General features: G+C 61.6%; 55 protein-coding genes and 2 pseudogenes (1 of these 57 only partly in view). 27 read left to right on the forward strand and 30 right to left on the reverse strand.

Going from position 1 to position 54,998, the window contains the following annotated elements; translation table 11 throughout:
• The 4 genes from V6607_RS06815 to V6607_RS06830 form a co-directional block, all read right to left on the reverse strand.
• Positions 1–191: the beginning of an OprD family porin gene (locus V6607_RS06815; RefSeq protein WP_008431143.1), read on the reverse strand. 1,060 nt of this gene lie to the left of the window's left edge; 191 of the gene's 1,251 nt are visible here — the first part of the coding sequence; its start codon is at positions 189–191; its stop codon lies off the left edge, out of view.
• Between the two features lie 172 nt (positions 192–363).
• Positions 364–1,821 carry an AdeC/AdeK/OprM family multidrug efflux complex outer membrane factor gene (adeC, locus tag V6607_RS06820; RefSeq protein ID WP_003219806.1) on the reverse strand — a complete coding sequence of 486 codons (1,458 nt, stop codon included), beginning with the start codon at positions 1,819–1,821 and terminating at the stop codon, positions 364–366.
• Positions 1,818–4,979, reverse strand: a complete 3,162-nt coding sequence (locus V6607_RS06825) for an efflux RND transporter permease subunit (RefSeq protein ID WP_003219803.1) — start codon at positions 4,977–4,979, stop codon at positions 1,818–1,820. The genes adeC and V6607_RS06825 overlap by 4 nt, the downstream gene beginning before the upstream one ends.
• A 3-nt stretch (positions 4,980–4,982) precedes the next feature.
• Positions 4,983–6,131 (reverse strand): efflux RND transporter periplasmic adaptor subunit, encoded by a 1,149-nt coding sequence (locus V6607_RS06830; RefSeq protein WP_003219800.1) that lies wholly within the window; start codon positions 6,129–6,131, stop codon positions 4,983–4,985.
• 286 nt (positions 6,132–6,417) lie between these two features.
• Here V6607_RS06830 and V6607_RS06835 point away from each other — a divergent pair, with 286 nt between their 5' ends.
• The gene (locus tag V6607_RS06835; RefSeq protein WP_003219798.1) at positions 6,418–7,050 is read left to right on the forward strand and encodes a TetR family transcriptional regulator; all 633 of its coding nucleotides are present in this window, start codon (positions 6,418–6,420) and stop codon (positions 7,048–7,050) included.
• A 230-nt stretch (positions 7,051–7,280) separates the two neighbouring features.
• On the opposite strand, the gene V6607_RS06840 is transcribed toward V6607_RS06835, so the two are convergent.
• The 3 genes from V6607_RS06840 to V6607_RS06850 are packed head-to-tail and all read right to left on the reverse strand — an operon-like array spanning position 7,281 to position 9,857.
• On the reverse strand, positions 7,281–8,336 hold the full coding sequence (locus V6607_RS06840) for an alkene reductase (RefSeq protein ID WP_003219797.1): 1,056 nt from the start codon (positions 8,334–8,336) through the stop codon (positions 7,281–7,283).
• A 26-nt stretch (positions 8,337–8,362) separates the two neighbouring features.
• The gene (locus V6607_RS06845; RefSeq protein ID WP_003219795.1) at positions 8,363–9,529 is read right to left on the reverse strand and encodes an MFS transporter; all 1,167 of its coding nucleotides are present in this window, start codon (positions 9,527–9,529) and stop codon (positions 8,363–8,365) included.
• 13 nt (positions 9,530–9,542) lie between these two features.
• Entirely contained in the window at positions 9,543–9,857 is a 315-nt protein-coding gene (locus V6607_RS06850) for a helix-turn-helix transcriptional regulator (protein ID WP_003219793.1), read from the reverse strand.
• 156 nt (positions 9,858–10,013) lie between these two features.
• Between V6607_RS06850 and V6607_RS06855 the strand changes: the two genes are divergently transcribed.
• The gene (locus tag V6607_RS06855) at positions 10,014–10,598 is read left to right on the forward strand and encodes an ACP phosphodiesterase (RefSeq protein ID WP_003219791.1); all 585 of its coding nucleotides are present in this window, start codon (positions 10,014–10,016) and stop codon (positions 10,596–10,598) included.
• 109 nt (positions 10,599–10,707) lie between these two features.
• On the opposite strand, the gene V6607_RS06860 is transcribed toward V6607_RS06855, so the two are convergent.
• Both V6607_RS06860 and olsB read right to left on the reverse strand, forming a co-directional pair.
• Positions 10,708–11,499, reverse strand: a complete 792-nt coding sequence (locus tag V6607_RS06860) for a lysophospholipid acyltransferase family protein (protein ID WP_003219789.1) — start codon at positions 11,497–11,499, stop codon at positions 10,708–10,710.
• On the reverse strand, positions 11,499–12,254 hold the full coding sequence (gene olsB / locus V6607_RS06865) for an L-ornithine N(alpha)-acyltransferase (protein WP_008431132.1): 756 nt from the start codon (positions 12,252–12,254) through the stop codon (positions 11,499–11,501). Before olsB ends, V6607_RS06860 begins: the two co-directional genes overlap by 1 nt.
• Positions 12,255–13,031: 777 nt before the next feature.
• On the opposite strand from olsB, the gene V6607_RS06870 reads away from it, so the two are divergent.
• The 6 genes from V6607_RS06870 to V6607_RS06895 all read left to right on the forward strand — a co-directional run bounded on the left by V6607_RS06870 (position 13,032) and on the right by V6607_RS06895 (position 19,368).
• On the forward strand, positions 13,032–14,111 hold the full coding sequence (locus V6607_RS06870; protein WP_134325859.1) for a serine hydrolase: 1,080 nt from the start codon (positions 13,032–13,034) through the stop codon (positions 14,109–14,111).
• On the forward strand, positions 14,108–14,422 hold the full coding sequence (locus V6607_RS06875; RefSeq protein WP_003209165.1) for a hypothetical protein: 315 nt from the start codon (positions 14,108–14,110) through the stop codon (positions 14,420–14,422). Before V6607_RS06870 ends, V6607_RS06875 begins: the two co-directional genes overlap by 4 nt.
• A 129-nt stretch (positions 14,423–14,551) precedes the next feature.
• Positions 14,552–15,727, forward strand: coding sequence for a M20 aminoacylase family protein (locus V6607_RS06880; RefSeq protein WP_008430881.1), 1,176 nt, complete (start codon positions 14,552–14,554; stop codon positions 15,725–15,727).
• A gap of 56 nt (positions 15,728–15,783) precedes the next feature.
• Positions 15,784–17,094 (forward strand): citrate-proton symporter, encoded by a 1,311-nt coding sequence (locus V6607_RS06885; protein ID WP_087692639.1) that lies wholly within the window; start codon positions 15,784–15,786, stop codon positions 17,092–17,094.
• Positions 17,091–18,533 carry an amidase gene (locus V6607_RS06890; protein ID WP_134325860.1) on the forward strand — a complete coding sequence of 481 codons (1,443 nt, stop codon included), beginning with the start codon at positions 17,091–17,093 and terminating at the stop codon, positions 18,531–18,533. The genes V6607_RS06885 and V6607_RS06890 overlap by 4 nt, the downstream gene beginning before the upstream one ends.
• Positions 18,534–18,597: 64 nt before the next feature.
• The gene (locus V6607_RS06895; RefSeq protein ID WP_003209157.1) at positions 18,598–19,368 is read left to right on the forward strand and encodes a helix-turn-helix domain-containing protein; all 771 of its coding nucleotides are present in this window, start codon (positions 18,598–18,600) and stop codon (positions 19,366–19,368) included.
• Between the two features lie 12 nt (positions 19,369–19,380).
• On the opposite strand, the pseudogene V6607_RS06900 reads toward V6607_RS06895, so the two are convergent.
• Positions 19,381–19,467 (reverse strand): annotated as a pseudogene (locus V6607_RS06900) (outer membrane lipoprotein carrier protein LolA); the annotation flags it as partial.
• Between the two features lie 61 nt (positions 19,468–19,528).
• Between V6607_RS06900 and V6607_RS06905 the strand changes: the two are divergent.
• Both V6607_RS06905 and V6607_RS06910 read left to right on the forward strand, forming a co-directional pair.
• On the forward strand, positions 19,529–20,110 hold the full coding sequence (locus tag V6607_RS06905; RefSeq protein ID WP_134325861.1) for a YceI family protein: 582 nt from the start codon (positions 19,529–19,531) through the stop codon (positions 20,108–20,110).
• Between the two features lies 1 nt (position 20,111).
• Positions 20,112–21,288, forward strand: a pseudogene (locus tag V6607_RS06910) (phosphatidylserine/phosphatidylglycerophosphate/cardiolipin synthase family protein).
• Positions 21,289–21,416: 128 nt separating this feature from the next.
• Here the strand turns inward: V6607_RS06910 and bglX are convergent.
• Positions 21,417–23,708 carry a beta-glucosidase BglX gene (gene bglX / locus V6607_RS06915; protein ID WP_008430891.1) on the reverse strand — a complete coding sequence of 764 codons (2,292 nt, stop codon included), beginning with the start codon at positions 23,706–23,708 and terminating at the stop codon, positions 21,417–21,419.
• Between the two features lie 214 nt (positions 23,709–23,922).
• Here bglX and V6607_RS06920 point away from each other — a divergent pair, with 214 nt between their 5' ends.
• From V6607_RS06920 to V6607_RS06935, 4 genes are read left to right on the forward strand one after another with little or no spacing between them, the layout of a single operon-like run.
• Positions 23,923–24,531, forward strand: a complete 609-nt coding sequence (locus V6607_RS06920) for a LemA family protein (RefSeq protein ID WP_003209150.1) — start codon at positions 23,923–23,925, stop codon at positions 24,529–24,531.
• A complete protein-coding gene (locus V6607_RS06925; protein WP_003209148.1) occupies positions 24,531–25,259 on the forward strand; it encodes a TPM domain-containing protein in 729 nt (242 codons plus the stop codon). Before V6607_RS06920 ends, V6607_RS06925 begins: the two co-directional genes overlap by 1 nt.
• A 28-nt stretch (positions 25,260–25,287) precedes the next feature.
• The gene (locus V6607_RS06930; protein ID WP_003209147.1) at positions 25,288–25,905 is read left to right on the forward strand and encodes a TPM domain-containing protein; all 618 of its coding nucleotides are present in this window, start codon (positions 25,288–25,290) and stop codon (positions 25,903–25,905) included.
• Positions 25,906–25,946: 41 nt separating this feature from the next.
• Entirely contained in the window at positions 25,947–27,164 is a 1,218-nt protein-coding gene (locus V6607_RS06935; protein ID WP_102606424.1) for an SAM-dependent methyltransferase, read from the forward strand.
• A gap of 109 nt (positions 27,165–27,273) precedes the next feature.
• Here the strand turns inward: V6607_RS06935 and V6607_RS06940 are convergent, their stop codons facing one another.
• Positions 27,274–28,173 (reverse strand): DMT family transporter, encoded by a 900-nt coding sequence (locus V6607_RS06940; RefSeq protein WP_003209142.1) that lies wholly within the window; start codon positions 28,171–28,173, stop codon positions 27,274–27,276.
• Between the two features lie 324 nt (positions 28,174–28,497).
• Here V6607_RS06940 and V6607_RS06945 point away from each other — a divergent pair, with 324 nt between their 5' ends.
• Both V6607_RS06945 and V6607_RS06950 read left to right on the forward strand, forming a co-directional pair.
• Positions 28,498–29,079, forward strand: a complete 582-nt coding sequence (locus tag V6607_RS06945) for a DJ-1/PfpI family protein (protein WP_008430897.1) — start codon at positions 28,498–28,500, stop codon at positions 29,077–29,079.
• 16 nt (positions 29,080–29,095) lie between these two features.
• Positions 29,096–29,413, forward strand: a complete 318-nt coding sequence (locus V6607_RS06950; protein WP_134325864.1) for a ribbon-helix-helix domain-containing protein — start codon at positions 29,096–29,098, stop codon at positions 29,411–29,413.
• 105 nt (positions 29,414–29,518) lie between these two features.
• Here the strand turns inward: V6607_RS06950 and V6607_RS06955 are convergent, their stop codons facing one another.
• The 5 genes from V6607_RS06955 to V6607_RS06975 all read right to left on the reverse strand — a co-directional run bounded on the left by V6607_RS06955 (position 29,519) and on the right by V6607_RS06975 (position 35,614).
• Positions 29,519–32,077, reverse strand: coding sequence for a TonB-dependent receptor (locus V6607_RS06955; RefSeq protein ID WP_134325865.1), 2,559 nt, complete (start codon positions 32,075–32,077; stop codon positions 29,519–29,521).
• A 128-nt stretch (positions 32,078–32,205) separates the two neighbouring features.
• Positions 32,206–33,174, reverse strand: a complete 969-nt coding sequence (locus V6607_RS06960; RefSeq protein ID WP_134325866.1) for a FecR domain-containing protein — start codon at positions 33,172–33,174, stop codon at positions 32,206–32,208.
• A complete protein-coding gene (locus tag V6607_RS06965; protein WP_087692632.1) occupies positions 33,171–33,710 on the reverse strand; it encodes an RNA polymerase sigma factor in 540 nt (179 codons plus the stop codon). Before V6607_RS06965 ends, V6607_RS06960 begins: the two co-directional genes overlap by 4 nt.
• A 206-nt stretch (positions 33,711–33,916) precedes the next feature.
• Positions 33,917–34,804: a dihydrodipicolinate synthase family protein gene (locus V6607_RS06970; RefSeq protein WP_134325867.1), complete on the reverse strand. Its 888-nt coding sequence runs from the start codon at positions 34,802–34,804 to the stop codon at positions 33,917–33,919.
• A gap of 27 nt (positions 34,805–34,831) precedes the next feature.
• A complete protein-coding gene (locus V6607_RS06975) occupies positions 34,832–35,614 on the reverse strand; it encodes an aldolase (protein ID WP_003209128.1) in 783 nt (260 codons plus the stop codon).
• A 104-nt stretch (positions 35,615–35,718) separates the two neighbouring features.
• Between V6607_RS06975 and V6607_RS06980 the strand changes: the two genes are divergently transcribed.
• Positions 35,719–36,261, forward strand: coding sequence for an XRE family transcriptional regulator (locus V6607_RS06980; protein WP_003209127.1), 543 nt, complete (start codon positions 35,719–35,721; stop codon positions 36,259–36,261).
• A gap of 872 nt (positions 36,262–37,133) precedes the next feature.
• Here the strand turns inward: V6607_RS06980 and V6607_RS06985 are convergent.
• Positions 37,134–38,150 carry a DUF4917 family protein gene (locus V6607_RS06985; RefSeq protein ID WP_134325869.1) on the reverse strand — a complete coding sequence of 339 codons (1,017 nt, stop codon included), beginning with the start codon at positions 38,148–38,150 and terminating at the stop codon, positions 37,134–37,136.
• A gap of 127 nt (positions 38,151–38,277) precedes the next feature.
• On the opposite strand from V6607_RS06985, the gene yiaY reads away from it, so the two are divergent.
• Positions 38,278–39,426 carry an L-threonine dehydrogenase gene (yiaY, locus tag V6607_RS06990; protein ID WP_008437790.1) on the forward strand — a complete coding sequence of 383 codons (1,149 nt, stop codon included), beginning with the start codon at positions 38,278–38,280 and terminating at the stop codon, positions 39,424–39,426.
• On the opposite strand, the gene V6607_RS06995 is transcribed toward yiaY, so the two are convergent.
• Positions 39,393–40,580 carry an MFS transporter gene (locus V6607_RS06995; RefSeq protein ID WP_134325870.1) on the reverse strand — a complete coding sequence of 396 codons (1,188 nt, stop codon included), beginning with the start codon at positions 40,578–40,580 and terminating at the stop codon, positions 39,393–39,395. The two genes, yiaY and V6607_RS06995, sit on opposite strands and share 34 nt — an antisense overlap.
• A gap of 115 nt (positions 40,581–40,695) precedes the next feature.
• On the opposite strand from V6607_RS06995, the gene V6607_RS07000 reads away from it, so the two are divergent.
• The 5 genes from V6607_RS07000 to V6607_RS07020 all read left to right on the forward strand — a co-directional run bounded on the left by V6607_RS07000 (position 40,696) and on the right by V6607_RS07020 (position 45,951).
• A complete protein-coding gene (locus V6607_RS07000) occupies positions 40,696–41,370 on the forward strand; it encodes an NAD(P)H-binding protein (protein WP_102604145.1) in 675 nt (224 codons plus the stop codon).
• Positions 41,371–42,282: a LysR substrate-binding domain-containing protein gene (locus V6607_RS07005; protein ID WP_134325871.1), complete on the forward strand. Its 912-nt coding sequence runs from the start codon at positions 41,371–41,373 to the stop codon at positions 42,280–42,282.
• Between the two features lie 149 nt (positions 42,283–42,431).
• Positions 42,432–43,625, forward strand: coding sequence for a CaiB/BaiF CoA-transferase family protein (locus tag V6607_RS07010; RefSeq protein ID WP_134325872.1), 1,194 nt, complete (start codon positions 42,432–42,434; stop codon positions 43,623–43,625).
• Positions 43,622–44,560: a hydroxymethylglutaryl-CoA lyase gene (locus V6607_RS07015; protein ID WP_134325873.1), complete on the forward strand. Its 939-nt coding sequence runs from the start codon at positions 43,622–43,624 to the stop codon at positions 44,558–44,560. The genes V6607_RS07010 and V6607_RS07015 overlap by 4 nt, the downstream gene beginning before the upstream one ends.
• Before the next feature lie 59 nt (positions 44,561–44,619).
• Positions 44,620–45,951 carry an MFS transporter gene (locus tag V6607_RS07020; protein ID WP_134325874.1) on the forward strand — a complete coding sequence of 444 codons (1,332 nt, stop codon included), beginning with the start codon at positions 44,620–44,622 and terminating at the stop codon, positions 45,949–45,951.
• On the opposite strand, the gene V6607_RS07025 is transcribed toward V6607_RS07020, so the two are convergent.
• Positions 45,952–46,440, reverse strand: coding sequence for a DMT family transporter (locus V6607_RS07025; RefSeq protein WP_003212086.1), 489 nt, complete (start codon positions 46,438–46,440; stop codon positions 45,952–45,954).
• A gap of 68 nt (positions 46,441–46,508) precedes the next feature.
• On the opposite strand from V6607_RS07025, the gene V6607_RS07030 reads away from it, so the two are divergent.
• Positions 46,509–47,426 carry a LysR family transcriptional regulator gene (locus V6607_RS07030; protein ID WP_134325875.1) on the forward strand — a complete coding sequence of 306 codons (918 nt, stop codon included), beginning with the start codon at positions 46,509–46,511 and terminating at the stop codon, positions 47,424–47,426.
• Between the two features lie 6 nt (positions 47,427–47,432).
• Here the strand turns inward: V6607_RS07030 and V6607_RS07035 are convergent, their stop codons facing one another.
• Complete coding sequence (locus V6607_RS07035) at positions 47,433–47,717, reverse strand: type II toxin-antitoxin system RelE/ParE family toxin (RefSeq protein ID WP_008437803.1); 285 nt, start codon at positions 47,715–47,717, stop codon at positions 47,433–47,435.
• Positions 47,707–47,946: a ribbon-helix-helix protein, CopG family gene (locus V6607_RS07040; RefSeq protein WP_008437804.1), complete on the reverse strand. Its 240-nt coding sequence runs from the start codon at positions 47,944–47,946 to the stop codon at positions 47,707–47,709. Before V6607_RS07040 ends, V6607_RS07035 begins: the two co-directional genes overlap by 11 nt.
• 209 nt (positions 47,947–48,155) lie before the next feature.
• On the opposite strand from V6607_RS07040, the gene V6607_RS07045 reads away from it, so the two are divergent.
• Positions 48,156–48,683: a DUF4142 domain-containing protein gene (locus V6607_RS07045; protein WP_003212082.1), complete on the forward strand. Its 528-nt coding sequence runs from the start codon at positions 48,156–48,158 to the stop codon at positions 48,681–48,683.
• 55 nt (positions 48,684–48,738) lie between these two features.
• Here V6607_RS07045 and V6607_RS07050 read toward each other — a convergent pair whose 3' ends face one another.
• The 6 genes from V6607_RS07050 to V6607_RS07075 all read right to left on the reverse strand — a co-directional run bounded on the left by V6607_RS07050 (position 48,739) and on the right by V6607_RS07075 (position 51,898).
• Positions 48,739–49,164 carry a low affinity iron permease family protein gene (locus V6607_RS07050; protein ID WP_003212079.1) on the reverse strand — a complete coding sequence of 142 codons (426 nt, stop codon included), beginning with the start codon at positions 49,162–49,164 and terminating at the stop codon, positions 48,739–48,741.
• Between the two features lie 110 nt (positions 49,165–49,274).
• Positions 49,275–49,757, reverse strand: a complete 483-nt coding sequence (locus V6607_RS07055) for a methylated-DNA--[protein]-cysteine S-methyltransferase (protein WP_003212078.1) — start codon at positions 49,755–49,757, stop codon at positions 49,275–49,277.
• Between the two features lie 89 nt (positions 49,758–49,846).
• Entirely contained in the window at positions 49,847–50,179 is a 333-nt protein-coding gene (locus V6607_RS07060) for a hypothetical protein (protein ID WP_134325876.1), read from the reverse strand.
• Positions 50,180–50,201: 22 nt separating this feature from the next.
• The gene (locus tag V6607_RS07065; protein WP_003212074.1) at positions 50,202–50,612 is read right to left on the reverse strand and encodes a type II toxin-antitoxin system HicB family antitoxin; all 411 of its coding nucleotides are present in this window, start codon (positions 50,610–50,612) and stop codon (positions 50,202–50,204) included.
• Positions 50,613–50,635: 23 nt separating this feature from the next.
• Positions 50,636–50,818: a type II toxin-antitoxin system HicA family toxin gene (locus V6607_RS07070; RefSeq protein ID WP_003189411.1), complete on the reverse strand. Its 183-nt coding sequence runs from the start codon at positions 50,816–50,818 to the stop codon at positions 50,636–50,638.
• 171 nt (positions 50,819–50,989) lie between these two features.
• Positions 50,990–51,898: a LysR family transcriptional regulator gene (locus V6607_RS07075; RefSeq protein ID WP_087692622.1), complete on the reverse strand. Its 909-nt coding sequence runs from the start codon at positions 51,896–51,898 to the stop codon at positions 50,990–50,992.
• A 95-nt stretch (positions 51,899–51,993) separates the two neighbouring features.
• Between V6607_RS07075 and V6607_RS07080 the strand changes: the two genes are divergently transcribed.
• Positions 51,994–53,157 (forward strand): MFS transporter, encoded by a 1,164-nt coding sequence (locus V6607_RS07080; protein ID WP_134325877.1) that lies wholly within the window; start codon positions 51,994–51,996, stop codon positions 53,155–53,157.
• Positions 53,154–54,344 (forward strand): MFS transporter, encoded by a 1,191-nt coding sequence (locus V6607_RS07085; protein ID WP_134325878.1) that lies wholly within the window; start codon positions 53,154–53,156, stop codon positions 54,342–54,344. Before V6607_RS07080 ends, V6607_RS07085 begins: the two co-directional genes overlap by 4 nt.
• On the opposite strand, the gene V6607_RS07090 is transcribed toward V6607_RS07085, so the two are convergent.
• The gene (locus V6607_RS07090) at positions 54,337–54,645 is read right to left on the reverse strand and encodes an addiction module antidote protein (RefSeq protein ID WP_003212064.1); all 309 of its coding nucleotides are present in this window, start codon (positions 54,643–54,645) and stop codon (positions 54,337–54,339) included. The genes V6607_RS07085 and V6607_RS07090 overlap by 8 nt on opposite strands.
• Positions 54,646–54,647: 2 nt before the next feature.
• Positions 54,648–54,941: a type II toxin-antitoxin system RelE/ParE family toxin gene (locus V6607_RS07095; protein WP_134325879.1), complete on the reverse strand. Its 294-nt coding sequence runs from the start codon at positions 54,939–54,941 to the stop codon at positions 54,648–54,650.
• Positions 54,942–54,998 lie beyond the last annotated feature (57 nt).

Below are 54,998 nucleotides of genomic sequence, written 5' to 3' on the forward strand. Positions count from 1 at the left end.
CTTTGCGTCCACTCCTGTGCGCCGCCCTGGGTCTTGCTGGGGTTGGTGTAGTTGCGGTTGAAGAAGAAATTACGCAGGTTTAGGTTGGCGCTGGCGTCTTCCAGGAAGCCGTGTTCTTCAGCGACAACGGGGAGGGCAATGCTGGCGACAGCGGTTGCCAGCAAAAGCCGGCGCGGGTCGAAAGTGCTCATGGTGTCAGACCTGTTGTTATTGGGGTTATGCAGGTGGCGGCCATGGTGCGGGGCGGTGCGGGGGCGATGAAAGTGGGGGAGAGCGGGTTGTGGGCGATGATCGAACGCAAAGTCATGGGCGTAAAAAAACCGCTTCCTGGGCGGGAAGCGGTTTTTGTCTACTGCGCCACTATCAGAACAACTTCAAGGGCGGTGCTTCTTCTTTCAACGGTTCGTTCTTCGCGGTCTGTTCGTTCCAGCCACCACCGAGGGCCTTGTACAGGTTGACCTCGCTGTTGAGCTGCGCCAGGCGGTCGGTGATCAGCGATTGCTGGGCACTGAACAGTTGGCGCTGGGCGTCGAGGAACGTCAGGTTGCTGTCGACACCAATACGGTAGCGACGCTCGGCCAGGCGGTAGTAATCCTGGTTGGCCGCGACGAAGCCACGTTGGGCGTCCAGTTGCTGCTTGTAGGTCTCACGGGCGGCGAGGCCGTCGGAGACTTCCTGGAAGCCGGTCTGGATGGCTTTCTCGTAGTTGGCGACGTTGATCTCTTTCTGGATTTTCGAGTAATCCAGGCTGGCGCGCAGGCTGCCGGCGTTGAAGATCGGGATGTTGATCTGCGGTGCAAACGACCAGGTACCCGAACCGCCCTTGAACAGGCCGCCCAGGGTCGGGCTCGCGGTGCCGGCGCTGGCGGTCAGGGTGATGCTCGGGAAGAACGCAGCGCGTGCCGCACCGATGTTGGCGTTGGCCGCCTTGAGGTTGTACTCGGCCTGCAGGATGTCGGGACGACGTTGCAGCAGGTCCGATGGCAGGCCGGCCGGTACTTCGCTCAACAGGTCATCAGCCAATGGCCGGCTGACGATGTTCGCCGGCAGGCCGGTACCCAGCAGCAGGGTCAGGTTGTTTTCGTCCTGGGCCACCTGGCGGGTATAACGCGCCAGTGCAACCCGGGCGTTTTCCACCGAGGTACGGGCCTGGCTCAGGTCCAGGGCCGAAGCCACGCCGACTTCATTGCTGCGCGAGGTCAGTTTGAAGCTCTGCTCGTACGCGCCCAGGGTGTCCTGGGTGAGCTTGAGCAGCTCCTTGTCGGCCTGCCAGGTCAGGTAGGCGTTGGCCACGCTGGCCACCAGGCTGATCTGGGTGGTGCGACGCGCTTCTTCGGTCGCGAAGTATTGTTGCAGCGCTTGTTCGCTCAGGCTGCGTACGCGGCCGAACAGGTCCAGCTCATAAGAACTGATCCCGAGGCCCGCCGAGTATTGGCTGGTGATGCCCGCTTCGCCGGTCTGCGACAGCTTGGCCGGGGTGCGCGTACGGCTGCCGCTGCCCGTGGCCGAAACCGCCGGGAACAGGTCGGCGCGCTGGATCTGGTACTGCGCGGCATACGCATCGATGTTCAGGGCCGCGACACGCAGGTCGCGGTTGTTCACCAGGGCGGTCTGGATCAGCTGTTGCAGGGCAGGGTCATGGAAAAACTGCTTCCAGCCCTGCTCGGCAGCCGCCTGGCCCGGCGCCTGGGCCGACGAATACGCCGGCCCCTGCGGGAACTGCGCGGCTACCGGCGCTTCAGGGCGCTGGTAGTCCGGGATCAGCGAGCAGCCACTGAGCACGAATGCCGTGACAGCTAAGGAAAGTAGCGACTTGCTCATTGGCCAGCCTCTTTAGGAGTTTGCTTGGGTTCAGTCTTTTTACGCTCGCCAGCGGAGGACACGGTTGCGAAGAACAGGGGTACCCAGAAGATCGCGAGGACCGTGGCGGTGATCATACCGCCAATTACGCCCGTACCGATGGCGTGCTGGCTACCTGAGCCGGCACCGGTGGAAATTGCCAGGGGCAGTACGCCGAGCATGAACGCCATGGACGTCATGATGATCGGTCGCAGACGCATGCGGGATGCCTCGATGGCCGACTCGACAATGCCTTTGCCCTGCTCGTGGAGCTCCTTGGCGAACTCCACGATCAGGATGGCGTTTTTCGCTGCCAGACCCACCGTCACCAACAGACCCACCTGGAAGAACACGTCGTTGGACAGTCCCCGCAGGCTGGTGGCGATCAACGCACCGATCACACCCAGCGGTACAACCAGAATCACCGCAATCGGGATCGACCAGCTTTCGTACAGTGCCGCGAGGCAGAGGAACACCACCAGCAGCGACAGGGCGTACAGCGCAGGTGCCTGGGAGCCGGACAGACGTTCTTCGTACGACAGGCCGGTCCAGGAGTAACCAACGCCAGCCGGCAGGTCCTTGGCAATGCGTTCGACTTCCGCCATCGCATCACCGGTACTGTAGCCAGGTGCCGGGGTACCGAGGATTTCCATCGCCGCTACACCGTTATAGCGCGAGAGTTTCGGCGAACCGAAGATCCACTTGCCCGAAGAGATGGCCGACAGCGGCACCATCTTCCCGGACGTGCTGCGCACGTACCATTTGCTCAGGTCTTCCGGAGACATCCGGCTGGCGGCGTCACCCTGTACATACACCTTCTTCACACGACCACGGTCGATGAAGTCGTTGATGTAGCTGCCACCCAAGGCGATTGCCAGGGTCTGCTGGATGTCTGCCAGGCTGATGCCCTGGGCACTGGCCTTCTCGTCGTCAACGGTCAGCTCGTACTGCGGCTCATCGTTCACGCCGTTGGGGCGCACGCCCGCCAGGATCTTGCTTTGTGCCGCGGCACCCAGGAACTGGTTACGCGCATCCATCAGCTTCTGGTGTCCGACGCCGCCCTGGTCTTGCAGGAACACGTCGAAACCGGTGGCGTTACCCAGTTCGAGTACCGAAGGTGGCACCACGGCAAATACCATGGCGTCCTTGAAGGCCCCGAAGAAGTAACCCTGGGCACGCTTGGCAACCTCAAATACCGACTGGCTCGAGTCACGCTCGTCCCACGGCTTGAGCATCACGAACGCGAGGCCCGAGCTCTGGCCACGACCGGCGAAGTTGAAGCCGTTCACGGTAAACACCGATTTGACAGCCTTGCCTTCGCCTGGCTCGCCTTCCTTGTCGTTCAACAGGTAGGCGCGCATATCGTCGATGACTTTCTGCGTACGTTCAGCCGAAGAACCCACCGGCGTTTGTACCTGGGCAAAGATCACGCCCTGGTCTTCCTCTGGGAGGAACGCGCTTGGAATGCGGGTGAACATCCAGATCATGCCGGCAAGGATCAGGGCATAGACCACGAACGCCGGGAACTTGTGCTTGATCATGTTACCGACGCCGCGCTCGTAGCTCAGTACGCCACGGTCGAAGGTACGGTTGAACCAGCCGAAGAAACCGCGCTTGGGTTGGCCGTGTTTTTCCGGGTCAATCGGCTTGAGCATGGTGGCGCACAAGGCCGGGGTGAAGACCAGGGCAACCAGTACCGACAGCGCCATCGCCGAAACGATAGTGATGGAGAACTGGCGGTAGATCACACCGGTGGAACCACCGAAGAACGCCATTGGCAGCAATACCGCCGACAGCACCAGGGCGATACCCACCAGGGCCCCCTGGATCTGGCCCATGGACTTGACCGTCGCCTCCTTGGGCGACAAGTGCTCCTCGGCCATTACCCGCTCGACGTTCTCCACCACAACGATGGCATCGTCCACCAGCAAGCCGATGGCCAGGATCATGCCGAACATGGTCAGGGTGTTGATGGTGAAGCCGAACGCAGCGAGGATCCCGAAGGTACCCAGCAATACCACCGGTACGGTCATGGTGGTGATGATGGTGGCGCGGAAGTTCTGCAGGAACAGGAACATCACCAGGAACACCAGCACGATCGCTTCGATCAGGGTGTGAACCACACCGGAGATCGATTCGGTCACAACCGGCGTGGTGTCATACGGCACCACAGCCTTCATGCCAGGCGGGAAGAACGGTTCGAGGGACGCAACCGTTTCGCGAATCGCCTTGGCGGTGTCCAGTGCGTTGGCACCGGCTGCCAGCTTGATCGCCATACCGGAAGCCGGCTTGCCGTTGAACTGTGCGCTGATGCTGTAGTTCTGGCCGCCCAGTTCGATACGCGAAACGTCACCCAGGCGAACCTGGGAACCGTCGGTATTGACCTTCATCAGGATATTGCCGAACGCTTCAGTGGTTTGCAGACGCGTCTTGCCGATGATGGTGGCGTTCAACTGAGTGCCGGGCAGGGCAGGCAGGCCGCCGAGTTGGCCGGTGGCCACCTGGACGTTCTGCGCCTGGATGGCGTTGCTGACATCCACTGGCGTCAGCTGGTAGTTGTTCAGCTTGGCCGGATCGAGCCAGATACGCATGGCGTACTGGGAACCGAACACCTGGAAGTCGCCCACACCGGCGGTCCGGGAAATCGGGTCCTGGATGTTGGAAACGATGTAGTTGGAAAGGTCATCCTTGGTCATGCTGCCGTCTTCCGACACCAGACCGATCACCATCAGGAAGTTCTTCACCGATTTGGTAACGCGGATACCCTGCTGCTGTACTTCTTGTGGCAGCAGCGGGGTCGCCAGGTTGAGCTTGTTCTGTACCTGAACCTGGGCGATGTCCGGGTTGGTACCCTGGTTGAACGTCGCGGTGATGGTCATGCTGCCGTCGGAGTTACTGTCCGAGGCGACATAACGCAGGTTGTCGATACCGTTGAGCTGTTGTTCGATGACCTGCACCACGGTGTCCTGCACGGTTTGTGCAGACGCGCCCGGGTAGGTCACCTGGATATCAATGGCGGTTGGCGCGATGGCCGGGTACTGGTTGATGGGCAACTTCAGGATCGACAGTGCCCCGACCAGCATGATCACCAGGGCAATTACCCAGGCGAAAATGGGACGGTCGATAAAAAATTTCGACATGAATTACTCCCCTTGACCAGCAGCGGCAGCAGGAGCAGCAGCGGAACCGGCGGGTTTGGCGTTATCAGCGTCCTTGACCTTGACTTCGATGCCCGGCTTGATGAATTGCAGGCCTTCGGTGATCACACGGTCACCGGCGTTCAGGCCTTTTTCCACCAGCCAGTAGGCGCCGGTAGTGCGGTTGGCCACCAGTACACGTTGCTCGACCTTGTTGTCCTTGTTCACCACCAGCGCGGTCGGGATGCCCTTCAGGTCGCGGGTCACGCCTTGCTGTGGTGCCAGGATGGCCTTGCTGTTCACACCGGCTTGCAACTGCGCGTGGACGAACATGCCCGGCAGCAGGGTGTGGTCAGGGTTCGGGAATACGGCACGCAGGGTCACGGAACCGGTGGTTTCGTCGACCGAGACTTCGGAGAATTCCAGCTTGCCTTCCACGCCGTAGGCGGTGCCGTCTTCCAGGGTCAGCTTGACCTTGGCCGCGTTTTCGCCGGCTTTTTCCAGTTGGCCGCTTTCCAGGTCACGACGCAGTTTCAGCATCTCGGCAGAGGACTGCGTGACGTCGACGTAGATCGGGTCCAGTTGCTGGATCACTGCCATGGCGTCGGTCTGGCCGTTGCTGACCAGCGCGCCTTCGGTGACCGAAGAGCGACCGATACGCCCGGAGATTGGGGCAAACACCTTGGTGTAGCGCACGTTGATCTGGGCCGTTTGCACGTTGGCTTCAGAGGTCATGCGGTTGGACACGGCGGTGTCGTATTCCTGGCGGCTGACGGCCTGCTCATCGACCAACTGCTTGTAGCGATCGGCAATCGATTTGGTCTGGGCAAGGTTGGCCTGGGCGCTTTTCAGCGAGGCGTCATACACCGACGGATCGATCTGATAGAGCTGCTGGCCCTCCTTGACGTCGCCCCCTTCCTTGAACAGACGCTTGAGAATGATGCCGTTGACCTGAGGGCGAACCTCGGCAATGCGATAGGCCGTGGTGCGGCCTGGCAGCTCGGATGTCAGGGTAAAGGCTTGAGGTTGAATAGTGACCACGCCGACCTGAGGGGTTTGAGCGGGCGGAGCCGCTTCTTCCTTTTTACATCCGCTGAGCAGCGATGCCAGGGCGACGGCAGTAACCAGGGCGGTAACAGCTGGCTTAAGTTGCATGAAGATCCTCGGGTCAGGCGCGCAGAGTGCGCACAAGAAGTGTGGAAGGGTAAAAAACAGGCACTGAGTGGATAAGTAGCTTGCTACGCAATATACTTACGTTCATGGTTGTTTGTAAACTCTTGACAGGCTTCGCGGAATGTTGACAAAGCAGCGTCCAAAGCCTCGATTCTAGTACGTTCGGCGCCCTTGACGGCGTCGTCCCACAATTATTCAGATGGTCGTTAGCAGCGGTTGAGTCTGCGTTACCGATCACCCCAAGTCTCCTGATTGAGGTTTTACTGCCATGGTTCGTCGTACCAAAGAGGAAGCTCAGGAAACGCGCAGCCAGATTCTTGAAGCGGCCGAGCAGGCCTTCTACGAGCGCGGGGTTGCGCGTACCACGCTGGCGGATATTGCCGCGCTGGCAGGCGTGACACGTGGTGCCATCTACTGGCATTTCAGCAACAAGGCCGACCTGGTGCAGGCGATGCTCGATACGCTGCACGAGCCGCTGGATGAATTGGCCAGGGCCAGTGAGAGCGAGGACGAGGTCGATCCGCTGGGTTGCATGCGCAAGCTGCTGATTCATCTGTTCCATCAAGTGGCCCTGGACCCGAAGACCCGGCGCATCAATGAGATTTTGTTTCATAAGTGCGAATTCACCGATGAAATGTGTGATCTGCGCCGTCAGCGCCAGACCGCCAGCCTCGAATGCAACCTGCGCATCGGGCTGACCTTGCGTAACGCGGTCCATCGCGGGCAGCTTCCGGAGAATCTCGACACCGTACGTGCCGCGGTGTGCATGCACGCCTATATCGACGGAATTCTCGGCCAGTGGCTGCTGGTGCCCGACAGTTTCCAGTTGGCCCAGGACGCAGAGCGCTGGGTCGATATCGCGTTGGACATGCTGCGCTTGAGCCCTGGCCTGCGCAATTAAGACAAAATGCGTAATTGCGACCAGTTGTGTCAACAATAAACACCGGGGCTGGTCAATCAGGCTTTTCCCTGATTTTGTGGGGTGACGTTATATACGGGCTGGCGGGCGGTTGATAGGTAGTTGGCTAAGTATTTTGTAGCAATATTGTTGCAAGGCTGTGAAGGAATGTTTCCTGCGGCCCATAAAAAAGCCCCGGCTCTCGCAAGTCGGGGCTTTTTCGTTTCAGCAGATCAGAGTGCCAGGGTCGGGTAGTCGATGTAGCCGACCGGGCCTTTGGCGTAGAAAGTCTCTGGATGTGCTTCGTTCAGCGGTGCATCGGCCTTCAGGCGAGCCGGCAGGTCCGGGTTGGCGATGAACGGCACGCCGAATGCCACGGCGTCAGCCTTGCCCGAAGCCAGCCACGCGTTGGCGCTGTCCTTGGTGAAGCGTTCGTTGGCGATGTACGGGCCACCGAAGGCGGCTTTCAGTTGTGGGCCGAGGCTGTCGCCCGCTTCCTTTTCACGGGAGCAGATGAACGCGATGCCACGCTTGCCCAGCTCTTTGGCGACGTAGGTGAAGGTTTCCGACAGGTTGGCGTCGCCCATGTCGTGTGCGTCGGCGCGTGGTGCCAGGTGCACACCGACGCGACCGGCGCCCCAGACTTCAATCACGGCGTCAGTGACTTCGAGCAGCAAGCGTGCGCGGTTTTCCAGGGAGCCGCCGTAGTTGTCGGTGCGCTGGTTGGTGCTGCTTTGCAGGAACTGGTCGAGCAGGTAGCCGTTCGCACCGTGGACTTCCACGCCGTCAAAACCGGCGGCCTTGGCATTCTCGGCACCTACGCGGTAGGCGTCGACGATATCGGCGATTTCAGCGACTTCCAGGGCGCGCGGGGTAGGGTAGTCGGCCAGTGGACGCACCAGGCTGACGTGGCCCTTGGCTGCGATGGCGCTTGGGGCAACCGGTGCTTCGCCGTCCAGGTACGACTCGTGGGAGATCCGGCCCACGTGCCACAGTTGCAGGAAGATCTTGCCGCCTGCACCGTGCACGGCCTTGGTCACATTGGCCCAGCCGCGAACCTGGTCGTTGGACCAGATGCCCGGGGTGTCCGGGTAACCCACGCCCATTGGCGTTACGGAGGTGGCTTCGCTGAGGATCAGCCCGGCGGAAGCGCGTTGGACGTAGTACTCAGCCATCAGCGCATTGGGCACGCGACCGGCGTCGGCACGGCAGCGGGTCAGCGGCGCCATGATGATGCGGTTCGACAGTTCCAGGTCGCCCAGTTTGATCGGATCGAAAATAGTCGTCATGGGATAACACCCTTCTCTTTAGTTGATCAGTTAGTCGCGGGGGCCAGGTCGGCATCGCCGGTCTGACGGAAAGTAATCAGGGTCACCAGCAGCGCGAGCACGGCCAGTGCAGCAGCGGCCAGGGGCACGCTGGTCAGGCCGAAGCCGTGGGCAATCACGCTGCCGCCCACCCAGGCGCCGAGGGCGTTGCCGATGTTGAAGGCGCCGATGTTCAAGGTGGACACCAGGTTCGGTGCGGCCTTGCCGAAGGTCACCACGTTGATTTGCAGTGCCGGTACGGCGGCAAACGAGGCGGTGGCCCAGAGGAACAGGGTGATTTCAGTCGGGATCACGGCGACGCTGGTCCAGGTCAGTACGGTGGACACCACCGCCATGCTGATGAACACGCCGATCAGGGTGGCAGCCAGGCGCTTGTCTGCCAGCTTGCCGCCGATAATGTTGCCGACGGTCAGGCCCAGGCCGATCAGCAGCAGGGTCCAGGTCACGCCCTTGGGCGAAACACCGGTGACGTCCCCCAGCAGCGGCGCGACGTAGGTGAAGAGGGTGAACATCGACGCAGCGAACAGCGCGGTCATGCTCAGCGACAGCCAGATGCCGGCGCCTTTGAGTGCTCTGAGCTCGGCGCGCATGTCGAGTTTTTCCTCGTCACGCTTGGCCGGCAGGAAGCGGATCAGACCGATCAGGGCGATCACCCCAATCACCGTCACGGCCCAGAAGGTCGAGCGCCAGCCGGCTTCCTGACCCAGCGCGGTGCCCAGCGGTACGCCGAGCACGTTGGCCAGGGTCAGGCCGGTGAACATCAGCGCCACGGCCGAAGCACGCTTGTTGGCCGGCACCAGGTTGGCGGCGACCACCGAACCGATACCGAAGAAGGCACCGTGGCACAGCGCGGTGACCACACGGGCAAACATCAGCACGTTGTAGTCACTGGCCAGGGCGCAGAGCAGGTTGCCGATGATGAAGATGCCCATCAACGCTACCAGGGCGGCCTTGCGCGGCAGCTTGGCGGTGGCCAGTGCCATGAAGGGGGCACCGATGGCCACGCCCAGGGCGTAGCCGGTCACCAGCCAGCCGGCGCCGGGAATCGATACACCGAGGTCGGCCGCCACATCGGGCAACAGGCCCATGATGACGAACTCGGTGGTACCGATGGCGAAGGCGCTTAAGGCCAGGATGAGTAGCGAGAGAGGCATTGATGGGTCCTTGTTACAGCGGTGCGCTGAGTTCTTCGGTGAGCGCTTTGAGGAAGGCTTGGATCACGTCCTCATTGCGTTTGAAAAAGTGCCATTGGCCGGCCTTCTGGCTGCTGATCAGCCCCGCCCGTTGCAGGTTCGCCAGGTGCGCCGACACGGTGGACTGAGACAGCCCGCAGCGCTGGTCGATCTGCCCGGCGCAAATGCCGTATTCGTGGTTGTGCAGCTGCTCGGGGAATTGCACTTTCGGGTCTTTCAGCCAGTTGAGGATGTCTCGCCGTACTGGGTGCGCCAGGGCTTTTATTATTTCGTCGAGGTCGATGGACATGGCAGTGATGCTCGGTTTTGTAAAACGTTATATCGCGATGAGGCGAACTTTAAATCGTTGTATCCCGATATACCAATATGATTTTGGTCTTAAACCAGATTGAATCGGTATATCGGGTTATAACGATACGTTGACGGCAGTGCTAGACTGCGCGCCATGAATTATCTCGCACATCTGCACCTCGGCGGCCAACTTCCTGCTCAATTGCTTGGCAGCCTGTATGGCGACTTTGTTAAAGGGCGCCTGCAAGGCCAGTTCAGCCCGCAAATCGAGTCGGCGATTCAGTTGCATCGCTCAATCGATCGCTACACCGACAGTCATCCGCTGATCGGGCAGGCGCTGTCGCGCTTCACCCTGACCCGGCGCCGCTATGCCGGGATTGTCCTCGATGTGTTTTTCGACCACTGCCTGGCGCGGGACTGGGCGTTATATGCCGATCAGCCGCTGGAGCGATTTACCTCTGAGGTTTACCGGGTGCTCGCCGAAGAGCCGGCGTTGCCGGGGCGGCTGGCGCAGATTGCGCCGTACATGGCGGCGGATGACTGGCTGGGTTCGTACCGCGAATTTGCGGTGATGGAACAGGTACTTCGAGGAATTGGCCGGCGCCTGACACGGCCCGAAGAACTGGGCCATGCCATGCAGGAATTACGAGCGCTGTACGAGCCGTTGAGCGAGGACTTTCGGGTGTTTTACCCAGAATTGCAGCGGTTCTCAAATAGCCAGTTGGCAATACAACTATAAATGTGGGAGCGGGCTTGCTCGCGAAAGCGGTGGGTCAGCTTATGAATCTGCTGACTGATGCACCGCCTTCGCGAGCAAGCCCGCTCCCACATTTTTCACCGTGCTCGCTTCAGGCCGCGAATGCTGGCCGCGCTGGCATTTGCTCAGCTTCTGGAAGGGGGCCAAACAACGCCTTCTGCACCGCCTGCTGCGCCTGGAACGCCAGCGCCGCACGTTCCTGCCCGGCGCAGGCAATCGGCTTGAGCAGATGGATTTCCACGTCGCCCTGGTCATTGCCGAACAAGCGCATCAAGTGCGAGAGCAAATCATCGTCGCCAATAAACGGTGCCAGCGGGTCGATGTGGCCATCGCGCAGATAACGAATCGCCACCGGTTGCAGCGACACATCGGCATCAATCGCACTGGCCAGTAACCGCCCGTGGAACGTACGCAGGGCGCGGCCGTCGGTGGTGGTGCCTTCCGGGAACATCAACAGCGGGTGTTGTTGTTCCAGATGACGCGTCATCTGTTTGCGAATCAACTGGCTGTCCCCCGAACCTCGGCGGATGAACAGACTGCCTGCCTTGGCGGCCAACCAGCCCGCCACCGGCCAGGTGCGCACCTCGGCCTTGGACAGGAACGACATCGGCGCCACCATCCCCAGCAGCGGGATATCGGTCCACGATACGTGGTTGCTGACCCACAGCATCGACTGTTGCGGCAACTCACCGTGAACGGTCACGCGAAAGGGCAGGGCGTTGGTCAGCCGTGCCATGAAAAAACGCGACCAGCGCTGCCGGCGCACCATCGAGTTGGCCACGCCCAGACGTTCAAACACGCCAAACACACTGGCCATGGTCAAACCCAGGGCCACCACCACCAGCACGCGGGCAATTCGCCCGTACACCCGAAGGCGGCTCATCACATGGCTGCCTTGAAGTGGCGGGCATACCGCGGGCACAGCTCGTCGCGCTTGAGCAGGATGAACACGTCGGCGACCTGGAAGTCTTCGTCCCAGCAGGGTTCGCCGCAAATCTTTGCACCCAGGCGCATGTAGGCCTTGAGCAAGGGGGGCATTTCGGCGATGACGTTGGATGGCAGGTCCAGTGCCGGCAGCGGCTTTTTCGGCTCGGCCCGCAGGTGTTCGTTGCACAGGTAGCGTTCGCGCAGGCGCTGCATGATGGCGTGGGCCTGGATGCCGCCGTCGTGCATCGGGATGCTTGCGCAGCCCATTAGGTAGCTGTAGCCACCCTGGTTGAGGACTTCGGCCAGCTCGCCCCACAACACGGCGATGGTGCCGCCGTTGCGGTAGGCGGGGTCGACGCAGGTGCGGCCGATTTCCAGGATGGGGCCTTTGAGGTGCAGCAGGCCGTGGAGGCTGAATTCTTCTTCGCTGTAGAAGCGGCCCAGGGTGGTGGCGGCCTGGTGATCGAGCAAACGGGTGGTGGCGACGAGTCGACCGCTGTTCAAATCCCGCACGCCGATGTGGCTGCAGTGAACATCATAGTCATCCATGTCCAGGCCCAGTTCAGCGCCTTTCAGCTTGGCGTTGAATTCGCCGCTGAACACGTTGAACCGCAGGGCCTGGGCTTCCTGCAAAGCCTGGGCGCCGATCAGGCGTTCGGCTTGCAGGCGGCGTTCATTGCCGGTGTCGCTGATGCGGGCGATCTGAGTCATGGCGAGTCTCCGAGTGCCGGCCAGGGTTACGGCCGGTCGACTTGTTTGTGCCATGTCAGGCTATGTAGGGCCGGTGTCATCTCCATGAAGTTACGGTGACGCTTAGATGACAGGGGGCTTGGTGGTGGTTTGCAGGGGGATTGAGTACATATCCGTTATTTAGGTAACGGCTGCTTAGGGTTCCGCTCTTACAGCGGGTCACTTTTGGCAAACGCCCCAAAAGTAACCAAAAGGTCTTTGCCCCACCACTCGGTGCCTCGCCTAGGCTCGGCATGCCCGCACTCCGGCCCGGTTCCGCGGGCCGCCGCGACGGGCCATCCATGGCCCGGCGCGGCTAAATCGGCATCCTTGCCGATTTACCCGCTCCACCGTGCCTACTTGCGGCCATCGTGGTTAACGGGGCCCGCAGATCAAGATCAAAAGCAAGAGCACAGCGGCCTACCGGCCGGCTTGAGTGTTTAGAAGCCAGATCAAAAGCCAGAGCGAAAGCCAAATGAAGCTGATGCAGCTCTGCTTTTCTGTGGGAGCTGGCTTGCCTGCGATGCAGACACCTCGGTGTATCAGGCAGACCCAGTTGATGCCATCGCAGGCAAGCCAGCTCCCACATTTGACCGTGCCCGCTTACTTTTGCGCTGTTCAAAAGTGAGCCGCTGTAAGAGCGGAACCCATATCAGCCATCACCCAAATAACGGATATGTACTCACCCCAGAGTCCGTAACAAAACCGTCATCCCCCTGGGCTAGGCTCGCGGGCTTGAATGCCCCCGAGTCCCAATCCATGTTCAAAGGCCTCCTATACGCCGCGCTGCTGTTCACCCTGACAGCCCACGCCGAAACCTGGCCGGAGAAGGAATGGTCCCAAGGCCAGCCCCTGACCGGCCCGGCAGCCAAGGCCTTGGATGACTACGCCTTCCCACCCCGCGATGACACCACCCGCAAAGGCGTCCGCACCGACGCCTTGATGGTCATCCGCGACGGCCAGATCATCTACGAACGCTACGCCGCCCCCACCACCGCCAGCACCCCGCACCTGACCTGGTCTATCAGCAAAAGCCTGATGGCCACCGTGCTCGGCGTGGCCTTCGGCGAAAACCGCTTCAAACTCACCGACCCCGCCGCGCGCTTTTACCCGCCGATGAAACAACACCCCGGCGTGACCATGGCCGACCTGCTGCACTGGGCCTCGGGCCTCGACTGGCAGGAAGACTACGAATACGCCCCGCTGAAATCCTCGGTGGTCGCCATGCTCTACACCCGCGGCCACCACGACATGGCCGAGTTCGCCGCCGACACCGCGACCTACAGCGCCCCCGGCCAGGCATTCCGCTACTCCAGTGGCGACAGCAATATCCTGTCCGCCACCCTCAAGGGCATGCTCGGCCACAAGGCCTACGTCGACTACCCATGGACCGCCCTGTTCCAGCCACTGGGCATCCACAACGCCACCTGGGAAAGCGATGCCGAGGAAACCTTCGTCGCGTCCTCATACGCCTACCTCACCGCCCGCGACCTGGCCCGCGTCGGCCTGTTGATGCAGCGCGACGGCCGTTGGGGCGAGCAACAATTGCTGCCCAAGGAGTGGGTCGCGTTCAATCGCCAACCGTTCGACAAGTACAAGGCGGGCCAGGACGAAGCCGTTCCGGGCGGCCAATGGTGGCTCAACCGCGAAGTGCAGGGTGCCGCCAGACCCTGGCCGGACGCGCCCGCCGACACCTTCGCCGCCCTCGGCCACTGGGGGCAGGCGCTCTACGTGATGCCCGAAAAACAGCTGGTCATCGTGCGCTATGGCGACGACCGCGACGGCAGCTATCGCCACAACGAACTCCTCAAGCGCGTCCTTGCAGCGGTGCAACCATGATCCGCCGTCATCCCGTCATCAGCCTGTTGATCCTGCTGTTACTCGTGTTGCTCGGCTGGGTCTGGCACGAGCGGGTCAACCTGCAAGCCTTCCCCGACATCATCGCGGCCTACACCGCCAAGGAGTACTGCTCCTGCCGATATGTGGAAGGCAATCCCGCTGATTATTGCCTGGGTTATGTGAAGCAATACGTGCCCACCAGCGCCTTCACCGACAACCCTGAAAAACACCTCGTGACCGCCAGCGGCCTGGGCCGCACCCACAGTGCCCAATGGCTGGGCCAACGCGAGGGCTGCCGCCTCTTGCCCTAATGCAGCCACAGGTGGGGCTGAGGTTCCACAGGGTGGAACCACCTTTGATTGTCCTCCTGCGCACATCGCGGTTATCTGGCGGTGTGCAACGAAAAAGAACGGGAACACCCGCCTGCGAGGAGAATCACCATGAGCCCACACCAGCACATCCTGGATTGGCTGAGCGATGTCGCCAGCGACCTGCACGCCGTGCGTCAGGACATTCACGCCCACCCCGAACTGGGTTTTGAAGAAAACCGCACCTCCGCCCTGGTGGCGCAATCCCTGCGTAACTGGGGCTACGAAGTCCACACCGGCATCGGCCAGACCGGCGTGGTGGGTGTGCTGCGCAATGGCAGCAGCTCGCGCAAGCTCGGTATCCGCGCCGACATGGACGCGTTGCCGATCATCGAAAACACCGGCGCCAGCTACAGCAGCCAACACGCCGGCTGCATGCATGCCTGCGGTCATGACGGCCACACCACCATGCTGCTGGGCGCCGCGCGTTACCTGGCCGCGACCCGTCAATTCGACGGCACCCTGAACCTGATTTTCCAGCCCGCCGAAGAAGGCCAGGGCGGCGCCGAAGCCATGCTCGCCGACGGCTTGCTGGAGCGTTTTCCCTGCGACGCACTGTTCGGCATGCACAACATGCCGGGCTTGCCCGCCGGCCATCTGGGCCTGCGGGTCGGGCCGATGATGGCCTCCCAGGACCTGCTCACCGTGACCCTCGAAGGTGTCGGCGGCCACGGCTCCATGCCGCACCTGACGGTGGACCCGCTGGTGGCCGCCGCGAGTATGGTCATGGCGCTGCAGACCGTGGTGGCGCGCAATATCAATGCCCAGGAAGCCGCCGTGGTGACTGTCGGTGCGTTGCAAGCGGGCCAGGCGGCCAATGTGATTCCCCAACAAGCACTGTTGCGTTTGAGCCTGCGTGCCCTGGATGCGAACGTGCGTGAGCTGATGCTGGAGCGGGTCAAGGCGATCATCCTGACCCAGGCCGCGAGCTTCGGCTGCACCGCGCAGATCGAACATCGCCCGGCCTATCCTGTGCTGGTCAACCATCCCGAAGAAACCGAATTCGCCCGCCAGGTCGGCGTCGCCCTGCTGGGTGAAGGTGCCGTCGACGGCAACACCACCAAGCTGATGGGCAGCGAAGACTTCGCCTGGATGCTGCAACGCTGCCCCGGCAGCTACCTGTTTATCGGCAACGGCGTGTCGCGGCCGATGGTCCACAACCCCGCCTATGACTTCAACGACGACATCCTGTTGACCGGCGCCGCCTACTGGGGCGCGCTGGCCGAGAGCTGGCTCAAGCCCGCCTGACGACCTCTTTTTTCTGCCGCTGGACCCTTTTCCGACTGGTTGAATGGAGTGTTCCCATGCAGGCTTCAAAACAAGGTGTATCCCGCACCCGCCAAGTGGTGGCGGCGGTGATCGGCAATGCGCTGGAATGGTATGACTTCATCGTCTACGGCTTTCTCGCCAGCATTATCGCCCGGCAGTTTTTCCCCTCGGAGGATGAATACGCCTCGCTGCTGATGGCCCTGGCCACCTTTGGCGTCGGCTTCTTCATGCGCCCGGTGGGCGGGATTCTGCTGGGCATGTATTCGGACCGCAAAGGCCGCAAGGCTGCGATGCAACTGATCATCCGGTTGATGACCATCTCCATCGCCCTGATCGCTTTCGCCCCCAGCTATGCTGCCATCGGCATGGGCGCGCCGATGCTGATCGTGGTTGCGCGCATGCTCCAGGGCTTTGCCACCGGCGGTGAATACGCCAGTGCCACGGCGTTTCTGGTGGAGAGCGCGCCGGCCCATCGCAAGGGCCTGTACGGTTCCTGGCAGTTGGTGGGACAGTGCCTGGCGGTGTTCGGCGGCGCGGCGATGGTGGCGTTGGTCACGCACTTCTTCGAGCCGCAAACCCTTGAAGTCTGGGGCTGGCGCCTGCCGTTCATCTTCGGCTTGCTGATCGGTCCCGTGGGCTTGTGGATCCGCCGGCACATGGAAGACCCCGAGGAATTTATCGAGGCACGCAAACAGGCCAAGGGTGCGGCGCCGAGCTTGATGGACGTCATCCGCGACCACCGCCGCAGCATCTTGGTTTCGATGGGCCTGGCCTGTGGTGCAACGGTGTCGTTCTACGTGGTGCTGGTGAACATGCCGACCTTCGCCCACAAGAACCTCGGCCTGCCGCTGGACCAGGTATTGATGGTGCAGATGTTCGCGGTGGCGCTGATGACCGTGGTGATTCCGCTGTCCGGCCTGCTGTCGGATCGGTTCGGTCGGCGCCCGGTATTGATGGCGTTCACCCTGGCGTTTTTTGTGATGGTGTACCCGCTGTATGTGTGGGTCGCGGCGGCACCGTCCATCGAGCGTTTGCTGGTGATGCAGGTGATGTTGTGCACTGCCATCGGCGGCTTTTTCGGCCCGGCGCCGACGGCCCTGGCCGAGCAGTTTCCCATCGAAGTACGCTCCACCGGGGTGTCGGTGGCTTACAACGTGGCGGTGATGGTATTCGGGGGCTTTGCGCCGTTGATCGTCACCTGGCTCAGCAAGGTGCTGGGCACGCCGGTAGCCCCGGCATTTTATGTGCTGTTCGCTTGCGTCCTGACGCTGCTGGGCACTTACTGCATGCATGAGGCGCCACGGGCGAAACGACCGGCGCCGTTTTCCAGCGAGGTGAAACCTTGAGTATTGTTGAACTGGATGCCATCGAACTGTCTCGGGCGATCCATGCGCGGCAGGTGTCCTGCCATGAAGTGATGCAGGCGTATCTGGCCCAGGTCGAACGCTTCAACCCGACGGTGAATGCGCTGGTCTCGCTGCGCTCCCATGAGGACGTGCTGGCCGAAGCGGCGCAGCGTGATCGCGAGTTGGACCAAGGCCAATCCCGTGGCTGGATGCACGGCATGCCCCAGGCGATCAAGGACCTGGCGGCGACCCGGGGCCTGCGCACCACCCTCGGTTCGCCGCTGTTCGCCGAGCATGTTCCTCAAGAAGATGCGATCAGCGTGGCGCGGGTTCGGGCCAGTGGCGCGATCATCATCGGCAAGACCAACGTGCCGGAATTTGGCCTGGGCTCGCAGACCTACAACAGCGTGTTCGGCACCACCGGCAACGCCTATGACCCGCGCCTGGTGGCCGGTGGCAGCAGCGGCGGCGCGGCGGTGGCGCTGGCATTGCGCATGCTGCCGGTAGCGGATGGCAGCGACATGATGGGCTCGCTGCGAAACCCGGGGGCGTTCAATAACGTATTTGGCCTGCGTCCGTCCCAGGGTCGGGTGCCTCACGGGCCGGCGCCGGAGCTGTTCGTCCAGCAACTGGCCACGGAAGGCCCGATGGGTCGCAGCGTGGCGGATGTGGCGCGGCTGCTGAGTGTGCAGGCCGGCTATGACCCTCGGGTGCCGCTGTCGCTCAAGGAGGATCCGGCGGTGTTGGGTGAGCCATTGCAGCGCGACTTCAAGGGTGCACGCTTGGGCTGGCTCGGGGATTACAACGGTTACCTGCCGATGGAAGACGGCGTGATGAGCCTGTGCGAATCGGCCCTCAAGGACTTCGCTGCGCTGGGTTGCGAGGTCGAGCACTGCCAACCGGAATTTTCTCTGGAACGCCTGTGGCAGACCTGGCTGGTGCACCGCCATTGGCTGATCCAGGGCTCCCTCGGCGCGGCCTTCGCCGACCCGCAAAAACGTGCACTGCTCAAGCCGGAGGCGCAATGGGAAGTGCAGGGCGGATTGCAACTGAGTGCGGCGGACGTTTACCAGGCTTCGATCAACCGCAGCGACTGGTACCGCGCCCTCGGCAAACTGTTCGAACGTTACGATTTCCTGTTGCTGCCCACCGCCCAAGTGTTCCCTTTCGATGCACAACAAGCCTGGCCACGCCTCGTCGCAGGGCGCGAGATGGACACCTACCACCGCTGGATGGAAGTGGTGATCGGCCCCACACTGGCCGGCCTGCCGAGCATGAACGTGCCGGTGGGTTTCAACCCCCAGGGCTTGCCCATGGGCCTGCAGATCATCGGCCCGGCCCAGGCGGACAGGGCGGTGTTGCAACTGGCGTACGCCCACGAACAACTGACCCACTGGGTGCAGCGGCGACCGCCAGCTTGCCTCTCGGCGACCGGTTGAGCCGCGACGGGCCTGTATCTTGCTGTGAAATCAGATCATCCATCGGCATCAAGGAGATCGACACATGGGCAGCGACGCCGAGACGGGAACCGTACGCTCAGTAGGGCGGGCACTGGCGATCATCGAATTGCTCGGCGAGCATCAGGCGCTGGGGCTGGAAGAGTTGCATTACCTGACTCACCTGCCCAAGGCCACGGTCTCGCGGATGCTGCTGACCTTGCAGGAACAGGGCTGGATCTATCGTGGCCTCAGCGACCGGCGTTACCGCCTGCGGGCCAGACGGTTGTTCGGCGACACCCAGCAACGCTTCAAGCGCCAACTGGTGGAAAGCGCCGCGCCGTGGCTGCTGGACCTCAGCGAGCGCACCGGCCTGGTGGTGGACCTGTCGAGCTTCGACGGCGAACGCCTGGAAGTGATGGAAAGCGCGATCCCCACGGTGCTGCGCAAGCTCTACCCGAACAATTGCCAGATCGTCGGCCAGCACGCCAGCCTGTTTCATTCGGCCATGGGCAAGGCGTGCCTGGCGCAACTGTCGGCGGATGAAGTGCAGCGCCTGGCAGGCCGTGAGCATGTGGCGGAAGACGATCAATACCGGGCGTGTGAACAATCCCAGCACCAGGGGTTTGGCCAACGCACCGAAGGCTATTGGGAATATCCGGTGCGCCTGCCGTTCCTGATTCGCGCGGTGGCCTTGCCGGTCCGGGCCAATGGCCGGTTGGTGGGCAGCATGGCGCTGCATTGGCCGATGGATCAGGCACCGGTGGAACGGGTGCTGAGCCTGCACCTGGCCAGCCTGGAGTCGACGATTCGCGATGTGCAGCAGGCGTTGGCCTGACCACCGTTCCCCCGTAGGAGCGAGCTTGCTCGCGAAGAACTCACAGGCACCGCGTTCATTCAGAATGCCCGCGTCATCGTTGGCAACCTTCGCGAGCAAGCTCGCTCCTACAGGAGGTCTTTGTTACTGTTCGCCCAGGTTTTTTGCCCCAAGAGTCTTTATGTCCCTGTTCAAACCCATGGCCTTCCTGCTGCTGGCCGCTGCCGCCGTGCCTGCCCACGCCGACTGGTACCTGGACAACGAGTCCTCGCGCCTGTCGTTCGTCACCACCAAGAACACCGACATCGCTGAAGTGCAGCGCTTCCTGGTGCTGCATGGCAAGGTCGACAGCAAAGGCGCGGCGCAGCTGGAAGTCGAACTGGAGTCGATCAACAGCGGCATCCCGCTGCGCGACGAGCGCATGCGCAATGAGCTGTTCGAGATCAAGACCTTCCCGGACGCGGTGATCAATGCGCAGATCAACCTGCAACCGATCAACGACCTGGCCCCCGGCGCGCAATACGAGCTGCGCCTGCCGCTGTCGGTGACCCTGCACGGCAAGACCCAGACCTACAGCACCGAATTGCTGGCGACCCGCCTGGATGACCGACGCTTCCAGGTGGTCACCCTGGAGCCATTGGTGGTGCACGCCGAGGATTTCGATTTGCTGCCAGGGGTAGCCGCATTGCGCAAGGCCGCCGGGCTGTCGCAGATCAGCCTGTCGGTGCCGGTGGGTGCGGTACTGATTTTCACGGCGCGCTGACATGAGCGGCGCAGTGTTCCCGTGGCGCAGCGCCAACCGTTTCGAGCTGATGGTCGACGGCCCGAGTTTCTTCCCGCGCATGCTGGAAGGCATCGCCCAGGCCGAGCAACAGGTGGCGCTGGAGCTGTATCTGGTGGAGGCGGGCGCGTGTGCCGAGGCGATGGTTCAGGCCCTGGTGGCGGCCGCCGAACGTGGCGTGCGCGTACGTTGCCTGTTCGATGACTACGGCAGCCTGGCGTTTACCCTGGGCCTGCGTCGGCGGTTGATCGATGCCGGGGTGGACCTGCGATTCTACAACCGCCTGAGCTGGCGCCGCTGGATGCGCAACCTCTATCGGGACCACCGCAAGCTGTTGTTGATCGACCAGACCATCGCCGTGGTCGGCGGCACCGGCGTGACGGATGAATTCTGGACGCCCGGGGAAGACACCGCCGATTGGCACGAAGTGATGGTGCAGATTCGTGGCCCGCTGGTGCTGGATTGGCAGGCGTTGTTCGACCGTCAGTGGCTGGCGAACGACGATCGTAGAGCCTGGAAACCGGCCACGCATTTTGGCCTGCCACGCTTGCCCAAGGTGCCAGCGACAGGACCGGGGCTGGGGCGTGTGGCCTATGCCGACGCCCGCCAGCATCGGGATATCTTGCAGTCACTGATCCGCGCGCTGAACAGCGGCCACCAGCGTATCTGGCTGGCCACGCCGTATTTCCTGCCGACCTGGAGCGTACGGCGTGCCCTGCGCCGGGCGGCGTGCCCTGCGCCGGGCGGCGGGGCGCGGGGTGGATGTGCGTTTGCTGTTGACCGGGCCACGTACCGATCACCCGTCGGTGCGGTATGCCGGGCACCGTTACTACCCGCGTTTGCTCAAATCCGGGGTGCAGATCTTTGAATACCAGCCGTGCTTCCTGCACTTGAAAATGGTGCTGGTGGACGATTGGGTGAGCATTGGCTCGTGCAACTTCGATCACTGGAATCTGCGCTTCAACCTGGAGGCAAATCTGGAGGCGCTGGACCCGGAACTGACGTTGGCGGTGGCGGGGAGTTTCGAGAGGGATTTTGCCCAGAGCCAGGCGGTGAGCCTGGAGGCGTGGCGGTCGCGGCCATTGTGGCGGCGGGTGAAGCAGCGGGTGTGGGGGTGGATTGATCGGTTGGTGGTTAACCTGCTGGACCGCCGCGGATAAGCCAGAACACCCCAATCAAATGTGGGAGCGGGCTTGCTCGCGAAAGCGGTGTGTCAGTCACCTGATGTATCAACTGATCCACCGCATTCGCGAGCAAGCCCGCTCCCACATTTTGACCGAGCAAGACGTTAGAGTAGTTCGAAGCTCTGCTGCTTCACATCCTGCGAATCCAACCCGATCTGCACATTGAACTCGCCCGGCTCAGCCGCAAACTTCAGCTGGGTGTTGTAGAACTTCAAGTCTTCCTCGGTGATGGTGAAGTGCACCGCGCGCTCTTCGCCCGCCTTGAGCATGATCTTCTGGAAGTTCTTCAATTCCTTCACCGGGCGGATCATCGAGCCGGCCACGTCCTGGATATACAGCTGCACCACGGTTTCGCCATCGACCTTGCCGGTGTTTTTCACCACCACGGTGGCGTCGAGCTTGCCGGTCTTGTTCAGGGTGGTGGACGACAGCGCCATGTCCGACAGGCTGAAACTGGTGTAGCTCAAGCCGTAACCGAACGGAAACAGCGGCCCGGTGGTGTCATCGAAGTACTGCGAGGTGTAGTTGCCCGGCTTGCCCGGAGTGAACGGCCGGCCAATGCTCAGGTGGTTGTAGTAGGTCGGAATCTGCCCCACCGAACGCGGGAAGGTGATCGGCAGCTTGCCCGACGGGTTGTAGTCACCGAACAGCACGTCAGCGATAGCGTTGCCGCCTTCGGTGCCGGCGAACCAGGTTTCCAGGATTGCGTCAGCCTGTTCGTTCTCCTCGACAATCGACAGCGGACGGCCGTTCATCAACACCAGCACCAGCGGTTTGCCGGTGGCTTTCAAAGCCTTGATCAGGTCGCGCTGGCTCTGCGGGATGTTCAGGTCGGTGCGGCTCGACGATTCGTGGGACATGCCACGGGACTCGCCCACGGCGGCCACGACCACATCGGCGCCTTTGGCGGCCTTGACGGCTTCGTCGATCATGTCCTGGGACGAGCGCGGGTCATCCACAACTTCCGGGGCATCGAAGTTCAGGAAGTTGAGGTAGTCGACGACTTTCTTGTCGTTGGTGATATTGGCGCCACGGGCATAGATCACCTTGCCCTTGTCGCCGATCACGGCGTTCATGCCGTCCAGCAGGGTCACCGATTGCGCGGGTTTACCGGCAGCGGCCCAGCTGCCCATCATGTCGATCGGCGCTTTGGCCAGCGGGCCGACCAGGGCGATGGTCGCGTCCTTTTTCAGCGGCAGGGTGTTGTTCCGGTTTTTCAGCAGCACCTGGCTGCGGCGCGCCACGTCACGTGCGTCGGCGCGGTGCAGGCGGCTTTCGGCGTAGGTGTCGGCCGGGTCATCCTCGGCCTTGCCGATGCGCAGGTACGGGTCGGCGAACAGGCCCATGTCGTACTTGGCGCCGAGCACTTCGCGCACGGCGTTGTCGATGTCGCTCTGTTCGATCTCGCCGGACTTCAGCAGGCCGGGCAATTCCTTGCCGTAGAGCGAGTCGTTCATGCTCATGTCGATCCCGGCCTTGATCGCCAGCTTGGCGGCTTCACGCCCGTCCTTGGCCACGCCGTGCTTGATCAGCTCGAAGATCGCACCGTGGTCGCTCACGGCCAGGCCCTTGAAGCCCCAGTCCTTGCGCAGCAGGTCGTTCATCAGCCAGGTGTTGGCGGTGGCGGGTACGCCGTTGATCGAGTTCAGCGCAACCATCACGCCACCGGCGCCGGCCTTGATGGCGGCGTGGTAGGGCGGCAGGTAGTCCTGGTACATCTTGACCGGGCTCATGTCGACCACGTTGTAGTCGCGACCGCCTTCCACCGCGCCATACAGGGCGAAGTGCTTGACGCTGGCCATGATGCTGTCGGCCTTGGCCGGGCTGCTGCCCTGGAAGGCCTTGACCATCACTTCGGCAATGCGCGAGGTCAGGTAGGTGTCTTCGCCAAAGCCTTCGGAGGTACGGCCCCAGCGTGGGTCGCGGGAGATGTCGACCATCGGCGCGAAGGTGATGTCGAGGCTGTCGGCGGCAGCTTCCTGGGCGGCGATGCGCCCGGAGTGGCCGATGGCGTCCATGTCCCAGCTGGAAGCCAGGGCCAGGCTGATGGGGAATATCGTGCGGTGGCCGTGGATCACGTCATAGGCGAAGAACATCGGGATCTTCAACCGGCTGCGCATGGCTGCGTCCTGCATCGGACGGTTTTCCGGGCGGGTGATCGAATTGAAGGTGCCGCCGATGCGACCGGCGGCGATTTCCTTGCGGATCAGTTCGCGGGGCATTTCGGGGCCGATGCTGATCAGGCGCAATTGGCCGATCTTCTCATCAAGGGTCATCTGCTTGAGCAGGTCACTGACGAAGGCGTCCTTGTCCTTGAGCACTGCGGGCTTTGTTTCGGCTAATACGGAATGAGTGGCCAAACTGACAACAAGGCCCAGCAAACACAGCTTCTTCATGAAAATCCTTTCTCGCAGCCTTGGGACCGGAGAGCGTCTATTGTTGTTCGGGTGTTGTTCAGATAAATACCGCACACTTCTGAACTCTTATTGGCGCTGGGCATCTTTTAGCTGATTGGCACGATGCAATCCAGTGGGTGGTGGCGGATTATGCCCTAAGCCCGTGGCTAACGCGTCAGTCGGTAAATTTCATAGGTTTGGCAGGAGAAACACCATGCAAGCAGCACAAGGTTACCGTTGGGGCTGGAAGGCCGTGGCATTGATACTGGTGAGCACCGTGCTGAGCGGTTGCGGCATCAACAAGATCCCGACCCTGGACGAACAGGCCAAGGCGGCCTGGGCCCAGGTGCAGAACCAGTACCAGCGGCGCGCCGACCTGATCCCCAACCTGGTGGAAGTGGTCAAGGGCTACGCCGCCCATGAACAGGACACCCTGACGGCCGTGATCGAAGCGCGGGCCAAGGCCACCTCGATCCAGGTGGATGCCAGCACCCTCGACAATCCCGAGAAACTCAAGCAGTTCCAGCAAGCCCAGGACGGTTTGAGCGGTGCACTCAGCCGTTTGATGGTGGTGTCCGAGCGCTACCCGGACCTGAAGGCCAACCAGAACTTCCTGGCCCTGCAATCGCAGCTTGAAGGCACCGAAAATCGCATCGCCGTGGCCCGCCGCGACTTTATCCAGGCAGTGCAGGCCTACAACACCGAGATCCGCACCTTCCCTGGCCGCCTGTGGCACAGCGTGATGTACAGCGACTTGCCGGTCCGCGCCAACTTCGAGGCCACGAGTGCCGATGCCGATAAAGCGCCGCAAGTGAAATTCTGATGGGCAAGCGCGCTTGGCTGATGGCGGCGGTGCTGCTGGCCTTCAGCCTGACCGCCCAGGCCGCCCTGAATTTCCCGGCCCTGACCGGACGGGTGGTGGACAACGCCCAGATGATCGACCCGGCCGTGCGTGCGCAGCTGACCCAGCAGTTGCAGGCGCTGGAGCAGACCAGCGGCGACCAGATCGTGGTGGTCACCGTGCCCGACCTGCAAGGCGTGCCCATTGAAGACTTCGGTTATCAACTGGGCCGCGCCTGGGGCATCGGCCAGAAGGGCAAGGACAACGGCGCCCTGCTGATCGTCGCCCGGGATGAGCACAAGATTCGCATCGAAGTGGGTTATGGCCTGGAAGGCGTACTCACGGATGCGCAGTCCTGGGTGATCATCAACCAGGTGATCGCCCCGGCGTTCAAGGCGGGCAACTACAGCAAGGGCATCAGTGACGGAGTGGCGGCGATGCTGCAGGTGGTGGGCGGCGATCCGCTGGCCGTGCCGGCGCATGTGTCCGAGGCCAACTTCGCCAAGCAAAACCCGGGCATTTCCATTGGCCTGTTCATCCTGTTGCTGGCAGTGTTGTGGCTGTGCAATCGCATGGGCCTGCCCGTTGGCGCTATCCTGCTGGCGATTCTCAGCAGCAGCGGTCGTGGCGGCGGGGGAGGCGGTGGCGGTGGTGGCTTCAGGGGCGGCGGCGGTGGTTTTGGCGGCGGTGGCGCCTCGGGCGGCTGGTAATGACAATAACTAGAGAGCATCAACAACCATGGCATTACTGAGTCAACACGAGCAACGCCAGGTCGCCGAGGCGATCGCCCGGGTCGAGCAACAGACCGACGCCGAACTGGTGACCGTGCTCGCGGCCCGCGCCGACGACTACGCCTACATCCCGCTGTTGTGGGCCAGCCTGCTGGCGCTGGTGGTGCCGGGGATCATCCACTACCTGTCGGGCTGGTTGACCATGTACACCTTGCTGCTGGCGCAGTGGGGCACGTTCGTCGTGCTGTGCCTGGTGTTCCGTTTGCCCAGGGTCACCACGCGACTGATCCCGCGCTCGGTGCGCCATTGGCGCGCGTCCAACCTGGCACGGCGGCAGTTTCTCGAGCAGCACCTGCACCACACGCTGGGCAGCACCGGGGTGCTGATTTTTGTCAGTGAGGCCGAGCGGTATGTGGAAATCCTGGTGGACAAGGGGATATCCAGTCGCCTGGATGACAGCAGTTGGGATGCGATCGTCAAGGACTTCACCCGCCAGGTGAAGCAAGGCCAGACGTTGGCCGGGTTTGTGGCGTGTATTGAGGCTTGCGGGGAATTGCTCAGGGAGCACGTACCGGTGACCCACGCACGCAATGAGCTGCCGAATCGGTTGGTGGTGTTGGAGTAGTGTAAAATTCCCGGCATTCCCTGCCCGAGGCGTTTTTGTTCATGTCTGCCACCGCTAAACCTGCCAGCCCCGCGCCGGATCATCACGCGCAGTTCCTCGAACTGCTGAGCGCGAGCCTTGAGCAAAACGCCTTTATCAAGCTGGTGCTGGCCAAGTACGTCGGCACCGAGCCTGATCTTCAGAAGCTGATCATCAAGCAGCTGACGGTCAAGGATCAGCCTTGCCTGTCCTTCGTCTATCGCTACAAGACCCGCGACATCACCAAGAACTTCTCCCTGGCCGACGGCGTGGCGGCAATTGCCGAGTTGTTGCCGGCGGCGTTCAAGAATGCGCACCTGCTGTCGGTGACCGACGAAGCCCAGCTGGAATACAGCAAGAAAAACAAAAGCTCACTGTTCAAAAGCAAGCCGCAGCAACTGCGCGAAGCGCCGTCTGCCGAGCACAACCGCGAGAAGAATCGCTTCCTGGACCTGACCCGGCCCTTCCTCGCCGACCTTGGTGTGACCAACGCCAAACACGAGCTGATCCCGGCGATGTCGCGCAAGTGGAAGCAGATCAACAAGTTCATCGAAGTGTTCAGCCATGCGCTGACCACCTCGCCGCTGAAGCTGGACCAGCCGGTGCGGGTCGCGGACTTTGGCTCGGGCAAGGGCTACCTGACGTTTGCCATCCACGACTACCTGCGCAACACCCTCAACGCCGACGGCGAAGTCACCGGCGTGGAACTGCGCGAAGACATGGTGACCCTGTGCAACAACGCCGCCGCCCGCCTGGACCACCCGGGGCTGGTGTTCAAGTGCGGGGATGTGCGCAGCGTCGCGCCCAGCGAACTGGACGTGATGATCGCCCTGCATGCCTGCGACATCGCCACCGACTACGCGATTCACACCGGCATCCGCTCCGGTGCGTCGATCATCATGTGCTCGCCGTGCTGCCACAAGCAGATTCGCCTGCAGATCCAGAGCCCGGCGCTGCTCAAGCCGATGCTGCAATACGGCCTGCACCTGGGCCAGCAGGCGGAAATGGTCACCGACAGTTTGCGCGCGTTGTTCCTTGAAGCGTGCGGCTATGAGACCAAGGTGTTTGAGTTCATCTCGTTGGAGCACACCAACAAGAACAAGATGATCCTGGCCGTGAAGCGTGCCGAGCCGGTGGACAACGCTCAACTCCTGGAGAAAATCCAGGAGCTCAAGGCGTTCTACAACATCACCGAACATTGCCTGGAAACCCTGCTGCGGTCGGAAGGTTACCTCGCCTGAGTACGACGCAAATCAAAAATGTGGGAGCGGGCTTGCTCGCGAAAGCGGTGTGTCAGTCACCTGATGTATCAACTGATCCACCGCATTCGCGAGCAAGCCCGCTCCCACATTAGATCGCGCTAGCCTTGGGAGCTGGCGCAGGCTTCACGCTGGTCTTGCGCCCCAACATCACCGTCACAATCACCCCGCAGGCAAACAGCCAGGTAATCGGCTCGATGTGTTCACCAAAAAACAGCGCCGAAAACGCGATGGTGAAAAAGATCTGCAACAGCTGAATCTGGCTGACCCGGGCGATGCCACCCATGGCGAGCCCGGCGTACCACGCAAAGAACCCCAGGAACTGCGAAAACAACGAGACATAACCAAACGCCCACCAGGTGCGCATGGAGATCGGCCCTTCGTGTTGCAGCGCCAGGTAGGCCACCGGCCCGATCAATACCGGCGTCGACAGCACCAGCGCCCAGCAGATTACCTGCCAGCCGCCCATCTCCTTGGCCAACCGGCCGCCTTCGGCATAACCCAGGCCACCCACGGCAATCGCGCCGAGCATCAACAGGTCGCCCGCCTGGATACTGCCGGCTCCGGTGATCAACGCATAACTCAGCACCAGCGCACTGCCCAACGCCGCGCAGGCCCAGAAGGCTTTCGACGGCCGCTCATGAGACAGCCACGCCGCATACAGCGCCACGCACAGCGGCTGCAATCCGTTGACCAGCGCGCCATGGGACGCGGGCAAGGTTTGCATGGCCCAGGCCGACAATACCGGGAAACCCAGGATCACCCCGGCAATCACCAGCGTCAGCCCGCGCACCTGGCGCCAGGTGGGCCAGCGCTCGCGACGCCACAGCAACAAAGCCGCCGCCGGCACCGCCGCAAACAACGCCCGGCCCAGGCCGTTGAGCAGCGGGTGGATTTCCTGCACCACGATACGGGTGAAGGGCAGGGTGAGGCTGAAGATGACGACGCCCAGCAGGCCGAGGGCCATGCCGGTATTTTCGCGGGAGCTCATGGAAGGAACCAGAATCGAATGGGCCGGAAGTGGACGTTCATCTAGCCACAAAGCCCGGAAAACGCGGGCCTACAGCTGGGTGCGGATTTATCCGTACAGTTTTGAACGGGCGACCCGGTTCATGTGGGAGCTGTCGAGCCTTGGCGAGGCTGCGATGGGATCAACGCAGTTTACCTGTCAGGCCGAGGTGTCTGCATCGCGCGCAAGCCCGGCTCCTACACAAGCCGGGGTGCTGATGTAGTAGCGGGCCATTACCCGGATCAAGCCTGCGGGTCTATCTTGGCTACTCCTGTCTGCCCAACCGTTCAACCGGAGGAATGTCCCATGGCCGCGAAAAAAATCCTGATGCTGGTCGGCGATTACGTCGAAGACTATGAAGTGATGGTGCCGTTCCAGGCGCTGCTGATGGTGGGGCATACCGTGCACGCCGTGTGCCCGGACAAGGCTGCCGGCCAGACCGTGCGCACGGCGATCCACGACTTCGAAGGCGACCAGACCTACAGCGAAAAGCCCGGGCACCTGTTCGCCCTGAATGCGGATTTTGCCAAGGTGAACGCTGCCGACTACGACGCGCTGCTGGTGCCGGGTGGCCGTGCCCCTGAGTACCTGCGGCTGAACGAAAAGGTCCTGCAACTGGTCAAGGATTTCGATCAGGCTGGCAAACCCATCGCTGCCGTGTGCCATGGCGCTCAACTGCTGGCGGCTGCCGGGATCCTGGAAGGCCGCGAGTGCAGCGCCTACCCGGCGTGCGGGCCGGAGGTACGACTGGCGGGCGGTACGTTCATCGATATCCCGGTGACCGACAGCCACGTTCAAGGCAATCTGGTGACGGCCCCGGCGTGGCCGGCGCACCCAAGCTGGCTCGCGGGTTTCCTCGGACTGCTGGGCACCAAAATCACCCTGTAAAGCGGAGGTCATCGCCATGTGCGAACTGTACGTCAAGGCCGACCCGATTCTGTACGAATCCCGCTCGCGCTCCCTGCGCATCTGCGGCGTGGTGACCACCGTGCGCCTGGAAAACCAGTTCTGGGACATCCTCAGCGAAATCGCCGAGGTGGATGGGATGACCACCAATCAACTGATCGCCAAGCTGTATGAAGAAGTGATGGATTACCGCGGCGAAGTGGTGAATTTTGCTTCGTTCTTGCGGGTGAGTTGCACGCGGTATTTGAGCAGGCAGCGGGTTCACGCCCCAGAGCTCAGCCTGGTTAATACAAGAAATGGCGCGCAGAAGGTCTGAATGTGGGAGCGGGCTTGCTCGCGAAGGCGGTGTGTCAGGTAACTCATGTACCGACTGATCCAGCGCTTTCGCGAGCAAGCCCGCTCCCACATTGATTAGTAGGGGTCAGAAGAACCGCGTCACACTGATCTTCGCATCCCGGCCCTTGGTGTAGGCGCGGTCGCCGCTCAGGGCCGGTCGGAAGTTGTTGTTGAACAGGTTGTCTACGGTGAAGTTCACCTCGGTACCCTTGAGGTAAGCCTGTTGCGGCTTCCAACTGGCGAACAGGCCCTGGGTGTTGTAGCGCTTGTTGCCGTACTGGTCGTAGAACAGGTCGCCGATGCTGGTGCCCGGGCCGCCGGAATACTTGTCGCTCGGCAGGCGGCTGGTGGCGCCGATGAACTGCCCTTGCCAGCCCACCCGCATATCCAGGCTCGGGATCTTGGTGCCGAGCACCACCACCCATTTGGTTGGCGGAATGTCCCGCGCCCAGACGTCCGGCCCCCACGGGTTGGTGTAGGCGCCTTCATGTTTACCGGTGGTGTAGGCGAACGATACCGAGCCGAACACGTAGGTGGAGTCATAGAAACTCTCGGCCTCGAAACCCTTGATGGTCATGCCGCCGATGTTGCGGTAGTTGGACATCGCGCCCGGCGGGCAGGCGCTGGAAATCGTCCCGCCGTTGACCGCCTGGTTCTGGCAGCCCACGCCTGTGGCCTTGAAGATTTCGTCCTCGACCTTGTTGTGGAACAGCGTGGTACGCAGTTGCAGGTTGTCGCCGTGGGCGAACACGTCGGCGAAGCTGGTGACGTTGCCCAGGGTGATGGAGGTGATGCGCTCCGGGTCCAGGTCCAGGCTGGTGGCGGTGCGGCTGCCCAGGCCCTGGACTTCATACTGCTCGTCGATCACTGGCGCACGCCAGGTGCGGCTCCAGTTGGCGAACATCGCCACGTTCGGGGTGATGGTCCAGTACGCCGCCAGGCGTGGCGACCAGCCGGTGTAAGTGCGGTCGCTGTAGTCATGGCCGATGGCCGGGTCCGGGTTGCTGTAGTACGGCGCGTCGTTGGCCTCGCCGCGGTTGCGCACATGGTCATAGCGCATCGACGGGGTAATGGTCACATCGCCCAGCGTCACCGCGTCCTGGATAAAGAAGCTGTTGGTGTCGACCTTGCCATGGGGCATGAAGCCCGGCTGGAAGTGCCCATAGTTGTATTTCGGGGTGTTGTAGGTGGCGCCGGGCATCCACATTTCGGTTTCCCGGGTGTGCTTGCGGATTTGCACACCGGTGGTCACCGCGTGCTGCAACGCACCGGTGGAAAACAGGCTGACGTTGCGTACGTCGAGGTTCTTGTCGTTATAGGAGGTGTCCATCTTGCGCCCGCCGGTGGCCAACTGGAAAAACGCCGTGGCGTCGCGCTCGTCGGTCTGGTCGGTATTGGATTCGGAGTACTTGATGGTCAAGTCCACCAGCGGGTTATTCATCGGCTGGTATTCGTACTTGCCGGACCAAGTGGTGTCGACGGTATTGCGGTTGGCCAGGAAGCGTTTCAGCGCGGCTTCGTAGCCATAGCGGTCGATGTTGGCCTGGGTCGGCGGCGTCGGGTAGCTGGCGGCAGAGAAGGGCGTCCAGCGCTGGCTGTTGGAGCGCGAATACGACAGACCCAGGCTTTGCTCATCGGTGAAGTGAGCATTGAACTTGAACAGTTTGCCGTCCACATTCTGGGCGCTGTTGGGCAGGCGCTTGGGGTTGATCGGGTACTGGTTGTTGTCGTTGGGCAGGGTGGCGGCCAGCTTCATGTCGCCGCCGTCGCGCTGGGTCAGGTAGGCCAGCGCATCGAAGCGGCCGTCATCGGTACGCCCGTAAACGGCACTGCTGTAGACCTGCTCATGGTCGTTGCTGGAGTAGCCGTATTTGAGCATGGCACCGCTGTTGCGCCCGTCCTTGAGCAGGTCCGGGGCATCCTTGGTGGTCATGTTGACCGTACCGCCAAAGCCGCCATTGCCGCTGAAGGGCGAGTTGGGGCCTTTCTCCACTTCGATGCTCTTGATCAGCTCGGGCTCGATAAACACAGTGCCCTGCTGGTAGCGCTCAAAACCGCTTTTGGTGGCGCCATCGACGGTCAGCGGCACGTCTTCGGCGTCGCCGAAACCACGGATGTTGATGGTCTGGCCACCGGGCTTCAGCGAGCCGCCCTGGCTGATGCCGGGCAAGGTTTGCAGCAGGCTGGGAATGTTGTTGGACTGGTAGCGGTCGATGTCGGCCTGGGTCAGGGTGGAACGGCCGACGGTGGTGGAGTCGACCTCGCTGCCGGTGCCGATCACGCTCAGGGCGTCGAGCTGGATCGCGCTGCTGTTGGTGGTCTTGCCCTCTTCGGGGCGTACCACGTAAGTGCTGCCGACCTTGAGCAATACGAACTCGCCGTCCTTGAGCAGGGTGCGAATCGCCACTTCCGGTGTGAAGTCGCCATTGAGGGCCGGCGCCTGGATATTTTTCAGCAGCGCTTCATCGAACAGCAGCTGGATTTTCGCCTGCTGCGCCACCTGGCTCAGGGACGTGGCCAGGGACTGGGCCGGCAGTTGCAGCTTGAACGACTCGGCCTGGGCACTCAGGCTGAAGGCCAGGCAGGCGGCAATGGCGGTGGGTCGAAGAAACAGGTGCTGAACGTGGCAAGGCGCGCGAAACATGAAATCCCCCGGAGTAGCCAAATGGCCAGAAAGGTGTGCGTATCAAACGCAGACCCGAGGAAGACGCGGCAGGAAAAATAATCCTCACATGCGAATGCAAAATATTCTCAAATAAGAATTCCGCGGGGCTATTTGCGCGGTTCGATCCTGATATTGCCGTCGGCCAGGGCCACGGTTTTCACCGGCAATAGCGCCGGCAGGGCGTTGAGCAGGGCGTCCGGATCATTCACGTCCAGATTGCCCGAGACCTTCAACTGCGCCACCGCGCTGTCCACCAGCAACGGCGCCTGGGGCCGGTACAGGCTCAACTCATCCATCAGGCTGGCCAGCTCGCGATTACGAAACGACACGTGGCCGCCGCGCCAATCGGCGACCTCGCCGGCAGTGAGGGTTTGCTGCTGCAGCGTGCCTTTGGCATAACTGAACGTAGCGCGCTGATCGGCGCCGAGCAGGGTGGCCGGCAGCCTGGCATCCGGATCGAACGCCACTTGCCCATGGGCCACGCTGACCACCAACTGCTGCTTGCTGCGCCGCACATCGAAGCCGGTGCCGACCACCCGCACATTGGCTTCACCGGCCTGCACGAACAGCGGACGCTCCTTGTCGGGCGCCACCTCGATATACAACTGGCCCTGATCCAGATGCACGATGCGCTGGTGACTGTTGAAGTCCACCCGCAGGCGCGTATTGGCGTTGACGTACAAGGTGCTGCCGTCAGGCAAATGCATGGTGCGCATTCCTTTGGCATGGGCCGCGACCTGGGCGTGGAACAGCTCGCGTGGGGCGCCGATGTTGCTCGTCAGCACGGCACACACCAATGCGGCAGCCACCGCCAGGGCCGGGCGCCAGGCGGGTGTCTTGCGCGCGGGCAGCGGTGTCGGTTTGTTCAGTTGCTGCAACTGCGCCAGGTCGGCCCACAGCTGTTCGAATTCCGCATAGGCGCGGGCATGGGCCGGCTCGGACTGCCAGGCGGCAAACGCCTTGCGGTCGGCGCGACCGGCGTCATTGCGGTTGCGCGCAAACCAGCTGGCGGCCTGGGCATCGATGGAGTCGCTGGCCTCGATGTCACAGGTGTCGATGTCGCTCAGGCGGGTCATTCTGGCTGCTCCTTGCCCTGTTCTTGTTGAAGTCGCTGCTTGCAATGCAGCAAGGCAAAAGCGATGTGCTTTTCCACCATGCTGACCGAAACGCCCATGCGCTCGGCGATCTGCGCCTGGCTCAGGCCTTCGAAGCGGTGCAGCATAAGGGCTTCTCGTCTTCTCGGCGAGAGTTCAGAGAGCACTTCTTTCAACTGTTCCAGGCGTTGCAGGCGTTGCGCGGCGGCCATGGGATCGTCTCGCGAGTCGCTGACAGGTTCGGCATCCAGTTCGGCCTGTTGCTGGTGGACGGTGTGCCGCACCTTCTGTTTGCGCCAGTGATCGCGCAGCAGATTGCGCGCCATCTGGAACAGAAACGCCCGTGGCTGCTCGACCTGGGCCCGGTCGCGGTAGTCCAGCCATTGGGTGAAGACATCCTGGGTCATGTCTGCCGCGTCGCTGGCGTTGTCCGTGCGTTTACGCAGGAAATGCAGGATATCTGCATAAAACCCGCGAAAGGCATCGGCCGACAGCGGGTCGGGCTTGGGACGAGACATGGATATCCTTCTTGACGAAGCACGACGTGGAAAAGTCGTGAATGATATCGAGAATTATTGTCATTTGTCTCTATTGAAAATCCAAGGTTGGATGCGGACTAAATGTGGGAGCGGGCTTGCTCGCGAATGCGGTGAGTCAGTCGACCTATTAATTGACTGACCCACCGCCTTCGCGAGCAAGCCCGCTGCCACATTTGGATTGCGTTTCAGCGCAACAGGGTCAGTAGCTCTTGCAACTGAACACGGCCTGCCTCAGCCAGCGGAAACACCGGCAGCCGTGGATCCCCCGACTCCAGGCCCGTCAGCCGCAAACCGGCCTTGATCGTCGCCGGCAAGCCACCTTTGAGGATGAAATCCAGCAACGGCAACTGGCGATAAAACAGCTCCCGCGCTTTCTCCAGGTCATTGGCCAAAACGGCTTCATACAAATCCAGGTTGAGCTGAGGAATCAGATTCGGCGCCGCCGTGCACCAACCTTTCGCGCCCGCCGCAAACGCCTCCAGTGCCAGCGGATTGCAGCCGTTGTAGAACGGCACCTGGCCCTCGCTGCGCCGGTGCAATTGATGCATGCGCTGAATATCCCCGGTGCTTTCCTTGACCATGGTCACGTTGTCGACGCTGTTGACGATGCGCAGGATCAAGTCCACCGACATGTCGGTGCCACTGGTGGCCGGGTTGTTGTAGAGCATGATCGGCACGCCGATGCTGTCGCCAATGGCCGCATAGTGGGCGAGGATTTCCGCCTCGCTGAGTTTCCAGTACGAGGCCGGCAATACCATTACCACGTCCGCGCCGTGGGCCTCGGCAAACTGCGCACGACGCACGGCCTTGGCGGTGGTCAGGTCGGAGACGCTGACGATGGTCGGCACACGCTTGCCCACCTTCTGGATGCTGTAGGCGGCGACTTCATCCCACTCTGCATCACTGAGATAGGCGCCTTCGCCGGTGCTGCCCAACGGTGCGACAGCGTGCACGCCGCTGTCGATCAGGCGGTCGATCGAAAGGCCCAGGGCGTCGAGGTCAATGCGCTGTCCGTCCGTGCTGAACGGGGTGATGGTGTAGCCGATAATGCCGTGAATAGAAGGGCTGGACATGGAAAGGTCTCCGGTCGAAAAAGGGTTTCAGTTCAGGCAATCGGCGTGTTGGCGCAGGTTCTGCCGAGCGTAGTAGTTGAACGCGGCGCCGTGGCGCTTGGGCTTGGAAATCCAGTCATGGGCTTCGCGGCCCAGTTCCGGCAGGATCGGCTTGATCGTGCCGGCGGCCATCGCCAGCAGCTGCAACTTGGCCGCGCGTTCGATCAACTGTGCGATCACACAGGCTTCCTCGATGCTCGCCCCAGTGGACAATTGGCCGTGGTGGGAAAGCAGAATCGCGCGTTTATCCCCCAGGGCAGCGGTGATGATTTCACCTTCTTCGTTGCCCACCGGCACCCCGGGCCAGGCTTCGAGGAATGCGCAATCTTCGTACAACGGGCAGAGGTCCATGTGGGACACCTGCAACGGCACTTCCAGCATCGACAACGCAGCGATGTGGGTCGGGTGAGTGTGGATGATGCAGTTCACGTCCGGGCGACCGCGGTACACCCAGCTGTGAAAACGGTTGGCCGGGTTGGGCATGCCATGGCCTTCCAGCACCTCCAGGTCTTCGTTGACCAGCAACAGGTTGCTGGCGGTGATCTCATCAAAACCCAGGCCCAGTTGTTGGGTGTAGTAGGTGCCAGGCGTCGGGCCGCGTGCGGTGATCTGCCCGGCGAGGCCGGAGTCGTGGCCGTTTTCGAACAGGATCCGGCAGGTCAACGCCAGCTTTTGCCGGTCGGTCCACGTATTATCCGCCAGGGTGTTTTGCATCTGGGTCAGCGCCTGCTTGACCAGTTGGTCTTTCGGGAGTGCTAATGTCTTGGCCATATCAGTGTCCTTGTTCGTCGCAAATGACACTAAAGAGACTATATGACACAAAGTGTCATTAGCAAGCATTCATCATCGCCTCTTTAATGGATTAACCGCTGCGCATGTCTATCCGTTTGAAAATATTGAGAAAAAAACTTGGTGTGACATTGGAGTCGCTCGCGGAAAAATCCGGGATGACCAAGAGTTACCTGTCGAAAGTCGAGCGGGGGTTGAATACGCCGTCGATTGCGGCGGCGCTGAAACTGGCCAAGGCGTTGAATGTGAAGGTCGAAGAATTGTTCAGCGAGGACAATGTCAGCCTCGACAGCTACAGCCTGGTGCGCAGCCACGAACGGCAGGCGTTGTCGGGCACCGATGCGTCACCGGGTTACGCGGTGTTGGCGCATCAGGTCAGTGAGCGTAGTTTGTTGCCGTTCATCATCTACCCGCCGGCGGAGTTCACCGACAAGACCTTCAAGGAACATTTGGGGGAGGAGTTTTTGTTTGTGCATGAAGGTCAGGTTGAGGTGGATTTCATGAGTGAGCGGGTGGTGTTGAATCGGGGGGATGCGTTGCATTTCAATGCGCAGAAGCCGCATCGGATTCGGTCGGTGGGGGAGGTTCAGGCGCAGCTTTTGGTGGTGGTGCATAGTGCTGAGGGGTGATGGTGGGGGTGGGGCATATCCGTTATTTGGGTGATGGCTTATATCGGTTCCGCTCTTACAGCGGCTCACTTTTGAAGAGCGCAAAAGTAAGCAAAACGCTCTTGCCCCACCACTCGGCACCTCGCTTAGGCTCGGTGTGCCCTCACTCCGGCTTTGGACCGTGGGCCGCCGTCATGGGCCATCCTTGGCCCAGGACGGCTAACCTGGCGTCCTGCCAGGTTACCCACGCTCCAAAGCCTGCGTTCGGCCAGCGTGGTTTAACGGGGCGCCTAAGATCAAAATCAAAAGCAGATCAACAGCACAGCGGCCTCCCGGCCGGCTTGAGTGTGGTGAAGCAAAAGCCAAATCAAAATCTAAAGCGGGCACGGTCAAATGTGGGAGCTGGCTTGCCTGCGATGGCATCAACTGGGTCTGCCTGATACACCGATGTGTCTGCATCGCCGGCAAGCCAGCTCCCACAGAAAAGCAGAGCTGCATCAGCTTCAGATTTGGCTTTCGCTCTGGCTTTTGATCTGGCTTCTAAACACTCAAGCCGGCCGGTAGGCCGCTGTGCTCTTGCTTTTGATCTTGATCTGCGGGCCCCGTTAACCACGATGGCCGCAAGTAGGCACGGTGGAGCGGGTAAACCGGCAGGACGCCGGTTTAGCCGCGCTGGGCCAGGGATGGCCCATCGCGGCGACCCGCGCAAGCGTGCCGGAGTGCGGGCATGCCGAGCCTAGGCGAGGCACCGAGTGGTGGGGCAAAGCGTTTTTTGGTTACTTTTTTAGGCGTTTGTAAAAAAGTGACCCGCTGTAAGAGCGGAACCATAAGTGGCCGTTACCGCAGCAACGGATATGTACACCCCACCCCACCTCACCTCACCCCAACTACCATCACCGCTCCACCGGCACCGAAAGCCCCGAATTCCCAAGCGCATGACTACGCGCATCAAAAAACCGCAACTCCACCTCCATCCCCTCAAACAACTCCGCAAAACGCCGCTTCTGCTGCTGGATAAACCCTGCACTGCGGCCAAACACCGAAATCGCCAACGTGCTGATCTTCGCCTGTCGAATCGCCTGCACCAGATGCACATCCTGCGCGCCGAGGTGATGCCCAAAGATGCATAGCCCACCTTCATGGCCCAACAACTGCTCATAACAGAACGACAAATAGTCAGAACTGCGAATGGTCTTCAGCTTCTCCTCAACCTTGCCCTCGCTGACAAACAACGGCACATCATCCAGCGTCTTGATCGTGTTGTTGATCGCAAAACTGCTGAGCAACGTGCTGTCAGTGGTCGGCAATTTACGCGCCGTACCATCAAGGTTACGCACCAGGTGCAGGCCACCATGCAGATACAAAATGCGCGTGGTGTCGCAGGCAGTATTGCGCAGGTCAAAGCTCGCATCGCCACTGCGAAACAGATCATCGATGCCCGGCGCATGCAGGATCGCCCAGTAGTTGAGCAGGTCGTAATTGCTGGTGAACACCGTCGGGTAACTCGCCAGCTCCTGATGGAGGGTCGCCAGTGTCGACGGCTTCACCAGGCGCCACGGAATATGCACGGTGTGGATCGTATTGATCAGCGCTTCCTTGATCGCGTAATAGCGATTACGCGGCGCAGCCGAGCTGACCGCCAGGGCCTTGTTGACCCGGCTGGTGGTTTTCAGTGCACCCAGCACCTGCTCGAAGCTGCGGGTCTGCATCGCGTCAAACACGCTGAGTTCGGACTGGCTCAGAGGTTTTTCTTCCACGGTGCGGGCGTTTTCGAACAGCGAGTCGTAGGCAAAGTCTTCCCACACTGCGCGGCTGGCGCCGTTGCCGATCAGGATCCCGCTGATGGCGGTACTGCTGCGCAAGGCGTTCCAGTCTTCTAGGTGGGCATCAAAATCCTGGGAATCCTTCATTGCGGCGGGTCTACTCGAAATCGGCTGGGCGGTGACTTTATCACGAGCGGGCGTTGATCCTGGTCAAGATGCCGCAGGCAATCGAGGTCGATGCTGTAGGCATAACGACTTTAAAGGATTAGCCACCATGAGCAGCACCTTCTTCATTCCCGCCGTCAACATCATGGGCCTCGACTGCCTCGACGAAGCCATGACCGCGATTCGCAACTACGGTTTTCGCAAGGCGCTGATCGTCACTGACGCCGGGATGGCCAAGGCAGGTGTGGCCAGCATGATCGCCGAGAAGCTTGCGATGCAAGACATCGACTCGGTGATCTATGACGGCGCCAAGCCCAACCCGAACGTCGAGAACGTCGAAAAAGGCCTGGCGCTGCTGCAACAGAGTGCCTGTGATTTCGTGGTGTCACTGGGCGGCGGCTCACCCCATGACTGTGCCAAGGGCATTGCCCTGTGTGCGACCAACGGCGGGCACATCGGCGACTACGAAGGCGTCGATCAGTCGGCCAAGCCGCAACTGCCGCTGGTGGCCATCAACACCACCGCCGGCACGGCCAGCGAAATGACCCGCTTCTGCATCATCACCGACGAAACCCGCCACGTGAAAATGGCCATCGTCGACCGCAACGTCACGCCGCTGCTGTCGGTCAACGACCCGGCGCTGATGGTCGGCATGCCCAAGGGCCTGACTGCCGCCACCGGCATGGACGCGCTCACCCACGCAATCGAAGCCTACGTGTCCACGGCTGCCAACCCGATCACCGACGCCTGTGCGATCAAGGCCATCGAACTGATCAGCGCCAACCTGCGGATTGCGGTGCGCGACGGTAAAGACCTGGCCGCCCGGGAGAACATGGCCTACGCGCAGTTCCTTGCCGGCATGGCCTTCAACAACGCGTCCCTGGGGTTCGTGCACGCCATGGCGCACCAGTTGGGCGGGCTGTATGACTTGCCTCACGGCGTGTGCAATGCGGTGCTGTTGCCCCATGTGCAAAGCTTCAACGCCAGCGTCAGCGCCGAGCGCCTGAGCCATGTGGCACGGGCCCTTGGCGCAGATATCAAGGGTACGTCGGTGGAAGAGGGCGCCCAGGCGGCCATCGCGGCGATTCGCAGCCTGTCCCAGGATGTGGAAATTCCTGCCGGGCTACGGGAGTTGGGCGCCAAGTTACAGGACATCCCGCTGTTGGCGTCCAACGCCCTGAAGGACGCCTGCGGCCTGACCAACCCACGGCGGGCGGATCAGCGTCAGATTGAAGAGATCTTCCGCAGCGCGTTCTGATCAGTCCTGGCCATGGCGACGCACAGCAGTGCGCCGCCCGCCAGCGTCACGCATAACACCGCCAACGGCCAGGCCTGCTGACTCGCCAGCAGGCTGGCCACGCCACCGATCGCCGCTGCCATCAACTGATGCATAAAGCCGCTCAAGGCCATGGCGTAGGAGCCGCTCACCGGTGATTCATCATTGGCCAGGGACAGGCTGATGGGATAACTCATCGATTGGCCGAACACCGCCAGGCAATACGGCAGCCACAGCAGGATCGCCAGCCCATTGGCAAACAGGCTGCCCAGCAACATCGTCGCGCTGCCGCACATCACCAACGCCACGCCCCAACTCATCATCGACAGGCGCCCGGTGCGGGCGACGAGGCGATTGACCATCAACGCCCCCGCCAGATACGCCCCGCTGATTGGCCAGCCGAGCCAGCCATATTGCGCCGCGCTCCACTCGAAATGGCCCTGCAAAATCAACGGTGCGCAGGTGTTGAACGCGATGATCACCCCGTAACCCAAACCGCCCGCCAACGCAGGCCGCAGGAACGCCGGATGACGCAGGATCGTGCCGTAGATGCGCCAGGCCGAGACGTGCCCGGCGGCTTTTTCCAGTGTTGCAAACACCACCCGTTGCAGCGCAATCATCAAGCCGACAGCCGCGACCGCCAGCCCATAAAAGATCGCCTCCCAACCAAACGCCACTTGCAACAGCGAGCCCACAAACTGCCCGATGCCCAGGGCGATCACGAACGTCATGCCCAGCCACGACAAACCTTTGGCCAACAGGGCACCGCTGAAGCTGTCACGAACCAGCACCCGCGCCATCACCGACACACCGCCCGCACCGAGGCCTTGAACCAGGCGCAGGCCGAGGAACGATTCGAGGCTGTAGGCGGACGGAATCGCCGCACTGGCCAGCGCATACAACGCCAACGCTGCCAGCAACACCGGCTTTCTACCCAGGCGCTCACCGAGGCTGCCCCAGAGCAGCATCGGCAACGCCATGCCGATCAAGTACACCGCCAGGGCCAGTGCCACCTGGTCCTCTGCAGCGGTCAATGACAAGGCAATCGCCGGCACGGCGGGCAGATAACTGCTGATGCCAACCTGGGACAAAAAGGCCGCGCTGCAGGCAATGGTGAGGGTCGTGGTGCTTTTCAAGGGGCAAAAGATCCTGTTGAGCAGTAAGCTGCAAGCCGCAAGCTACAAGTTGCCAGTGGGTTTGTCTCTACCTTGCAGCATGAAGCTAACCGCTTGTCGCTTAGGAACCAACCTTATGAGAGTTCTATTATTCGGCGCCACCGGCATGGTCGGCCAAGGCGTGTTGCGCGAGTGCCTGCTGGCCAGTGACGTGCAGGAAGTCGTCGCCGTCGGCCGTACCGCGCTGACCCAGGAACACGGCAAGCTGCACCAGGTGCTGCATGCCGACATGTTCGATTTCCAGCCCCTGGAGCATCTGCTGCAAGGTTTCGATGCCTGCTTCTTTTGCCTGGGCGTTTCTTCGGTGGGCATGGATGAAGCCAAGTACACCCATTTGAGCTACGACTTGACGCTGGTGGCCGCCAGCACCCTGGCGCGGCTCAACCCGCAGATGACCTTTATCTACGTGTCCGGCGCCGGTACCGACAGCAGCGAAACCGGCAAAACCATGTGGGCACGGATCAAGGGCAAGACCGAGAATGCGTTGCTGCGCCTGCCGTTCAAGGCGGTGTACCTGTTCCGTCCCGGGGTGATCCAGCCGTTGCACGGTGTGCGCTCGAAAACCCCGCTCTACCAGTCCATCTACACCGTGGTCGGCCCGTTGTTGTCGCTGCTGCGCCATGTGCGACCGGCCTGGGTGGTGAGCACGGAAACCGTTGGCCGCGCAATGCTCTCGGCCGTCCGGCACGGTGCACCTCTGCCGGTGGTGGAGCAGGCCGATATCAATCGCCTGGCCACCGAGCGCGCCTAGATGCTGCACAAAAGCTTGGTTCGCCGCCTTGACCTGATCACCCTGCAATTGTTTGTGGCAGTGCATGAGGAAGGCACGCTGACCCGCGCCGCCGCCCGTGAAGCTATCGCGGTCTCGGCGGCCAGCAAGCGCTTGATGGAGCTGGAACAGGTGCTGGGCGTCAGCCTGTTTGTGCGCCAGGCCAAGGGCATGCAGCTCACGGCTGCCGGCGAGACCTTGCTGCACCATGCACGGCAGATGCTGTTCAATGTCGAGAAGATGGGCCTGGAGCTGGGCGAACACAGTCACGGCGTGCGCGGTTATGTGCGGATGCTGGCGAACCTCTCGGCAATCATTCAGTTCCTGCCCGAAGACTTGCGCGACTTTTCCGCGCTGCATCCACAGGTGAAGGCAGACCTGGAAGAGCGGCCCAGCAATGGCGTGGTCCAAGGTGTGATTGACGGCGTTGCGGACCTGGGCATCTGTTCCAGCGACACCGATACCAAAGGCCTGCCCGGTGTGACCTATCGCCGGGACAAGCTGGTGGTGCTGATGCCGGCGGATCACCCGTTGGCCTCGCGCAAGACCCTGGCGTTCGCCGAGACGCTGGACAGCGACTACGTGGGGCTGCATTCCGCCAGTTCGATCAACATGCGCACCCATGCGGCGGCGCGGGAGGCGGGCAAGGTGCTGCGCTTGCGGATCCATGTGCCGGGCTTCGATGCCATGTGCCGGATGGTCCAGGCCAACATGGGCATCGGCATCCTGCCGCAAAAAGCCTATGAACTGTTTGGCCGGGCGTTGGGCTTGCACGCGGTGCCGCTGACGGATGCCTGGTCGGACCGCAGCCTGATCCTGGTGGTGCGTGATGAAGAACAGCTGTCACCGGTGAGCCGGCTGTTGTTCGATTACCTGCGGCGGGAGCAGGCGTAAGCAAACCCTGTGGCGAGGGCCCTCGCCACAACCAGTCCTTACTCAAGCGTTCGCATTTGGCGAACGCTCGTTGCCAACTGACGGTTGGATTTCTACTGCCTGCGTCCTCTAGCCTTGGCCCCACATTCCAAGAACAAGAGGTACACCCCATGACGGCTCCCCTGAGCGGTATCAAGGTGATCGAGATCGGCACCCTGATTGCCGCGCCCTTCGCCGCCCGGCTGATGGCCGAGTTTGGCGCCGAGGTGATCAAGATCGAAGCCATGGGGCAGGGCGATCCGCTTCGCAAATGGCGAAAGCTGCACGAAGGCACGTCGCTGTGGTGGTACCTGCAATCGCGTAACAAGAAGTCCCTGGCCCTGGACCTCAAGTCGGCAGAAGGCCTGGACCTGGTCAAGCAATTGCTGGGCGATGCCGACGTGCTGATCGAAAACCTGCGCCCCGGCGGCCTGGAAAAACTCGGCCTGGGCTGGGACGTGCTGCACGCCCTCAACCCCAAGCTGACCCTGGTGCGCATCTCCGGCTACGGCCAGACCGGCCCTTACCGCGACCGCCCGGGCTTCGGTGCCATCGGCGAGGCCATGGGCGGGATTCGCTACACCACTGGCAACCCGGATTCACCACCGGCGCGGGTCGGCGTGAGCCTCGGTGATTCCCTGGCGTCGCTGCACGGTGTGATCGGCGCGCTGATGTCGCTGCTGCGGGTCAAGACCGGCCAGGGCGACGGCCAGATTGTCGACGTGTCCCTGGCCGAAAGCGTGTTCAACCTGATGGAAAGCCTGGTGCCGGAATACGACATGCTTGGCCATGTGCGTGAACGCAGTGGCGGCGCCTTGCCCGGCATTGCACCGTCCAACACCTACCTGACCGCCGACGGCGCCTATGTGGTGATCGCCGGCAACAGCGACCCGATCTACAAGCGCCTGATGCTCGCCATCGGCCGCGCCGACTTGGCCGAAGCGCCGGAGTTTGCCCACAACGATGGCCGCGCCGCGAAAAGCGGCCTGCTGGACGCCGCCATCACCCACTGGACCAGCAGCCTGCCCATCGACGAGGTGCTCAGTGCCCTGGAAGCCGCCGAAGTACCGGCGGGGCGCATCTATTCAGTGGCCGATATCGTCGCCGATCCGCACTACCAGGCCCGCGACATGCTGCTCAGCGCCGACCTGCCCGGCGGCCTCACGGTGAAGATGCCCGGTATCGTGCCCAAACTGTCGGAAACCCCCGGCGCGGTGAATTGGCAGGGCCCGAGCCTGGGCCAGCACACTGATTCAATCCTCGGCGACCTGGGCCTGAGCGGCGCCGATATTCAACGCCTGAAAACCTCGGGAGTGGTGCAATGAAAAACTATTCCGATGCCCTGGTCGTGCAGGAAGTCTCACCCCGTGACGGCCTGCAAATCGAGCCGACCTGGGTCGAGACTGTCGACAAGATCGCGTTGATAGACCAACTGTCCATGGCCGGGTTTTCCCGGATCGAAGCCGGCTCGTTCGTGTCGCCCAAGGCCATTCCCGCGTTGCGCGATGGTGAGCAGGTGTTCCAGGGCATCACTCGTCGCCCCGGGGTTATCTACGTGGCGTTGATCCCCAACCTCAAGGGCGCCCAGCGTGCTATCGAGTCCCGGGCCGATGAGTTGAACCTGGTGATGTCCGCCAGCCAGACCCACAACCTGGCGAATATGCGCATGCGTTGCGAGGCTTCGTTGGCCGCATTCGGCGATATCGTGAGCTTTGCTGCCGAGCACCCGGTGCGCCTCAACGGCAGCATCGCTACCACTTTTGGTTGCCCGTTCGAGGGCAAGATCGATGAGGACCGCGTGCTGCAATTGGTCGACGCCTACCGCGGGCTGGGCATCCAGGGCATCAGCCTGGCCGACACCACCGGCATGGCCAATCCGCGTCAGGTCGAGCGCCTGGTCAAGCGCGTGCTGGAACGTGTTCCGGCGAGCGACCTGACCCTGCATTTCCACAACACCCGCGGCCTGGGTTTGTGCAATGTGCTGGCCGCCTACGAGGCCGGTGCGCGACGGTTTGATGCGGCATTGGGCGGCCTCGGCGGTTGCCCGTTTGCGCCCGGCGCGTCGGGCAATATCTGCACCGAAGACCTGGTCAACCTGTGTGATGAAGTCGGGATCCACACCGGCATCGACCTGCCGCACCTGCTGAAAATGTCGCGGCAATTGCCAGCCTTGCTGGACCACGAATTGCCGGGCCAGGTGGCCAAGGCCGGGCGCAATTGCGACCTGCATCCGCCACCGGCCTACATCGCCACCTTGTAAGCCGTAACCAGACAACAAAAACAATCGGACGCCTGCGAGCAGTCCGCTGGAGAGAATCGATGAGCCTTAATACGTTGGAGGCCGGCGTGCGCCCGGCCGCTGAACACGATGCCGAAAAAGCCCTGGTCAGCAAGGTCGCCTGGCGCCTGATGCCGCTGATCATGGTCTGCTACCTGTTCGCGTTTTTTGACCGCATCAACATCAGCTTCGCCAAGTTCCAGCTACAGGCCGATCTGAGCCTGAGTGACACTGCCTATGGTCTCGGCGCCGGGCTGTTTGTGGTGGGCTATGTGATCTTTGAAGTGCCGAGCAACATGATGCTGTACAAGGTCGGCGCCCGCCGCTGGATCGCTCGCATCATGATGTCGTGGGGGCTGGCGACGGCCGCTATGGTGTTCGTCACGGCCGAATGGCAGTTCTACGGCCTGCGTTTCATCATCGGTGCGATGGAGGCCGGGTTTGCCCCGGGCGTGCTGTATTACCTGACGTTGTGGTTCCCGCAGCACTTCCGTGGGCGCATCACCTCGATGCTGTTCCTGGCGTCGGCGTTTGCCGGGCTGGTGGGCGCGCCGTTCTCCGGGCTGGTGCTGGAACACCTCGACGGTGTGCTGCAAATGCGCGGCTGGCACTGGTTGTTCTTGCTCGGTGGCTTGCCCTGTGTGGGCCTGGGGTTCCTGGTGCTCAAGCTGCTCAAGGACCGTATCGAGGACGCCCACTGGCTGACCTCGGCGGAGAAGACGTTGCTGGCCAGCCGCATTGCCGTGCATGAACCCCACAAGAGCGGCGGCTCGTTGCTGGCTGCATTGCGTATCCCAGGCTTCCTGATGCTGGGTCTTATCTACTTCCTGATCCAGGTGGCGTCCTACGGCCTGAACTTCTGGGCGCCGCAACTGATCCGCAGCGCCGGCACCCAGAGCCCGGTGATGATCGGCTTGCTGACGGCGATTCCCTACGTCTGCGGCGCCATCAGCATGGTGGTGATCGGACGCGTGTCCGACGCCACCGGCGAACGTCGCAAGTTCGTCAGCGGCCTGGTGGCGCTGGGGGCGGTGGGGTTCTTCTGTGCCGGGATCTTTGCCGATCACACCACGTTCCTGATCGTCGCCCTGAGCTTGCTGGGCGCGGGGATCATCGCTTCGATCCCGACGTTCTGGACGCTGCCGCCGAAGTTGTTGGCCGGTGCCGGCGCGGGCGCTGCTGGCGGGATCGCGGTGATCAACACGTTGGGCCAGTTCGGCGGCATCGTCAGCCCGGTGATGGTCGGCCGGATCAAGGACCTCACCGGCAGCACCACGCCGGCGCTGTATGTCATCGGCGTGTGTGCGTTGCTGGCGGCGGCGCTGTTGCTGTGGGGCTTGCCTCAGAAGCTGCGCACCCTCGACAAGCGCTGATCAGCCGGCGGTCACCAGCGAGCGGGTGGGTGCGGCACTGAATTGAATCAGGGCCACACCGCCAATCAACATCAGCGCCCCGATCAACCGGGGCGCGGTCAATTGGCGTTCCACCAGCCCGAACAAGCCGAAGTGGTCCAGCATCAACGAGGCGACGATTTGCCCGGCCATCGCCAGGGCGATAAACCCCGAGGCGCCGAGCTTGGGCATCAGGATCAACGCCAGCGAAATGAAGCACACGCCGAACGCGCCGCCGCTCCACATCCACAGCGGCGCCTTGGTGATAAAACCCAGGTTGGGCAGCGGCAGGCGCAGGGCCAGGATCACCGGCAGCAGCACGATGATGCTCACCAGCAGCGAGGCCAGGGTGGCCCACAGCGGATGCCCCAGGCCGCGTCCCAGGTTGGCGTTGATCGCGCTTTGAAACGGCACCACTGCCCCGGCAAACGCGGCCAACAGCAACAAACCTACCCAATGCAACGTCGTCATGATCAATATCCCAGAGGTTTTGCTGGACTCTAGGCTATTCGTCGCGCAAATTTAAATTCCAAGTTCTTATGCAGAACATGCAGCTGATGAATGATCTACGACGCATCGACCTTAACCTGCTGGTGATCCTTGACGCCTTGCTCAGCGAGCAACACGTGACCCGTGCCGCCGAGCGCCTGCACCTGAGCCAGCCGGCGGTGAGCCACGCGCTGGCGCGGTTGCGGGACTTGCTTGGAGACGCGTTGCTGGTGCGCCAGGGCAGTTCGCTGGTGCCCACTGCTCGTGCTCTGGAACTGGCCATGCCGCTGGCGGAAGCGCTGGCCCAGGTACAGGCGCTGCTGGAGCCCAATCGTTTTGATCCGGCGTCGGCCAAGCGCACCTTCCGGGTCGCCATGTCGGACTACAGTGCGGCGATTTTCTTGCCGGGACTGGTGCGCACCCTGCGCCGGGAAGCGCCGGGGATTGATTTGCAGATTATCCAGGCCAGTCGCGAAGGCATGCTTGACGGTGTGCTCAATGGCGATATCGACCTGGCGGCCGGGGTGTTTCCCGACATGCCTGCCGAACTGCGCAGCACGCCGCTGTTTGAAGAGCATTACGTGTGCCTGGTGGACCGTGACAGCCTGCCGGCAAGCGGTGTACTCGACCTGCCCACCTATCTGGCGCGGCCCCACGTATTGCTGGAAATGCGTGGCAGCGGCACCCCGGAAATCGAACGGGCGCTGACGGCGATTCGTGAGCGCCGGCACGTGTCTATCAGCTTGCCTCATTGGGGTGTTGCGCCGCAGTTGATCCAGGGCACGGACCTGATTCTTACCGTGTCGTCTCGCGGGCTGCTGAACATTGATCACGAACAGTTGTTGGCGGTGCCGCCGCCGTTTCACATTCCGTCGTTTGCGTTTGTGCTGGCGTGGCATTCGCGGCGGGGTGGAGACCCGGCGTTGCAGTGGTTGAATGGGCAGGTGCAGGTTGTGATACAGGGTTGATCGGCGTTACCAACTGTTCGGTGGTTGGCGCCGTGTGTGAAATATTCGAAGAACCTGTAACCGTCCCTCGCGAATACGATATGGCACGAGATAGGGCCAGCGTGGCATCACCCACTCACGTGTACCAGGAACGCGTCCCTCTCGACCCATCGCCGGAAACTCAGCAACATGCTCAAGCCCCGTCCGGATGGCCTGAACAAACTCATAAGCCGCTTTGGGGTTTTCCTGGGCGATGAAAGCTGCTTCATCATCAAGATTTTTGAGTGCTGCCTTCAGCCACTCAACGCGCATTGGCACGCCATTTGTTTGCCACTGCGTCTACTTCGGCGGCAGTTGCAAAGTCACCCGCATCGGCTTCTTTCAACGCCTTTTGAATTTCCTCGATTTGCCATGCTTCACGCGTCAGGTATTCGCGTAACGCATCGACGGCGAGGAACGATTTGCTGCGCCCGGTGGCCTTGGCAAGGCTGGCGAGTGTTTCGGAGATGTCTTCAGGTAGACGTAATGACATGACCGACATAAGTGCCTCGATGTAGTGATGTGTAATACAACATACTACATTGTCACCGTTGCATCTTTGTGTCCCGTTCGTCAGGACTGCTCCTCAGTAAGACCTGACGACCGTTCGTCGCACTAACAAGTTTTTTCTAAACCTTTACCGCCCTGAAAATTCAGATTCAGAGCGGGGCTCGTTTCCCTGCACCTGTTTATTACCTGGAGGAACCCATCATGAGCCGCATGGCTATCCGGTTACGCACCGCCAGTTTCGCGATGCTGCTGGGCCTCGGCGCCAGCAATGCTTTCGCCCAGTCGCCTGCCGATTTCATCGAGCAGGCTTCGGCCAAGGGCATGGCCGATATCGAGACCAGCCGCATGGCACACGCCAAGACTTCGTCCCAGGAGATCAAGGACTACACCATCGAAGTCATCAATGAACGCACCCTGGCCAATCAGCACCTGGCGGCCATCGCCAAGAAGCTCGATTTGCCAGTGGCCCCACGGGACAAGATTGTCGACAAGGCCGAATCGCTGATGCCCGAGCTCAAGGACGGCGACTCCTTTGACGCCGCCTACACCGCCCAGCAGATCAAGGCCAACGAAGACGCGATCGCCTTGTTCAAGCAGGAGGGCGCCGAGTCCGATATCCCGGAAATAAAGGCTTTGGTGGATGAGACCTTGCCCAAGTTGGAAGAGCGCCTGGAGAAAGCCCGGGCGCTGGCGTCGACGTACGGTAAGGGTCACCAGGGCGACGGTTGATTGCCTTGAGTACCCCATGAAAAACGGTGGCTGGAGTGATCCAGCCGCCGTTTTTTTATGCCTGGTTCAGGTCCGTCTTGGACCGGCCATTGTCATCCGTTGTTTCGGTAACCAGCGTCGTCACAGTGATGGTTTCACTGTCGCCGATGGTCTTGTATTCCTTGCGCAGTTTCTCCAGTTCCTTGCGGTCCAGGCCGTCCAGGCTCAATACGGCGTTTTGTGCATCCTTGGTGGCGCGCAGCAACTCGTCAATCTTGATATGCAAAATGTCGTTGTCGCGGTTTTGCGTGTTCTGGATCAGGAACACCATCAGGAAGGTGATGATGGTGGTGGAGGTGTTGATGATCAGCTGCCACGTGTCGTTGTAGTGGAAATAAGGCCCGCTCAGACTCCACAGGAGGATCAATCCCACCGCCGCGTAGAACGTGCGGGCGCTGCCTGCCCAACGGGACAGGGATTGTGAGATGGCGGAGAATTTCATGACCGTTTTCCTATAAGGGTGGGTGATGAAAATACTGACCGCAGGCGCGCTCTGAAATTTCTTTTTACAATTGAGGATCTGAACAAAGTTGTACGTTTTCCTGCTGGGGGTCAGCCGTGATCCTCCAGCGCCAGCAGATACTGCTTGGCCTCAAGCCCGCCGGCGAACCCGGTCAAGCCACCCGACGCACCAATCACCCGATGGCACGGCGCAACAATCGAAATCGGATTGCGCCCGTTGGCGGCGCCGACGGCACGCACGGCCTTGGGGTTGCCTATCTGCGCAGCGATCTGGCTGTAGCTGCGGGTCTCTCCGAACGGGATGGTCAACAGCGCCTGCCAGACTTTCTTCTGGAAGTCGGTGCCGGCGAAGTCCAGTTCCAGCTCGAAACGGTTGCGGGCACCGGCGAAGTACTCCTTCAACTGTCGCTCGGTCTCCAGCAGTACCGGGCTGTTGCTGGCTTCTTGCAGGGCACCCAGGCGAACGCGATTGGGCCGCTCTTTTTCCCAGAGGATGGCGGTGAGTTTTCCGTCACGGGCCACGAGGGTCAGTTGGCCGACGGGGGAGGGCATGTATTTGTATTCGTAGGACATGGTCGGGCTCCTTGAGTGGGTATGGCTCTACTGTAGATGGGCCGACCCAGGGTGGAACTACGTTTCTTGCGGTCGAATTCGCGAACGACTTAGAAGTTCCAGTAAACCCAATCGGCGTAATACGGATACCAATAAAACCACGAGAACCAGTACAGCGCCTTGAGTACCGATGCCGTGCCAATGACAAAAAATGAAGCGATGTTGAGCAGCGTGATGATCACGGCAAATACGGTTACACGCCGACTGGCATGCAGTTGGGCAAACCGGGCGCCATAAACGGAGGCCGTGATGGACGCCAGCACCAACACGAGTCCCAGCGCAAAGGGCAGCCTGAGGAACGAGAGCAGCAGAGGAACGATCAGCACCCAGCCCAGTACCTTGCGCAGTACGGGGCTGGGCGTGCGGTGTGAGGGAGGGAGCATTGCGCGGTTCCTTGAAGTGCTGTTACCGGTCTTGTTGCAATACCTTGAGGGCAGCAGACGCAAGAAAGCCCGAACGGCTTTTTTCTTCCGGATGATGCAGGACGTATTCGTCAATGCGGTTCAGCAGATAGCCGGGCAACGTGATATTGAGTTTCTGTGCCTTGCCCAGGTACTTGGTCACATCAATATCCACCACCGCCCACGTGCAGCCGGCATATTGCGGGTTGGCGGCATGGAGGGTGACTTTCTGTGCTGTAGGAATGGGCGCACCGTCTTCTGCGAGGATCTCGAAGTGGCCTTCGATCGCTTCGCGGGCCATGGCCATGGCGTCGTCCAGATCATCTCCAGCTGAGAAGCAACCGGGAATGTCCGGGACTTCCACACCCCAGGCATGGTCCTCGTCACCGGTTGAAATTGCGATTGGGTACAGCATGTTTGTTGTCCTCAACGAACGTGTTAGCTGAGCAGAGCTTGTTTCAAAATGCTCTTTGCGGTCTTGTCCAGCAGGTCCTTTTTAGGATGGGGAATCGTCACGAGCCCCGGCTTTGTCGGGTGCTTGAAATGATGATGGCTGCCTCTGATTCGCACCAGATACCAGCCATCCGCAACGATGTGACCTATCAAATATCGGCTGTCCACAGCACCTCCTTGTGGTGTGTGTTGGTGGAGACTATAACTACTGAAAATAAATTATCAACACTCTACCTACCAGCGGTCGATGACCGGTGTTTCTGTAGGGGCTGTATGCAGTGTATGAGCGCATGGGGACGGTGCCCGACGGAGGTATTGCGAGGTTTTTCGAGAGAACAATCAGGCTTTCTGACGAGCCTGCAGCAACTCATCAATTACCGTGAGAAATGCCGTGACCATCAAGCTGCTTGCGCCGCTACGCGTAAGAACGAGCAGCCGTGCATACGCTTCCGCGTCCACCAACGGCCGATACGTCACGCCCTTGTTCATCAAACTCTGCGTACATTCCGGCACCAGCGCCACACCTTGTCCCGCCGCCACCAGTGCAATGATCGAGGTAATTTGCCGTCCCGACGGCCCGGCCCTCAGTGGCAAACCTTTGTGCCGATAAAGCTGCTCAATGGACTGGTTAAGCCCCGAGCCATAATCGGCTGGGAACAGAATCAACGGGTACCCACTCAACTGCGCCAGGCTGACCTCGGCCTGGTTGGCCAACGGGCTGTCGCTGGACACCGCCGCCACCAGCCGCTCCTCACCCAACGACAACGCTTGCACCTCAGTCTGACCGTCCTGGGGCAGTAACCGGCTCAGGCCGATATCCAGGCGGCCATCAGCCACCTGTGCGCCCAGGCTGCCGGAGGCGCATTCCACCAGCGTCAGTTGCACATCGGGAAAGCGTTGGGCGAAGGCTTGAATCGCTTGGCTGAACAAGTCCGACAGGGCTATCGAGCTGACGTAACCCAGCGCCAGTTGCCCGGCGGCACCCGCCGCCAATTTGCCCGCGATGACTTCAGCGAGGTCGACCTGCTCCAGCACCGCCCGTGCGTAGGGCAGGAACGCGCGCCCCTGGGGAGTGAGCGAAACCGTGCGACTGGTGCGGTCGAACAGGCGAAATCCCAGCTCAGTCTCCAGCGCGGAAATCTGCCGGGTCAACGGCGGCTGGGCCAGGTGCAGGCGAATGGCCGCTCGGCCGAAGTGCAATTCTTCGGCGACGGTCAGAAAGTAACGCAGCTTGCGTAGGTCGAGCATCCTGGCCCCAGGGTATTGATCGGTTCGAAATCGGTATTGGTCTCGGGTGTGCGGGTCATTCTATAAAGGCCTCAGATAATAAAACGAGAGGTTTCATGAAACCGCGCCTGCATTGTGCCCGTCTTGCCCTGTTCCTGTGTGGCTGCGCGGCGTTTCTCAACCTCTACGCCACCCAGAGCATTTTGCAGAACCTTGCCGCCAGCTTTGAAGTGAGCGCCAGGGCGGCCGGTTGGAGCATTACCGTCACCACCTTGGCGGTAGCGCTGACCGCGCCCTTTGTCAGCCGCCTGACCGGGCGTTTTGAGCAACGCACGGTGATCTCGGCGGCCGCGCTGTTGCTGGCGTTGCCGGCTTTGATGACTGCCTATGCCAGCAGCTTTGCCGAACTGCTGGTGTGGCGCTTTATCGAAGGCATGCTGATCCCCGTGGTGTTCGCCACCAGCGTGGCCTACATCGGTGATCGCTGGCGCGGCGGCACCGTCACCGAAGTCACCAGCCTCTACGTGGCCGGCACCGTGCTCGGCGGGTTTGCCGGGCGCTTCGTCACCGGTGTGATGACCGAGTACGTCGGCTGGCGTGAAGCCTTCGAGCTGTTGGCAGTGTTGAGCCTGATGGTGGGCGGGTTTATCCAGTTCCTGCTGCCGGGCAATCCACCCCGAATTGCGCGACCTTCAACCACCTGGGCCGACGTGCTCGGCACGCCGCTGCTGGCAGCCTACGCCGTAGGATTTTGCGTGCTGTTCTCCCAAGTGGCGACGTTTACCTACGCTGGCCTTTACCTCAGCCAGGCCCCGTTCGACCTTGGCCCGGCGGCGCTGGGCACGATCTACATGGTGTTCCTGCTGGCCCTGGTGGTCATTCCCGTTGCCGGGCGCCTGAGCAAATCCCGCCCGCAATCCGAACTGCTGACGGCGGCTGCGGTGCTTGGCGTTTGTGGCTCGGGCCTGACCTTGCTGCCATCCCTGTGGTGCATCGTATTGGGCCTGGCCCTCAGCTCCACGGGCGTGTTCCTCGCCCAGGCCGCCGCCAGCGCCTTCACCACCGCCACCGCCCGCCACAACAAGGCCGGTGCCGTGGGCCTGTACCTCACCTGCTATTACCTGGGCGGCAGCTTCGGCGCCATCGTCCCGGCGCTGATCTGGGGGCGTTGGGGTTGGGTGGGGTGTGTGGCGCTGATCATCGGTTTCCAGCTACTGTCGTTGCTGATCGCCCTGGCGGGCTGGAAGCCCCTCCAACCTGAACTGAGCAAGACCTCATGAGCGATGCCGTTGCCCTGCCGGTACCCGAGACTTCCGCCCGTCGCCGCTCGTTGATCGCCGGCTGCAGCGCCCACGCGATTCACGATGGCCTGACCGATGTGATCTACGTGCTGCTGCCGATCTGGCAAGCGCAGTTCGGCATGACCTACGCCCAGGTCGGCCTGCTGCGCGGTGCCTATTCCGGGATGATGGCGGTGTTTCAGTTGATGGCCAGTCGTGCCGCCAAACGCTGGGGACGCACGCCGATGCTGGTGGGCGGCACGGCGCTTGCCGGTGTTGCCTATCTGTTGGTGGGGCAGGCGACCGGGTTGGGCATGTTGTTGCTGGCGCTGCTGTTGGGCGGGCTGGGGGCGAGTACCCAGCATCCGCTGGCTTCTTCGATGATCACCGACACCTACGAGAGCGGTGGTGGGGTCAAGGAAGCGCTGTCTCAATACAACTTCTCCGGGGACATTGGCAAAACCCTGGTTCCCGGGCTGGTCGGCCTGTTGCTGACCGTCATCAGCTGGCGCGCGAGCGTCACGCTTCTTGGAATGCTGGGATTGGCCGCGGCGGGGTTGCTGTGGTGGCTGATCCCAACGCAGGCAGCGGCGTCTGCTTCCGGCAAAACCGCCAAGACCTTGATCGGAAGTGGCTCGGTCAGCGGTCTGCGTGCGCTGATCGTCACGGGCACACTCGACAGTGCCGTGCGGATGGGCTTTCTCACGTTTCTGCCCTTTCTTCTGAAAGCTAAAGGCGCCGGCACTGCGGGCATCGGTCTCGCGCTGACCATGCTGTTTATCGGCGGCGCCTTCGGCAAATTGCTCTGCGGCTACCTCGGCGCACGCATCGGCATGATGAAAACCGTGTGGCTGACGGAGAGCAGCACGGCGGTGTTGATCGTTGCGGCGGTGTACCTGCCGTTGAGCGGGTTGATGGTGATGTTGCCGGTGTTGGGGCTGGCATTGAATGGCACGTCGTCGGTGCTTTACGGCGCGGTGCCGGATCTCGCTGGCGCAGGTAAACGAGAGCAGGCGTTTGCCGTGTTCTACACCGGCACCATCGGCGGGGGCGCGTTGGCGCCGGTTCTGTTTGGCGGGCTGGGGGACTTGATGGGCGTGCCGGTGGCGGTGATGGTGCTGGCGGGGATGTTGTTGCTGACGTTGCCGTTGGCGTGGGTGGTGCAGCGGGGCTGCTCACTCAAATAATCGAATGATTGGCGACATGCCCCGGCTGTGCTTGCAGATCGATACCCAGTGCGTGAAGCACCTTGAGTACCGTTTCGAAGCGGGGCTTTGCTCCAGGGGCAAATGCCTTGTACAGACTCTCACGGCCCATGCCGGTATCGGTCGCGACCCGCGCCATCCCGCGAGCTTTGGCCACGTACCCGACGGCCCTGAGGAACTCCTCATTATCGCCGTCGGCCAGAACTTGAGAAAGGTATTCGCTGATGGCTTCATCACTGTCGAGCAGTGCCGCCATATCAAATGTCGTCAGTGTTTGGCTCATGATCAAACTTCCTTTGCCAGTTTTTTTGCTCGCCGGATGTCGGCGTCTTGTGAGGATTTGTCGCCACCGGCCAGCAAGACGATGACGGTTCTTCCTCGCTGCGTGAAATACACTCGATAACCCAGACCGATATCTACGCGCATTTCCGAGACACCATTGCCTACCGTCTTTATATCGCCCAGATTGCCAGCAGATGCGCGATCGATGCGCCGGGCGATGGCGATTTTTGCGCGTAAATCAAGTATTGCTGAATGCCAGGTAATGAAGGTCTGCGTTTGCTGGACTAGATAGTTCACGGATTTTCACTGTATCCATATGGATACTTGCTGGCAATAGGCATGAGCACGTGCGCG

It is taken from the genome of Pseudomonas sp. KK18, assembly GCF_037094675.1.
GTDB lineage: Bacteria > Pseudomonadota > Gammaproteobacteria > Pseudomonadales > Pseudomonadaceae > Aquipseudomonas.

What these genes read in the sequence shown, in the direction of transcription:
- V6607_RS06850 (WP_003219793.1), bottom strand. Translation starts at nt 9,857, where the DNA reads ATGTCCATCGACCTCGACGAAATAATAAAAGCCCTGGCGCACCCAGTA.
- V6607_RS07005 (WP_134325871.1), top strand. Translation starts at nt 41,371, where the DNA reads ATGCTGCACAAAAGCTTGGTTCGCCGCCTTGACCTGATCACCCTGCAA.
- V6607_RS06940 (WP_003209142.1), bottom strand. Translation starts at nt 28,173, where the DNA reads ATGAGCTCCCGCGAAAATACCGGCATGGCCCTCGGCCTGCTGGGCGTC.
- V6607_RS06935 (WP_102606424.1), top strand. Translation starts at nt 25,947, where the DNA reads ATGTCTGCCACCGCTAAACCTGCCAGCCCCGCGCCGGATCATCACGCG.
- V6607_RS07075 (WP_087692622.1), bottom strand. Translation starts at nt 51,898, where the DNA reads ATGCTCGACCTACGCAAGCTGCGTTACTTTCTGACCGTCGCCGAAGAA.
- V6607_RS07015 (WP_134325873.1), top strand. Translation starts at nt 43,622, where the DNA reads ATGAAAAACTATTCCGATGCCCTGGTCGTGCAGGAAGTCTCACCCCGT.
- V6607_RS06875 (WP_003209165.1), top strand. Translation starts at nt 14,108, where the DNA reads ATGATCCGCCGTCATCCCGTCATCAGCCTGTTGATCCTGCTGTTACTC.
- yiaY (WP_008437790.1), top strand. Translation starts at nt 38,278, where the DNA reads ATGAGCAGCACCTTCTTCATTCCCGCCGTCAACATCATGGGCCTCGAC.
- V6607_RS06975 (WP_003209128.1), bottom strand. Translation starts at nt 35,614, where the DNA reads ATGGCCAAGACATTAGCACTCCCGAAAGACCAACTGGTCAAGCAGGCG.
- V6607_RS06870 (WP_134325859.1), top strand. Translation starts at nt 13,032, where the DNA reads ATGTTCAAAGGCCTCCTATACGCCGCGCTGCTGTTCACCCTGACAGCC.
- V6607_RS06905 (WP_134325861.1), top strand. Translation starts at nt 19,529, where the DNA reads ATGTCCCTGTTCAAACCCATGGCCTTCCTGCTGCTGGCCGCTGCCGCC.
- V6607_RS06945 (WP_008430897.1), top strand. Translation starts at nt 28,498, where the DNA reads ATGGCCGCGAAAAAAATCCTGATGCTGGTCGGCGATTACGTCGAAGAC.
- V6607_RS06925 (WP_003209148.1), top strand. Translation starts at nt 24,531, where the DNA reads ATGGGCAAGCGCGCTTGGCTGATGGCGGCGGTGCTGCTGGCCTTCAGC.
- V6607_RS06860 (WP_003219789.1), bottom strand. Translation starts at nt 11,499, where the DNA reads ATGAGCCGCCTTCGGGTGTACGGGCGAATTGCCCGCGTGCTGGTGGTG.
- V6607_RS06980 (WP_003209127.1), top strand. Translation starts at nt 35,719, where the DNA reads ATGTCTATCCGTTTGAAAATATTGAGAAAAAAACTTGGTGTGACATTG.
- V6607_RS07030 (WP_134325875.1), top strand. Translation starts at nt 46,509, where the DNA reads ATGCAGAACATGCAGCTGATGAATGATCTACGACGCATCGACCTTAAC.
- V6607_RS07050 (WP_003212079.1), bottom strand. Translation starts at nt 49,164, where the DNA reads ATGAAATTCTCCGCCATCTCACAATCCCTGTCCCGTTGGGCAGGCAGC.
- V6607_RS07020 (WP_134325874.1), top strand. Translation starts at nt 44,620, where the DNA reads ATGAGCCTTAATACGTTGGAGGCCGGCGTGCGCCCGGCCGCTGAACAC.
- V6607_RS06950 (WP_134325864.1), top strand. Translation starts at nt 29,096, where the DNA reads ATGTGCGAACTGTACGTCAAGGCCGACCCGATTCTGTACGAATCCCGC.
- V6607_RS06855 (WP_003219791.1), top strand. Translation starts at nt 10,014, where the DNA reads ATGAATTATCTCGCACATCTGCACCTCGGCGGCCAACTTCCTGCTCAA.
- V6607_RS06970 (WP_134325867.1), bottom strand. Translation starts at nt 34,804, where the DNA reads ATGTCCAGCCCTTCTATTCACGGCATTATCGGCTACACCATCACCCCG.
- V6607_RS06965 (WP_087692632.1), bottom strand. Translation starts at nt 33,710, where the DNA reads ATGTCTCGTCCCAAGCCCGACCCGCTGTCGGCCGATGCCTTTCGCGGG.
- V6607_RS07090 (WP_003212064.1), bottom strand. Translation starts at nt 54,645, where the DNA reads ATGAGCCAAACACTGACGACATTTGATATGGCGGCACTGCTCGACAGT.
- V6607_RS06885 (WP_087692639.1), top strand. Translation starts at nt 15,784, where the DNA reads ATGCAGGCTTCAAAACAAGGTGTATCCCGCACCCGCCAAGTGGTGGCG.
- V6607_RS06840 (WP_003219797.1), bottom strand. Translation starts at nt 8,336, where the DNA reads ATGACGACTATTTTCGATCCGATCAAACTGGGCGACCTGGAACTGTCG.
- V6607_RS06830 (WP_003219800.1), bottom strand. Translation starts at nt 6,131, where the DNA reads ATGCAACTTAAGCCAGCTGTTACCGCCCTGGTTACTGCCGTCGCCCTG.
- adeC (WP_003219806.1), bottom strand. Translation starts at nt 1,821, where the DNA reads ATGAGCAAGTCGCTACTTTCCTTAGCTGTCACGGCATTCGTGCTCAGT.
- V6607_RS06985 (WP_134325869.1), bottom strand. Translation starts at nt 38,150, where the DNA reads ATGAAGGATTCCCAGGATTTTGATGCCCACCTAGAAGACTGGAACGCC.
- V6607_RS07035 (WP_008437803.1), bottom strand. Translation starts at nt 47,717, where the DNA reads ATGCGCGTTGAGTGGCTGAAGGCAGCACTCAAAAATCTTGATGATGAA.
- V6607_RS07060 (WP_134325876.1), bottom strand. Translation starts at nt 50,179, where the DNA reads ATGCTCCCTCCCTCACACCGCACGCCCAGCCCCGTACTGCGCAAGGTA.
- olsB (WP_008431132.1), bottom strand. Translation starts at nt 12,254, where the DNA reads ATGACTCAGATCGCCCGCATCAGCGACACCGGCAATGAACGCCGCCTG.
- V6607_RS06835 (WP_003219798.1), top strand. Translation starts at nt 6,418, where the DNA reads ATGGTTCGTCGTACCAAAGAGGAAGCTCAGGAAACGCGCAGCCAGATT.
- V6607_RS07065 (WP_003212074.1), bottom strand. Translation starts at nt 50,612, where the DNA reads ATGCTGTACCCAATCGCAATTTCAACCGGTGACGAGGACCATGCCTGG.
- V6607_RS06845 (WP_003219795.1), bottom strand. Translation starts at nt 9,529, where the DNA reads ATGCCTCTCTCGCTACTCATCCTGGCCTTAAGCGCCTTCGCCATCGGT.
- V6607_RS07010 (WP_134325872.1), top strand. Translation starts at nt 42,432, where the DNA reads ATGACGGCTCCCCTGAGCGGTATCAAGGTGATCGAGATCGGCACCCTG.
- V6607_RS06895 (WP_003209157.1), top strand. Translation starts at nt 18,598, where the DNA reads ATGGGCAGCGACGCCGAGACGGGAACCGTACGCTCAGTAGGGCGGGCA.
- V6607_RS07085 (WP_134325878.1), top strand. Translation starts at nt 53,154, where the DNA reads ATGAGCGATGCCGTTGCCCTGCCGGTACCCGAGACTTCCGCCCGTCGC.
- bglX (WP_008430891.1), bottom strand. Translation starts at nt 23,708, where the DNA reads ATGAAGAAGCTGTGTTTGCTGGGCCTTGTTGTCAGTTTGGCCACTCAT.
- V6607_RS06920 (WP_003209150.1), top strand. Translation starts at nt 23,923, where the DNA reads ATGCAAGCAGCACAAGGTTACCGTTGGGGCTGGAAGGCCGTGGCATTG.
- V6607_RS06930 (WP_003209147.1), top strand. Translation starts at nt 25,288, where the DNA reads ATGGCATTACTGAGTCAACACGAGCAACGCCAGGTCGCCGAGGCGATC.
- V6607_RS06880 (WP_008430881.1), top strand. Translation starts at nt 14,552, where the DNA reads ATGAGCCCACACCAGCACATCCTGGATTGGCTGAGCGATGTCGCCAGC.
- V6607_RS07040 (WP_008437804.1), bottom strand. Translation starts at nt 47,946, where the DNA reads ATGTCGGTCATGTCATTACGTCTACCTGAAGACATCTCCGAAACACTC.
- V6607_RS07025 (WP_003212086.1), bottom strand. Translation starts at nt 46,440, where the DNA reads ATGACGACGTTGCATTGGGTAGGTTTGTTGCTGTTGGCCGCGTTTGCC.
- V6607_RS07080 (WP_134325877.1), top strand. Translation starts at nt 51,994, where the DNA reads ATGAAACCGCGCCTGCATTGTGCCCGTCTTGCCCTGTTCCTGTGTGGC.
- V6607_RS07045 (WP_003212082.1), top strand. Translation starts at nt 48,156, where the DNA reads ATGAGCCGCATGGCTATCCGGTTACGCACCGCCAGTTTCGCGATGCTG.
- V6607_RS06960 (WP_134325866.1), bottom strand. Translation starts at nt 33,174, where the DNA reads ATGACCCGCCTGAGCGACATCGACACCTGTGACATCGAGGCCAGCGAC.
- V6607_RS06955 (WP_134325865.1), bottom strand. Translation starts at nt 32,077, where the DNA reads ATGTTTCGCGCGCCTTGCCACGTTCAGCACCTGTTTCTTCGACCCACC.
- V6607_RS06825 (WP_003219803.1), bottom strand. Translation starts at nt 4,979, where the DNA reads ATGTCGAAATTTTTTATCGACCGTCCCATTTTCGCCTGGGTAATTGCC.
- V6607_RS07000 (WP_102604145.1), top strand. Translation starts at nt 40,696, where the DNA reads ATGAGAGTTCTATTATTCGGCGCCACCGGCATGGTCGGCCAAGGCGTG.
- V6607_RS07055 (WP_003212078.1), bottom strand. Translation starts at nt 49,757, where the DNA reads ATGTCCTACGAATACAAATACATGCCCTCCCCCGTCGGCCAACTGACC.